This window comes from Oceanospirillum sp. (genome assembly GCF_982874595.1).
Genome location: NZ_CEYNZH010000002.1, coordinates 115,343 through 166,753 on the forward strand (window position 1 = coordinate 115,343; position 51,411 = coordinate 166,753).

General features: G+C 49.8%; 43 protein-coding genes (1 of these 43 running past the window's edge). 30 read left to right on the plus strand and 13 right to left on the minus strand.

The features are described 5' to 3' along the window. From asd to AC4GL5_RS01920, 12 genes are all read left to right on the plus strand, one after another. Positions 1–70, plus strand: the final stretch of a protein-coding gene (gene asd, locus AC4GL5_RS01865; RefSeq protein ID WP_490381084.1) for an aspartate-semialdehyde dehydrogenase. Its footprint begins 1,046 nt before the window's first position; only the last 70 of its 1,116 coding nucleotides appear in the window; the start codon falls outside the window, past its left edge; its stop codon occupies positions 68–70. A gap of 557 nt (positions 71–627) precedes the next feature. Continuing rightward, complete coding sequence (locus AC4GL5_RS01870) at positions 628–4,254, plus strand: motility hub landmark protein FimV (protein WP_490381085.1); 3,627 nt, start codon at positions 628–630, stop codon at positions 4,252–4,254. 132 nt (positions 4,255–4,386) lie between these two features. Continuing rightward, positions 4,387–5,235, plus strand: a complete 849-nt coding sequence (gene truA, locus AC4GL5_RS01875; RefSeq protein ID WP_490381086.1) for a tRNA pseudouridine(38-40) synthase TruA — start codon at positions 4,387–4,389, stop codon at positions 5,233–5,235. Between the two features lie 3 nt (positions 5,236–5,238). Further along, positions 5,239–5,853 carry a phosphoribosylanthranilate isomerase gene (locus AC4GL5_RS01880; protein WP_490381087.1) on the plus strand — a complete coding sequence of 205 codons (615 nt, stop codon included), beginning with the start codon at positions 5,239–5,241 and terminating at the stop codon, positions 5,851–5,853. Next, positions 5,850–7,070: a tryptophan synthase subunit beta gene (gene trpB / locus AC4GL5_RS01885; RefSeq protein WP_490381088.1), complete on the plus strand. Its 1,221-nt coding sequence runs from the start codon at positions 5,850–5,852 to the stop codon at positions 7,068–7,070. The genes AC4GL5_RS01880 and trpB overlap by 4 nt, the downstream gene beginning before the upstream one ends. A gap of 8 nt (positions 7,071–7,078) precedes the next feature. Continuing rightward, complete coding sequence (gene trpA, locus AC4GL5_RS01890; protein ID WP_490381128.1) at positions 7,079–7,882, plus strand: tryptophan synthase subunit alpha; 804 nt, start codon at positions 7,079–7,081, stop codon at positions 7,880–7,882. Positions 7,883–8,045: 163 nt separating this feature from the next. After that, a complete protein-coding gene (accD, locus tag AC4GL5_RS01895; RefSeq protein WP_490381089.1) occupies positions 8,046–8,906 on the plus strand; it encodes an acetyl-CoA carboxylase, carboxyltransferase subunit beta in 861 nt (286 codons plus the stop codon). Between the two features lie 14 nt (positions 8,907–8,920). Continuing rightward, on the plus strand, positions 8,921–10,243 hold the full coding sequence (gene folC, locus AC4GL5_RS01900; protein WP_490381090.1) for a bifunctional tetrahydrofolate synthase/dihydrofolate synthase: 1,323 nt from the start codon (positions 8,921–8,923) through the stop codon (positions 10,241–10,243). 78 nt (positions 10,244–10,321) lie between these two features. After that, the gene (locus AC4GL5_RS01905; protein ID WP_490381091.1) at positions 10,322–10,816 is read left to right on the plus strand and encodes an SPOR domain-containing protein; all 495 of its coding nucleotides are present in this window, start codon (positions 10,322–10,324) and stop codon (positions 10,814–10,816) included. A 93-nt stretch (positions 10,817–10,909) separates the two neighbouring features. Continuing rightward, on the plus strand, positions 10,910–11,383 hold the full coding sequence (locus AC4GL5_RS01910; protein WP_490381092.1) for a CvpA family protein: 474 nt from the start codon (positions 10,910–10,912) through the stop codon (positions 11,381–11,383). A gap of 43 nt (positions 11,384–11,426) precedes the next feature. Next, on the plus strand, positions 11,427–12,944 hold the full coding sequence (purF, locus tag AC4GL5_RS01915) for an amidophosphoribosyltransferase (protein ID WP_490381093.1): 1,518 nt from the start codon (positions 11,427–11,429) through the stop codon (positions 12,942–12,944). Positions 12,945–13,116: 172 nt separating this feature from the next. Continuing rightward, positions 13,117–14,310, plus strand: coding sequence for an O-succinylhomoserine sulfhydrylase (locus tag AC4GL5_RS01920; RefSeq protein ID WP_490381094.1), 1,194 nt, complete (start codon positions 13,117–13,119; stop codon positions 14,308–14,310). 75 nt (positions 14,311–14,385) lie between these two features. Here AC4GL5_RS01920 and AC4GL5_RS01925 read toward each other — a convergent pair whose 3' ends face one another. Next, complete coding sequence (locus tag AC4GL5_RS01925) at positions 14,386–15,090, minus strand: SIMPL domain-containing protein (protein ID WP_490381095.1); 705 nt, start codon at positions 15,088–15,090, stop codon at positions 14,386–14,388. Between the two features lie 176 nt (positions 15,091–15,266). Here AC4GL5_RS01925 and cobU point away from each other — a divergent pair, with 176 nt between their 5' ends. Then, the gene (gene cobU / locus AC4GL5_RS01930) at positions 15,267–15,797 is read left to right on the plus strand and encodes a bifunctional adenosylcobinamide kinase/adenosylcobinamide-phosphate guanylyltransferase (RefSeq protein ID WP_490381096.1); all 531 of its coding nucleotides are present in this window, start codon (positions 15,267–15,269) and stop codon (positions 15,795–15,797) included. Between the two features lie 651 nt (positions 15,798–16,448). Here cobU and AC4GL5_RS01935 read toward each other — a convergent pair. Beyond that, positions 16,449–17,753: a hypothetical protein gene (locus AC4GL5_RS01935; RefSeq protein ID WP_490381097.1), complete on the minus strand. Its 1,305-nt coding sequence runs from the start codon at positions 17,751–17,753 to the stop codon at positions 16,449–16,451. Positions 17,754–17,938: 185 nt separating this feature from the next. Here AC4GL5_RS01935 and AC4GL5_RS01940 point away from each other — a divergent pair, with 185 nt between their 5' ends. The 3 genes from AC4GL5_RS01940 (at position 17,939) to AC4GL5_RS01950 (ending at position 19,582) form a co-directional block, all read left to right on the plus strand. Then, complete coding sequence (locus tag AC4GL5_RS01940; protein ID WP_490381098.1) at positions 17,939–18,505, plus strand: lipocalin family protein; 567 nt, start codon at positions 17,939–17,941, stop codon at positions 18,503–18,505. A gap of 17 nt (positions 18,506–18,522) precedes the next feature. After that, complete coding sequence (locus AC4GL5_RS01945; RefSeq protein ID WP_490381099.1) at positions 18,523–18,756, plus strand: TIGR02450 family Trp-rich protein; 234 nt, start codon at positions 18,523–18,525, stop codon at positions 18,754–18,756. Positions 18,757–19,003: 247 nt separating this feature from the next. Continuing rightward, complete coding sequence (locus tag AC4GL5_RS01950; protein ID WP_490381100.1) at positions 19,004–19,582, plus strand: Tll0287-like domain-containing protein; 579 nt, start codon at positions 19,004–19,006, stop codon at positions 19,580–19,582. 118 nt (positions 19,583–19,700) lie between these two features. Here AC4GL5_RS01950 and AC4GL5_RS01955 read toward each other — a convergent pair whose 3' ends face one another. Next, on the minus strand, positions 19,701–20,654 hold the full coding sequence (locus tag AC4GL5_RS01955) for a DMT family transporter (protein ID WP_490381101.1): 954 nt from the start codon (positions 20,652–20,654) through the stop codon (positions 19,701–19,703). Between the two features lie 164 nt (positions 20,655–20,818). Between AC4GL5_RS01955 and AC4GL5_RS01960 the strand changes: the two genes are divergently transcribed. From AC4GL5_RS01960 to AC4GL5_RS01975, 4 genes are all read left to right on the plus strand, one after another. After that, complete coding sequence (locus tag AC4GL5_RS01960) at positions 20,819–21,733, plus strand: LysR family transcriptional regulator (protein WP_490381102.1); 915 nt, start codon at positions 20,819–20,821, stop codon at positions 21,731–21,733. A gap of 173 nt (positions 21,734–21,906) precedes the next feature. Further along, positions 21,907–22,311, plus strand: coding sequence for a GFA family protein (locus AC4GL5_RS01965; protein ID WP_490381103.1), 405 nt, complete (start codon positions 21,907–21,909; stop codon positions 22,309–22,311). Positions 22,312–22,344: 33 nt separating this feature from the next. Then, entirely contained in the window at positions 22,345–23,124 is a 780-nt protein-coding gene (map, locus tag AC4GL5_RS01970; RefSeq protein ID WP_490381104.1) for a type I methionyl aminopeptidase, read from the plus strand. 111 nt (positions 23,125–23,235) lie between these two features. Continuing rightward, positions 23,236–23,796 (plus strand): LOG family protein, encoded by a 561-nt coding sequence (locus tag AC4GL5_RS01975; protein ID WP_490381129.1) that lies wholly within the window; start codon positions 23,236–23,238, stop codon positions 23,794–23,796. Positions 23,797–23,865: 69 nt separating this feature from the next. On the opposite strand, the gene AC4GL5_RS01980 is transcribed toward AC4GL5_RS01975, so the two are convergent. The 3 genes from AC4GL5_RS01980 to AC4GL5_RS01990 form a co-directional block, all read right to left on the minus strand. Next, positions 23,866–25,110 carry a DUF1501 domain-containing protein gene (locus AC4GL5_RS01980; RefSeq protein ID WP_490381105.1) on the minus strand — a complete coding sequence of 415 codons (1,245 nt, stop codon included), beginning with the start codon at positions 25,108–25,110 and terminating at the stop codon, positions 23,866–23,868. 12 nt (positions 25,111–25,122) lie between these two features. Then, on the minus strand, positions 25,123–26,448 hold the full coding sequence (locus tag AC4GL5_RS01985) for a hypothetical protein (RefSeq protein WP_490381106.1): 1,326 nt from the start codon (positions 26,446–26,448) through the stop codon (positions 25,123–25,125). Between the two features lie 107 nt (positions 26,449–26,555). Beyond that, positions 26,556–27,410, minus strand: coding sequence for a transglycosylase domain-containing protein (locus AC4GL5_RS01990; RefSeq protein WP_490381107.1), 855 nt, complete (start codon positions 27,408–27,410; stop codon positions 26,556–26,558). Positions 27,411–27,617: 207 nt separating this feature from the next. Between AC4GL5_RS01990 and AC4GL5_RS01995 the strand changes: the two genes are divergently transcribed. From AC4GL5_RS01995 to AC4GL5_RS02010, 4 genes are all read left to right on the plus strand, one after another. Beyond that, positions 27,618–28,166, plus strand: a complete 549-nt coding sequence (locus tag AC4GL5_RS01995) for a SanA/YdcF family protein (protein ID WP_490381108.1) — start codon at positions 27,618–27,620, stop codon at positions 28,164–28,166. Positions 28,167–28,250: 84 nt separating this feature from the next. Further along, the gene (gene murI, locus AC4GL5_RS02000) at positions 28,251–29,096 is read left to right on the plus strand and encodes a glutamate racemase (protein ID WP_490381109.1); all 846 of its coding nucleotides are present in this window, start codon (positions 28,251–28,253) and stop codon (positions 29,094–29,096) included. 112 nt (positions 29,097–29,208) lie between these two features. Then, positions 29,209–29,850, plus strand: a complete 642-nt coding sequence (locus AC4GL5_RS02005) for a hypothetical protein (RefSeq protein ID WP_490381110.1) — start codon at positions 29,209–29,211, stop codon at positions 29,848–29,850. A 492-nt stretch (positions 29,851–30,342) separates the two neighbouring features. After that, entirely contained in the window at positions 30,343–32,385 is a 2,043-nt protein-coding gene (locus tag AC4GL5_RS02010) for a methyl-accepting chemotaxis protein (protein WP_490381111.1), read from the plus strand. 87 nt (positions 32,386–32,472) lie between these two features. Here AC4GL5_RS02010 and AC4GL5_RS02015 read toward each other — a convergent pair whose 3' ends face one another. Then, a complete protein-coding gene (locus AC4GL5_RS02015; RefSeq protein WP_490381112.1) occupies positions 32,473–33,357 on the minus strand; it encodes a LysR family transcriptional regulator in 885 nt (294 codons plus the stop codon). Positions 33,358–33,595: 238 nt separating this feature from the next. Between AC4GL5_RS02015 and AC4GL5_RS02020 the strand changes: the two genes are divergently transcribed. Further along, a complete protein-coding gene (locus tag AC4GL5_RS02020; protein WP_490381113.1) occupies positions 33,596–34,069 on the plus strand; it encodes a PACE efflux transporter in 474 nt (157 codons plus the stop codon). A gap of 132 nt (positions 34,070–34,201) precedes the next feature. Here AC4GL5_RS02020 and AC4GL5_RS02025 read toward each other — a convergent pair whose 3' ends face one another. Continuing rightward, complete coding sequence (locus AC4GL5_RS02025) at positions 34,202–35,113, minus strand: DMT family transporter (RefSeq protein ID WP_490381114.1); 912 nt, start codon at positions 35,111–35,113, stop codon at positions 34,202–34,204. A 294-nt stretch (positions 35,114–35,407) separates the two neighbouring features. Between AC4GL5_RS02025 and AC4GL5_RS02030 the strand changes: the two genes are divergently transcribed. Both AC4GL5_RS02030 and AC4GL5_RS02035 read left to right on the plus strand, forming a co-directional pair. Beyond that, complete coding sequence (locus AC4GL5_RS02030; RefSeq protein WP_490381115.1) at positions 35,408–37,303, plus strand: sensor domain-containing diguanylate cyclase; 1,896 nt, start codon at positions 35,408–35,410, stop codon at positions 37,301–37,303. Beyond that, positions 37,303–39,363, plus strand: coding sequence for a GGDEF domain-containing protein (locus tag AC4GL5_RS02035; protein WP_490381116.1), 2,061 nt, complete (start codon positions 37,303–37,305; stop codon positions 39,361–39,363). Before AC4GL5_RS02030 ends, AC4GL5_RS02035 begins: the two co-directional genes overlap by 1 nt. A gap of 60 nt (positions 39,364–39,423) precedes the next feature. On the opposite strand, the gene AC4GL5_RS02040 is transcribed toward AC4GL5_RS02035, so the two are convergent. Beyond that, the gene (locus AC4GL5_RS02040; protein ID WP_490381117.1) at positions 39,424–40,944 is read right to left on the minus strand and encodes a cobyric acid synthase; all 1,521 of its coding nucleotides are present in this window, start codon (positions 40,942–40,944) and stop codon (positions 39,424–39,426) included. Positions 40,945–41,115: 171 nt separating this feature from the next. On the opposite strand from AC4GL5_RS02040, the gene cbiB reads away from it, so the two are divergent. After that, positions 41,116–42,135, plus strand: coding sequence for an adenosylcobinamide-phosphate synthase CbiB (gene cbiB / locus AC4GL5_RS02045; RefSeq protein ID WP_490381118.1), 1,020 nt, complete (start codon positions 41,116–41,118; stop codon positions 42,133–42,135). After that, positions 42,132–43,334: an aminotransferase class I/II-fold pyridoxal phosphate-dependent enzyme gene (locus AC4GL5_RS02050; protein ID WP_490381119.1), complete on the plus strand. Its 1,203-nt coding sequence runs from the start codon at positions 42,132–42,134 to the stop codon at positions 43,332–43,334. Before cbiB ends, AC4GL5_RS02050 begins: the two co-directional genes overlap by 4 nt. On the opposite strand, the gene AC4GL5_RS02055 is transcribed toward AC4GL5_RS02050, so the two are convergent. The 4 genes from AC4GL5_RS02055 to AC4GL5_RS02070 all read right to left on the minus strand — a co-directional run bounded on the left by AC4GL5_RS02055 (position 43,331) and on the right by AC4GL5_RS02070 (position 49,493). Continuing rightward, positions 43,331–47,071, minus strand: coding sequence for a PAS domain-containing hybrid sensor histidine kinase/response regulator (locus tag AC4GL5_RS02055; RefSeq protein WP_490381120.1), 3,741 nt, complete (start codon positions 47,069–47,071; stop codon positions 43,331–43,333). The genes AC4GL5_RS02050 and AC4GL5_RS02055 overlap by 4 nt on opposite strands. 231 nt (positions 47,072–47,302) lie before the next feature. After that, positions 47,303–47,617: a hypothetical protein gene (locus AC4GL5_RS02060; protein WP_490381121.1), complete on the minus strand. Its 315-nt coding sequence runs from the start codon at positions 47,615–47,617 to the stop codon at positions 47,303–47,305. 98 nt (positions 47,618–47,715) lie between these two features. Beyond that, positions 47,716–49,107 carry a nucleotide 5'-monophosphate nucleosidase PpnN gene (gene ppnN / locus AC4GL5_RS02065; RefSeq protein WP_490381122.1) on the minus strand — a complete coding sequence of 464 codons (1,392 nt, stop codon included), beginning with the start codon at positions 49,105–49,107 and terminating at the stop codon, positions 47,716–47,718. Between the two features lie 116 nt (positions 49,108–49,223). Continuing rightward, positions 49,224–49,493 (minus strand): hypothetical protein, encoded by a 270-nt coding sequence (locus AC4GL5_RS02070; protein WP_490381123.1) that lies wholly within the window; start codon positions 49,491–49,493, stop codon positions 49,224–49,226. A gap of 469 nt (positions 49,494–49,962) precedes the next feature. Between AC4GL5_RS02070 and AC4GL5_RS02075 the strand changes: the two genes are divergently transcribed. Then, the gene (locus AC4GL5_RS02075; protein WP_490381124.1) at positions 49,963–51,339 is read left to right on the plus strand and encodes a xanthine/uracil/vitamin C permease; all 1,377 of its coding nucleotides are present in this window, start codon (positions 49,963–49,965) and stop codon (positions 51,337–51,339) included. Positions 51,340–51,411 lie beyond the last annotated feature (72 nt).

The following is a 51,411-nucleotide window of genomic DNA, read 5'->3' on the forward strand; positions in this document are numbered from 1 at the left end:
GGGTGATCAGCTGCTGTGGGGTGCTGCAGAGCCTCTGCGTCGTATGCTGACGATTCTGTTGAATGACTAAGCGCTGACGCATACTTCTGTCGGAGTGCTGGAGAAGTAGTCGACGGGTTAAGTCCTGTTGCTTTGACTTCGCAAAGAAGCCTGCCTCTCGGCAGGCTTCTTCCGTTTCTGCGGCAAGCCATTACCTTTTGTAATTTATTAAGTTCATCTTTTTAGATCTCTCTTGAGAAAATAGACCTAAACTGCAGGCTTTTTTTAATTTCTTCGTCTCAGGTTCAGATATACTGAGCGCTTGCCGATAAAGATTTCATCTCATCAATTTAAATGGTTAGCCAAAAAAGTGTTTTTACTTTGGCTTGCTTTTTGCTTTGCATAAAAGCAGGTCATTAGCTTTTGGGTATTACTTCAGTGTTTCGATCCAAAAAAAGCTGAGAAAAAATAACGACCTAAACTAATAAAAAACCTGAATGGTTCTTTGGTGATGTGTACAATTTGTTGAATAATTGATAAAAGTTACACATATCCAATATCAACTGGGACAGTTAAGACTAGGGTTTGCCGATCTTAGTTTGTCGTGCTGCCGTTCAGGTCAGTGCAAAGTGTTAAGGAATCAGAAATATGGTGCGCAAGCTGGCGGGTACTCTTGCGACGGTGGGCATGTTAAGCAGTCCACTGGCGTTTGCTTTGGGGCTCGGAGAAGCCGAGTTACTTTCTTCACTGAATCAGCCGTTTAAGGCTACGATTCAACTGGCACAGACTAAAGATGTCGATGCATCAGATATCCGCGTACAACTTGCGGATGAGCGTGCTTTTGCCAAGGCTGGTTTGGATCGTCAGTTTTTCCTGCAGAACCTGAAGTTCAGCGTTCTTTCTGGTGAAAATGGTCCCTATATTGAGTTGAGCAGTTCCCAGTCGGTAAAAGAGCCTTTTCTGAACTTTCTGCTTGAGGTTGAATGGCCTCAGGGGCAGTTGATGCGGGAGTATACCTTCCTGCTTGACCCGCCAACCTATAATAACACTCTGACGCAGCAGTATGCCCAGGCTACTCCAACCTCTCAGCCACTAGCTGCTCCAGCTGCAGGTAACCTTGTGGAAGAAGGGGCTCGCCGAATTAAGGTTGGCCCGACTGATACCTTATGGAGTTTGGCCCGTAAAAACCGTCCGGACACCAATGTTTCTATTAAGCAGGCGATGCTGGCGATTCAGGATGCCAACCCTGATGCATTCCCAACGGGTAATATCAACAACATGGAAGCAGGTAGCACCATCCTGATTCCAAGCCGTAATGCGATGGTTAAACGCAGCGCTAATAAAGCTATCTCGGAAGTCGCCCGTCAAAATAAAGCTTGGGTTGCTTTTAAGGCGCAAACATTACCTGCTGCTCCTAAGCAGCAGAAAGCGTCTACTAATGAGTTGGTTGAGAGTAAGCCTTTTAAACTGGTTCCAAAGGTTGAAGAGGATATTAATCGGGAATCTGCCGCGGCGGATTTAAAAGAAGAGTTGGCTCTGAGCAAAGAGACTCTTGATCAATCAGTTCGTGAGAAGGCAGAGCTTTCCAGTCGTCTGGACGATCTCCAGAAACAAGTCGATACCTTACAAAAACTACTTCGCCTGAAAGACGAGCAGCTGACTGCGATGGAGGCGATGCTAGATAAGCAGAATCAGTTGCTTGCCGGTAAGAGCGTATCTGATGAGTCAGACGCAGGCATGAATCAGGAAACCCAGCCACCTGCTGCCACAACGACGTCTGCCGCAGTTACTGGCCAGGTGAGCTCTGGGGCCATCGGCCTTGATCTGGCTGCACAAGCTGAAAAGCAAAATACCGAGGCTGAAGCATCGTCCAAGCCAGAGATGGCTTCCGGTAATAGTTCTCAGGAAGATGTTCAACCGGAATCTAAACCTGAACCGGTTAAGTCTTTCTCTCTTGATAAGCAGGAATCTCAGGAGCTGGATCCGGGCTCATTCCTGGTTGATACCCTGCGTAAGAATGCCACGATTATTGGTGGTGCCGCTGCCGCCATTCTGGCGCTGATTCTTCTGCTGATGATTATGCGTCGCCGTCGTAAGTCTGGTGGTGATGCAGGCGGTAAGAAAAACAATTCTGATGATTCTGATATGACAGGCCTGGCTACAGGTGCTGCCGCCGGAGCCGCAGGTATGGCATCACTGGATGCAATGTCTGACGATGATCTGCCTGATGATTTAACTCTTGATGATGATTTGAGCGGTGATCTGGAGGATGATCTAAGCCTTGAGGATGGAGCTTCTGAATCTGCTACTGAAGAGATGAGTTTAGATGATTTGGGAGAGTCCGATGTTTTGACTGAAGCCTCTGCTGAGGTTGAAGATCTGGGTGATTTCGATTTAACTGATGATGAAGTATCAACTTCATCTGGTAGTGAAGATCTTGATTTGGATGGTGATCTAGATCTCGATGATTTGGATTTTTCTGAAGACTTTGATCTTGGTGATCTTGATGAGAGCTTAGGTGAAAATAATTCAGACGATGGGGAGGACTTTCAAGTCCCTTTCGCACAAGCTGAGTTGACAGCAAACACCGTTTCAGCAAAGGATGCTGATTTAGGTGAGTCGGCTCAGGATAATCTCATTGAACAGGATACTGTTGAACTCGAAATTCCGCAGGTTGTTGAAACACGTGCAGAATCTGACGGTCTGGGTGACCTGGAGCTCGGGGATATCTCTGAACCAGATAATACGGTTAAAGAAAATGAATACAGTGACTACGAGCAGGTTGATCTTGAAGGTGATGAGCTGACGGATTTTGAAAGTGATGAACTGGTTGATCTTGAAGGCGATGATCTGAGTGATCTTGAAGGTGATGAACTGGTTGATCTTGAAGGTGATGATCTGAGTGATCTAAACTTGCTGGATGTAGGTTCGGATAAATCTCATGATGATGAGTCTTTGTTCTCATCTGGTGATGAGCTCAGCGATGAAGATTTGTTGGCAGAGCTCACGGGAGAGGTCGATTCAAACCTAGCCGATCATTCGGATGATTCTGACTTGAAAGCTTCTTACGCAGATGATTTGTCTGCACTGTCTTCGGGCGGTACTTCTGATACTTCTGAAGATGATTCAGACATATTAAATACTCTGGATGAAGCTCAGTCCTATCGGGAATTAGGTCAGCCGGAACAGGCCGCTGCAATTCTGCAACGTACGCTGGGTGAAAACCCTGAAGATAACAATGTTCGCCTGAAGTTTATGGAGGTATTGGTTGATCTTGATGACGAGGCAACCTTTGATCATGAGCTGCGTCAGCTACAGGAAGTGGGCGATGCAAAAGCGCTGAGCGATGCATTAGCTTTACAGCAGGAGCTTTATAATAAAGTAGGAGCCAGTAATTACGTTGGATCCTCTTCGTTGGACTCAGATGACCTGGCTGATTTGGATGATATTCAGGCGTTGGGTAGTGAAATTGCTGAAGAGCCGGTTTCTGAAGTCCTTTCAACTGATGCCGAAGAAGACTCCGATAGTGGTGCTGATAGCAGTGACTACGATCTTGATCTGAGCAGTGAGCTGGATGCGCTGGAGCGTGATTTTGAGCGTTATGCGGGAGAAGAAGCTTCTGATGACTCCAGTTTGGACGATGTTGATTTTGAGTTGACCGATCTTGATCTGAGTGATGATATCAAAGACGGTGAGCCTATGATCAATCTGGATCCTTTGGATTTGGGGGATCCGGAGCCACTGGATACGGATGACTTCGAACTAACGGATTTGGCCGATCTGGAATCAGACGATCTGGTGCAGATGTCTACTCTGGATGAGCCATCAGAGTATGACTTTGATGATACTCGTGAAGCCTTGCGCTCTGATACTCAGGATTACATCGCGGATCTGGGTGACCTGTCGATGTCTGCCAGTAAAGACGATGATGTTCTTGAGCTGAGTGGCATGGAAGATCTGGTTGGCCGGGATCTGGCGGATGTCGACGATATCGTTGATCTGTCGCCGAATATTGATGAAGATGATGATCTGGCAGACTTGGGTGAGTTATCTGATATTTCATTCGATGAAAGTTCTGATGATGATCAGCTCAATATCGATGGTCTACTGGATGAAAATGAAGATCCTGAAATTAAGCTGGATCTTGCCCGTGCTTATGTGGATATGGGGAATACAACCTCAGCCATTGAGGCGCTGGAAGATGTTCTGAACCGTGGCAATGCGGATCAGAAAAATGAAGCCAGAGAGCTGATCACCAAGCTTCAGAGTGAATAACTATCTGGATCTCTGTTAATGATGTAACAGATCGGGTCTGACTTAGGTCAGGCCCGTTGCTGTTTCTGGTCAGCCCTTTATGGGCTGCTTTTGTTGAATATTCTGTTTGTTTTTGGAAAGCCTTCCTTCGATATGATTCAGCTTCCTGTAATTCCCGATGATAATGGCCGTGCCGGTCGCTATGCGATGTGTGTTGAATACAATGGTGCAGGCTACCATGGCTGGCAAACCCAGCAGGCCGGTGTGAAAAGCGTGCAGGAAACACTGGAGAAAGCCCTGAGCAAGGTGGCGAATGAGCCTGTCACCGTGATGTGCTCGGGTCGTACCGATACGGGTGTTCATGCGTCTGCTCAGATCGTGCATTTTGATTCTACGGCTGTGCGTTCCAGCAAAGCCTGGACTTTTGGCTGCAATACCAATCTCCCGGACAGCATTGCTGTGCGCTGGGCTGTCCCGGTCGATTCTGAGTTTCATGCCCGTTATTCAGCGATTTCCCGACGCTATCGGTATGTGATCTATAACCAGCGTGTTCGTCCGGCACTGATGTGTGATCAGATGACCTGGTTTGATCGCCCGCTGGATGAGCAACGGATGCATCAGGCGGTTCAGCATCTGTTGGGCGAGAATGATTTTTCCTCATTCCGTGCTGCCGGTTGCCAGTCCAATACGCCGTGGCGTAATATCGAGAATGCCAAGGTTTTCCGAATGGGCAGCCTGGTGATTCTGGAGATTCAGGCAAATGCTTTCCTGCATCATATGATCCGCAACATTGTTGGCGCTCTGCTGCCGGTGGGGGCAGGGGATAAACCTGTTCAGTGGATTACTGATTTGCTGGCTCTGCGTGACCGTACTCAGGCGGGTGTGACTGCGCCGCCCAATGGCCTCTATTTTGTTGAAGCTCAGTACCCAGAGCATTTTGGTCTGCCAAAACTGGAGCTTGGCCCGCATTTTTTAACCCTGTTAGGTTCTGAGAATATCTGAGTCATGCGAACTCGTGTAAAGATCTGTGGTATTACCCGAATAGAAGATGCGTTAGAAGCGATTGAGGCAGGTGCCGATGCTTTGGGCTTTGTGTTTTATAAACCCAGTCCACGCTATGTGAGCCCGGAGAAAGCCGGAGTGATCATTGCTCAGTTGCCTCCTTTTGTTTCCACCGTTGCACTTTTTGTTGATGAACCAGCTGAAGATATTTGTCGTATCCTAGAGACCAGTCACTGTGACCTGATTCAGTTTCATGGTGATGAATCTGCTGAGTTCTGTACATCTTTTAACCGTCCGTGGATAAAAGCGCTTCGTGTAAAAGATGCAGCGTCACTGTCGCAGCAATTATTGGAATACCGGCAGGCCCGCGCATTGCTGCTGGACAGCTACCGACCCGGAGTTCCCGGGGGCACTGGCGAAACCTTCAACTGGGATCTGATCCCTGATGATCTGCCGCGACCACTTATTCTTGCCGGAGGTTTGACTCCGGAAAACATCAGCTCTGCCGTACAGCAACTCCAACCCTATGGGGTTGATGTGTCAGGCGGTGTTGAAGCCCAAAAAGGGATTAAAGATCCCGTTAAAATTCATGCATTTATTAGAGGTGCAAATCCGTGACCAAGGCGAACACCTATGCTGAACTTCTGCAACTGCCGGATACAAAAGGCCACTTTGGCCCGTATGGCGGTCGCTTTGTTTCAGAAACGCTGAGCTACGCGTTAGAAGAACTGGAAGAAACCTACAACAAATTATCAAAAGATCCTGAGTTTCAGGCTGAGTTTGATAAAGATCTGGCCCATTACGTGGGTCGTCCTTCGCCGCTTTATCACGCAGAACGATGGTCACGGATGCTGGGTGGTGCACAGATTTTTCTGAAGCGTGAGGACTTGAATCACACGGGTGCTCACAAAGTCAACAACACCATTGGTCAGGCACTGCTGGCGAAATACACCGGTAAACCCCGTGTTATCGCTGAAACCGGTGCCGGTCAGCACGGCGTAGCAACCGCTACTGTTGCCGCTCGTCTGGGTCTTGAGTGTGAAATCTTCATGGGTGCGGATGATGTAAAACGTCAGTCCCTGAACGTTTACCGTATGAAGCTGCTGGGTGCGAAAGTTCACGCAGTAACCTCAGGTTCCCGTACTCTGAAAGATGCAATGAATGAAGCGCTGCGCGACTGGGTAACCAACGTCGACAATACCTTCTACATTATTGGTACTGTTGCCGGTCCACACCCGTATCCTATGCTGGTGCGTGACTTTAACTCTGTAATTGGCCGTGAAGCTCGTGAACAGAGTCTGAAACAGAATGGTCGTCTGCCGGATGCGCTCGTTGCCTGTGTGGGCGGCGGTTCTAATGCGATGGGGCTGTTCTATCCCTTCCTGCAGGATGAGTCTGTGGCGATGTACGGTGTTGAAGCCGGTGGTGACGGTGTTGAAACCGGTCGTCATGCTGCGCCTTTGTGTGCTGGTGAGCCAGGTGTTCTGCACGGTAACCGGACTTACCTGATGCAGGATAACGATGGCCAGATTATCGAAACCCACTCGGTTTCAGCGGGTCTGGATTATCCGGGTGTTGGCCCTGAGCACGCTTATCTGAAAGATATTGGCCGTGTTAACTATGTTGCGGCTAATGATGACGAAGTACTGGCTGCATTCCGCGAACTGACCCGTGTTGAAGGCATTTTGCCGGCACTGGAAAGTAGTCATGCGCTGGCTTATGGCCGCAAGCTGGCTCAAAGCATGAGCCCGGATCAGCACATTATTATCAACCTCTCCGGCCGTGGCGATAAAGATATCCACACCGTTGCAGGTATCGATGGAATTACGGTGTGAGGTTGATGATGACACGTATTGAAGAAAAGTTTGCAGCTCTGAACGCAGATGGTAAAAAAGCGCTGATCCCCTATATCACAGGTGGTGATCCTAAGCCTGAGTACACCGAAGGCCTGATGCACGCACTGGTTGAAGCCGGTGCGGACATGATCGAACTGGGCATGCCGTTTTCTGACCCTATGGCGGACGGCCCTGTGATTCAGAAAGCCTGTGAGCGTGCCCTTGCTGCCGGTGCCAGTGTTCAGGGTGTTCTGGATATTGTAGAGTCTTTCCGTAAGAAAGATGCCACCACGCCGATCGTGCTGATGGGTTATCTGAACCCGATTGAGCATATGGGTTATGAGGCTTTTGCCGCTAACGCTAAGAAAGCCGGTGTTGATGGTGTCCTGCTGGTGGATCTGCCGCCGGAAGAAGCCGATGATGTTGTACCTGTCTTTAAAGAGTCCGGTATCGACACTATCTTCCTGGTTGCGCCAACCACAACGCCTCAGCGTGCCGCTAAAATTGCCGCACACGCTTCCGGTTATCTCTACTATGTTTCTGTGAAGGGTGTTACCGGTTCTGCCACACTGGATGTAGCAGAAGTGGGTAGTAAGCTGTCAGGCTTGCGTGAACTGACGGATGTGCCGCTGGCTGTAGGCTTCGGTATTCGCGATGGTGCTTCGGCAGCTGCAGTTAGTCAGGTGGCCGATGGCGTTATCGTTGGTAGTGTCCTGGTGAACTGCATTGCTGAGCTGGCGGAAACACCTGAAAAGATCGCTCCGGCACTTCAGGAGCGCATTAAAGAGATGCGTTTGGCGATGGATGCCTAAAAACACGCTTCTTTACTTTATGTGATCCGTGTTGTTTTGGTATATTGCACCTATTGCTCAAGAACGCCCCTTTTTCAGGGGCGTTCTTTATCTCAAAAAGATTCGCTGCTGGTCGCCTGAGGGCGGCCATGCTGTTATACGGAATAACAGAAGTAAATAACTTATGAGTTGGCTCGAAAAAATTGTACCTTCGATCGTTCGTTCCGATCGTAACCGTCGTAACAATATTCCTGAAGGCCTGTGGCGCAAGTGCCCTAAGTGTGAAACTGTTCTCTACCGCCCTGAGCTGGAGAAGAGCCACAATGTGTGCCCGAAATGTGATCACCACATGCGTCTTACTGCTCGTAAGCGTCTGGGTATGTTCCTTGATGAAGAGGGTCGTACCGAGCTGTTCTCTGAAATTGAGCCGGTTGATCGTCTGAAATTCAAAGACTCGAAAAAGTACAAAGACCGTCTGGCTGTAGCTCAGCGTGATACTGAAGAGAAAGATGCGCTGATCGTGATGCGTGGTTCCGTTCAGGGCGTTGAAGTGGTTGCTTGCTCTTTCGAGTTTAGCTTCATGGGTGGTTCCATGGGTTCTGTGGTTGGCCAGCGCTTTGTTAAAGCGGCTGAACTGGCACTGGCAGAAGGTATTCCGTTTATCTGTTTCTCCGCCAGTGGTGGTGCCCGTATGCAGGAAGCTCTGTTCTCCCTGATGCAGATGGCCCGTACCAGTGCCGCTCTTGAGAAACTGAAGCAGGCGGGTATTCCTTATATTTCTGTTCTGACTGATCCTGTTTATGGTGGTGTATCCGCGAGTCTTGCGATGCTGGGTGACCTGAACGTTGCTGAACCTTTCGCGCTGTGTGGCTTTGCTGGTCCTCGTGTGATCGAGCAGACAGTACGTGAAAAACTGCCGGAAGGTTTCCAGCGCAGTGAGTTCCTGCTGGAGCATGGTACGGTTGATATGATCATTCACCGTAATGAGCTGCGTGAGCGCATCTCATCTATTCTGCGTAAACTGACGGCTATGCCCGCCAACTGAGCCTTCGCTGATCAATGAACTCCAAATCCGGTACCTCGGTCTCCGGTACGCAAACCCCTGAATCTCAGGGGTTTGCTGCTGATGCGGCCTCCCTTTCTGAATGGCTGGGCTATCTTGAAGCTCTGCACCCCACTGAAATCGACCTGGGACTTGACCGTTTGCGTCAGGTTGCTGAGCGACTCGATATCACATCGCTGCCCTGTAAAGTGGTTACCATTGCCGGTACTAACGGCAAAGGCTCAACGGTTGCGCTGCTTGAAAGTGTGTTGCGGGCTGCAGGCTACCAAACCGGTTGCTACACCTCGCCTCATTTTCTGCACTACAACGAGCGTATTGCACTCAATGGTGAGCCGGTTTCCGATAAGCTGATCTGCAACGCTTTCGCTGCGATCGAAAAAGCCCGTGGCGATATCTCCCTGACCTATTTTGAGTTCGGTACTCTGGCGGCGTTTCTGGTTTTTGCCGAGCAAAAGCCGGATGTGGCGATTCTGGAAGTGGGTTTAGGCGGCCGCCTTGATGCGGTCAATCTGATCGATCCGGATGTGTCTGTAGTGACTACGATCGCGCTGGACCATGAAAGCTGGCTGGGCTCTGATATTGAGCAGATTGGTCGGGAGAAAGCGGGAATTTTCCGTGCCGGAAAACCAGCGATTATCGGTTCACTGCAGATTGTTGGTTCTGTTCGTGAAACAGCAGAAGCACAGGGTTGCTCCTCGGTTGATCAGCTGGGCTACCAGTATCGCTGGTCTGAGGCTGAGAAAGGCTGGAACTGGCAGCAGCTGAATGCAGATGGCGACGTCGTTTTGCAGTATCTGCAGCTGCCGGAAGTGAACCTGCCTACAGACAATGCCGGGACGGTTTTGCAGGTGATTCAGCGTCTTGGGCTGGATCTGTCTGCTAAAGCGATCTATCAGGGGCTTGCGACGGCTCAGCTGACAGGACGTATGCAACGTGTCGGGCGTTTTATGCTGGATGTGGCGCATAACCCCCATGCGGCAGAATATGTGGCAAAGCGTTTGCCTGCACCTTCCGGCAAACGGGTCGCGTTGCTGGGAATGCTGGATGATAAAGATATCGAATCTGTGCTGGATATTATGGCTCCGCACTTTGATGCCTGGTATCTGGCCCAGTTGGATGGCCCCCGGGCAACCGATGTGAAACGCATAGAATCACACCTGTCTGCCAAGGGATGTGATAACATGCGCAGCTTCGAGAATGTTTCCTCAGCCCTCGATGGTGTCTTAGAGGAAACTTGTGACCAGGATCTTGTCTTTGTTTTCGGTTCTTTTTTTACGGTAGCCGGTGTTTTGGCTGAGAAAGAGCGGCTAAGTGCCTGATATGTTAATATCCGGTTTAGTTATTACGAACGCAGATAGACAGGGTCGCCCTGAGCTAAGTGTGAAAGGATCATATCTGTGAAATATGGCTTAAAACACCGGATCATCGGTGCCATTATTTTGCTTTCCCTCGCGGTCATTTTCCTGCCGATTATGCTGGATGGTGGCGAGCGTCCCCAGCTGCCACAAACCACTACGCCCATTCCGGCACCCCCTCCTAAGCCTGAGATCCGGGTTCGTAAACCTGTGCCCGAAGAACGTCCTGATATTGTCAAAGAAGCGCCTCAGCGCGATCAGTGGCAGTCCGGTTTGACCGAACGTCATACACTGGCTGCGTGGACACTTCAGGCGGCAAGTTTCAAAGACGAAGCCAATGCGATGAAGTTACGGGATCGCATTCGTGCCAAGTCGATTCGCTCCTATGTGCGAGAGCGAGCTCCCTATTTTGTTGTATATGCGGGGCCTTTTGCCGATCCTAAAAAAGCTGATCAAGTTAAAGTGTCACTTAAAACCGACTTTGGTATCAACGTGCTGATGGTGAGCTATGATCCCATGGCAGATGTGCGCCAGTAGGTCAGAATGAAAGGCTTGCAACGTCAAGGATTAAGGCCTTAATACAAATAACAGGGCAAGTGAGCTGCCTGATAAATTAAGTAAGGAGTCGTTATGGTCTGGGTCGATTGGGCTATTATTACAATTCTGTTGCTTTCCGCTGCTTTTGGCCTTATGCGGGGTATGGTAAGAGAGCTGATTGCTCTGGGTACTTGGATTGCGGCGATCATGATCGCTCGAATGTTTGGTCCTCAGGTCAGTGAGATGCTGGCTCCTTATGTGGATAGCGAGACGATACGTGCCAGTATGGGCTTTGTCCTGACAGCTGTTGTGATTGTGATCCTCGGTTCCATGATTTCCAAGGTTGCCCGTAGCCTTGTTAATGCAACAGGGCTGGGTGGCTTTGACCGTATTCTGGGTTTTGTTTTTGGTGGTATTCGTGGCGTGGCTATTCTGGTGGTTCTGACGGCTGTTGTCAGTCTGACCTCAATGAAAGATGCCCCATGGTGGAGCCAGTCGCAGTTTATCCCTATGTTAGAAGATTTACGAGATCAGGCGGCAGGCCTGGTTGATAGTCAGATCAGTTAATTGTTTTGTTTGAAGTAGTCTAACCCCCAAGAGGTGATACTAGATGTGCGGAATCGTCGGCATTGTTGCCAATAGCAGTGTAAATCAGGCCATTTATGATGCCCTAACTGTCCTTCAACACCGTGGACAGGACGCTGCCGGTATGATGACTTGCCAGGATGGCCGGTTTTTTCTGCGTAAAAGTAATGGCCTGGTGCGCGATGTTTTTCGTACCCGTCATATGCAACGTCTGCATGGCAATATTGGTATTGGTCATGTGCGTTATCCGACCGCTGGTTCTTCCAGCGAGGCAGAATCTCAGCCGTTCTATGTAAACTCGCCATACGGTATCGCTCTGGCCCATAACGGTAACCTGACCAACTCCAAAGATCTGGCGGAAGAGTTGTTCAATACCGATCTGCGTCATATCAATACCACCTCAGATTCTGAAGTGCTGTTGAATGTTTTTGCTCATGAGCTGGGTAAACAGGGCCTGCAGCTGACACCGGAAGATATCTTTGACGCTGTCCGCCGCGTGCATCGTCGTTGCAGTGGCGGTTATGCTGCGATCGCTATGATCAGTGGCCTTGGCTTGGTAGCGTTCCGCGATCCTCTTGGGATTCGTCCTGCGGTATTTGGTAAGCGTGAAACCGAACAGGGCACCGAGTATATGGTGGCCTCTGAGAGTGTTGCGTTGGATGTACTGGGCTTTGAACTGGTGCGTGATATTGCACCGGGTGAGGCGATCTACATCAGCAAGCAGGGTGAGATCTTTACCCAGCAGTGTGCCGATAAGCCTAACCCACGCCCTTGTATTTTTGAGCATGTGTATCTGGCACGTCCTGACTCTATTATGGATGGCATTCACATCCATAAATCCCGTATGCGTATGGGGCAGAAACTGGCAGAAAAGATCAAGCGCGAACGCCCTGACCATGGCATTGATGTGGTTATCCCGATTCCGGATACCAGCCGTACCTCGGCTCTGGAACTGGCGCACCACCTGGGTGTGACCTTCCGTGAAGGTTTTATCAAAAACCGCTATATCGGCCGGACCTTCATCATGCCGGGTCAGACCGAGCGTAAGAAATCCGTACGTCAGAAGCTGAACGCGATTGATCTGGAATTTGAAGGTCGTAACGTGCTGCTGGTGGATGATTCCATCGTCCGTGGAACCACCTGTAAGCAGATCATTCAGATGGCCCGGGATGCCGGTGCTAAGAATGTTTACTTTGCTTCTGCGGCCCCTGCGGTACGCTTCCCGAACGTTTACGGTATTGATATGCCATCAGCGGAGGAGCTGATCGCTCACGGTCGTACCGATGACGAAGTGGGTCAGAAGATTGGTGCTGATTGGCTGATCTATCAGGATCTGGAAGATCTGGTCGAGTGCGGTAAAGAGGGTAACCCTGAGATTGAGGGCTTTGACTGTTCGGTATTTAACGGTGAATACGTAACCGGTGATATTGATCAGGCTTACCTTGATCGTATCGACGCAGAGCGTAACGATGATGCCAAACAGGATTCAAATCCTAAAGTCGATGTTGTAATTGATATGCACAATGACAGTACCGGCGACTAAGTCGGGCTTAAGAGGCAGCCGGTGGCATTAAAATTGTCATCGGTTGTCACTGCTGCGTTTTGAATGAAACCTCTCCATGCTTTGACCTCTTAGCCAGAGACTTTTACCTATTGTCCGTTTGCATAGCTTTGCAGCTATCTGTCGGGCTGCCAGAGCTAACAAAGAGCACCCTATGAACGATTTTGATATCAATGCCCATGAATGGGGGCTGGAAACCTTAGGCGTTCGTGCCGGTCAGACCCGCTCCGCTGAGGGCGAGCACAGCGAAGCGATCTACCCGACCTCCAGCTTTGTTTTCGGTTCAGCCGCTGAGGCTGCTGCCCGTTTTTCCGGTGAAGAGCCGGGTAATGTCTATTCCCGTTTCACCAACCCTACCGTGCGTATGTTTGAACAGCGTATTGCAGCACTGGAAGGTGGTGAGAAGGCTGTCGGTACGGCATCTGGTATGGCCGCGATCCTGAGTACCTGCATGGCTATGCTGGAAGCCGGCGATCACATTGTGGCATCGCGTAATATTTTTGGTTCCACTGTTAATCTGTTTGAAAAGTATATGAAGAAGTTTGGCGTCAGCATCAGCTACGTGGATCTTCAGAATTACGACGGTTGGGCCGAGGCAGCCCAGGAACGTACCAAACTGTACTTTCTGGAAACGCCGTCTAACCCATCCTGTGAGCTGGCGGATATTGCGAGAGTTGCCGAGATTGCTCACAGCAAAGGGGCAAAGTTGATCGTTGATAACTGCTTCTGTACACCCGCTCTGCAGCGTCCGTTGGCAATGGGTGCGGATATCGTGATCCACTCAGCGACCAAATATCTGGATGGTCAGGGACGTTGTGTCGGTGGTGTTGTGGTCGGTAATGCTGCAGATATGGAACAGGTTGTTGGTTTTGTACGTACCTGCGGCCCGAGCCTGAGTCCGTTTAATGCCTGGGTGTTCCTCAAAGGTCTGGAAACCCTGAATCTGCGGATGAAAGCCCATAGCGAGAATGCACTGGCATTGGCTGAGTGGCTGGAGCAGCAACCTCAGGTTGTTAAGGTGAACTATTCAGGACTTGTATCGCATCCCGATCATGAGCTGGCTAAAAAGCAACAATCAGCCTTTGGTGCTGTGTTGTCGATCGAAGTGCGTGGCGGTAAAGAGGGTGCCTGGACGGTCATCGATAGCACCGAGATGATGTCTATCACAGCGAACCTGGGTGATGTGAAAACGACGATTACTCATCCGGCCAGTACCACTCATGGACGTATCAGCCAGCAGGAACGCGATGATGCGGGAATTACTGATGGTATGCTGCGTATTGCTGTCGGCCTTGAAACACTGGATGATCTGAAAACGGATCTGGCTAGGGGATTGGCTAAAATCTGATCTGCCGTACTTCCTGCAGTAATGAAAAAGGCGCTTCTGATGAAGCGCCTTTTTTGGTTATCTGCTGTCAGGGAATCAGCGCAGATAAAACACAATGCGAACCTGACTGCGGAAAGCAACTTCACCCGGCTGGTAATCAGCTTGTGGCTGAGGAGCGGCATCAGCCATCATCATCACCTCTTTACGGGCAACCGGCATCGGACGGTCTGCGCCAGACTCTTCGATCATATAAGCCTTACCAACCTTCTGACCCAGTTGACGCGCCATGAGCTCTGCCTTTTCTTTGGCATTTTTCACCGCTTTGGCCAGAGAACGTTGCTGAAGTGCATCGGCCTGACTGTGTGAGAAGATAACCTGTGCCATAGAATCGACCTTGGCAGAAAACACCTCATCCAGTACATCAGGATAGATGCTCAGATCACGGATATGGAACTGCATGCTGCGGCTGACTTTGGTGCCGATCTGGACGCGTTTGTTGTTTTCCCAGCGATATTCCGGCTGAACACGCACCTGACCAGCTTCGATATCTTTGTCATCCAGATTAAATTTGCGGATGCTGCGTAACAGCTGCTCGCTGCGGCGTTCGACGTTATCACGGGCCTTGCTCAGGTGTGGGCTGACATTTTCCAGTGTCAGACTCAGGGTTACCTGGTCCGGCAGGGTGTACTCCACCCCTTCCGCCTGAACGATAATATGAGGTTGCTCCGGGGACTGGGCATAGGCCTGTAATGCCAGTGTCATCCACAGAAAACCGGCAAAAGCGATCAATTTATTTTTCACGGGTGTATCCTTTCGTTGTCGGAAGGCTGTGATCAGAAGCATGCTAAGAGTCTGATACAGCCGATAGCTTCTGGACAGAGGACTGCTGACAAAGTTCAGTGTCAGACTTCAGCATAACTTATCACAAAGCTGGCTGTGATTAGTTAACGCGTATTATGTAGTGAAGAGAGGCGGATGTGATTAGCTTTATTCTTGGTGGTGCCCGTTCCGGGAAGAGTGCTTTGGCGGAAAGAATAGCTTCTGATAGTGGTTTAGCAGTGCACTACCTGGCAACGGCACAGGTGTGGGATGATGAGATGGCTGATCGGGTTCAGCATCATCAGAGTAGCCGTCCTGCTGAATGGCCTACCACCGAAGCTCCCCTTGATATTATTCCTGTGATTCAGGCTCAAGCCTGTGATCAGAAGGGCTGCGTCCTGTTGGATTGCCTGACCCTCTGGATGACCAACCTGTTGCTGCTGGATGATGATCAGGCTCTGGCAGAACGCCAGCAGGCGTTCCTTGATTTTCTTCGTCAGGGTGTTGAGGGCCATCTGATTCTGGTCAGTAACGAAGTCGGGCAGGGCGTTGTACCCACCAACAAACTGGCCAGGCGCTTTGTCGATGAGTCCGGCCGACTGCATCAGAGAATCGCAGAGGTCGCGGATGAAGTCATCTTTGTTACGGCAGGTATTCCTCAGGTTTTAAAAGCAAGAAATACTGGTTGAAGTGACCCCTAATGATTGGATGATCAACATTTAGTGCTACTTTGGTATGAAGATGCATATTAGCGCCAATGGTCTCAGTGCTCCCTTCGCTAACTGGAAGCCACTTCTGCCAAGGCTCATGATGTGGGGTTGCTGACCTGTTTACACGGTGACGAAGAGTGAGTGTGAGGTGGTTCAGTGCAGGCTATCACGGTGTGCATAAGCGTGAGGAACATAAAAAAAGATCTAGGTTTATCGTCTAACGACCTAGTCAGCGCAAACAGAGGGATAAGGATGATCAGAGAGAAAAGTTCGAGCAGAAAAAGCCTTGATGGAACATCTGTTACGGTATGTAAAGCAGGTTTTGGGTTATAACAACGCTCGTTACAAGGGGATCATGAAAAAACGGTCAGAACCTATATGCTGTTGGTTTTTTCCAATTTGTTAATCACAGACAAGCTTCGCGCGTCATAGGGTTGGTGCGCCTGAAACTCGGTAAAACCGGGAAATCAGGCGAGAAACGGAGCCGAGTGGCTTGCGGAAATGAGTAAGAATACCTCTGCAGTTTGAACGTCTGCTGATAACGGCTGAAGCGGGTTAGCCACTAAGTGACACAGAGGTTCCTTAACAGATAGATTATAAGTTTTACTCTATGACCTTTTGTTATTTTTTCTAAAAACTTCTGTTAATAGAATTTCCTGTATGAGGCTCAAACTCTACTATTCCAATCAAATCTTGGCCAAATATAAGGTTACCCGTATTTTTATTGAGCCACATAGGACCATAGTTAAGAGAGTTAATTTTCATCGGGCCGCCCATACAAAGTGGGAACCAGCCCCAATCATACTTTGCACCACAACTCTTATGGGCAAGCAGATATTTATTCTTAGCAGGGTCATAAGCTGTAACGGTAACAGAGTTCATTTTCCCAGAAATCCAAAACACTTCACGCTTATCATCCCATACGACATGACGCCATGCCGGTGGCTTGGGGCCTTTTCGTGTTATCGCTTTTCGGTCACCGGTGTCAGGGTTAATTTCATAAAATGTCTTTTCACCTGAAGAGTGTGCATAAACTTTTCCATTATGGAAGGTGTAGCCCATCATGGTGCCACGCATATCGAACCCACGGCCTTTTTTAAGTCCATCATCACGCTGGCCGCTAAGTGTTAAGAAATCACACTTTTGTCCATCATTACTGATACGGGCAATACCAACACCGCCCATTTTTATATTGCTGAACCCAATCAGGAATGAACCATCTTTGGGGTCAACTGCGAAACCTTCCTGTGTGTACTGGACATACTTTTGGGTTTCCCTGCGGACTGTTTTTCGGCCTGAAGGACATTGTCCGTATTTACCATTGCGCCCTTCCCAAACCAAAGAACGGTTACCGGTTTCAGGGTCAATTTTGAATACTCGTGCGCCGCCGCCTGATTTTCCTTGCTCATAACCAAAGCCATACCAGAAGCCATCAGGGCCAGGTTTGATATCTTTAAGCTCAAAGAATGAAGGGCCCTCTGCAATCACCTTGTGACCATATTCATCCTGAGAATCACCGCTGATAAAGCGGCGTGACCAGTCGTCCATATTATAAGCAACAACTAAACCTTTAGATTCTTTACCGGCATCCCACTGCACGGATGCGATGAGTTCATTGTTATCATAGTCAATAAAGCCACCAGTAATTTGCGAGTTATAGAAGTTCGCAAATGAAGGCCCTTCACCAATGTTTACCCCCATATTTCTGGCAACTTCTGTGGGGCGCTGACAAACATGGATACCGCCGGTGTTACTCCGATTTGTACCGCAACGGCAGTCTGCAGGTAGGGATGTTTTATGCTCTATCTGATGGGTTAGCGGACAGCTCCTATCGGCGTAAGGGCTATTAGGGTCTGTAAGGGATATTTCTTCGGAGAATGCAGGCCCCGACAATATAATAAGTACTGCGGGTAGTAGCATTTTTTTGATTATCATGTGAGAGTCCATTTGATCATGAAGTTATTAAGTCTGCTCTTCTGGCAATGACGGATTATATCTATATGTGCATTTTATTTTTGCTGATTGAGTCACAAATTAATTGATTTCATGATGATCTATTTATTGGTATCTGACGTTATATCATCTGATATTATTTAATTTTTAATAAGGGATTTCCGAAAATGAGAATACTGTTGTCTCTAAAAGCTTTATTCGTATTGAGCACCCTTGTTCTGTTTGCCTGTACCGGTGTGCCGGAAAAGGTCACCCCGGTATCCGGTTTTGAACTGGATCGTTATCTGGGCAAGTGGTACGAGATTGCCCGTTTGGATCACTCTTTTGAGCGTGGCCTGAGCCATATCAGCGCTAACTATTCACTTCGGGATGATGGCGGAGTCCGAGTGATTAATCAGGGCTTTAGCGCTGAAGAGGGAGAGTGGCAGCAGGCTGAGGGCAAGGCTTACTTTGTTGAATCAGCGGATCAGGGTTATCTGAAAGTCTCTTTCTTTGGTCCCTTCTACGGCTCCTACATCGTGTTTGAATTGGATCAGGAAAACTACCAGTATGCCTTTATCTCAGGGCCAGACACCGACTATCTCTGGTTGTTATCACGAACGCCAGAAGTATCTGATGCGTTGAAACAGCGCTTTATTGCCGAGGCGGCCAAACGGGGATTTGCTACCGACGAACTGATCTTTCCGGATCAGAAAGCTGCCAGTAAACCTGGCGGTGAGCCTGAGGCGCTTTAGGACTAAGGGGACTCGGTATGAGCTACACCACGCCAAAGAATCAGATCAACCCCAAAAAGTTGCTGCACAGTAAATGGACAGCGGTAGAGCCCATGGATCGGGAAAAGCACTTTCTGGTGACGGAAGTGGAGTTCGATGAGGAGGGCATTGTGATCCGTTGCGAACTGGAAGCGGTGATCTCTCATAACCTTTACCCAATCAACTGGCGGGATCTGAAAGATGCCAGCCGATGGAAGCAGGGCTGGAAATAGCCTGCGATCATCTGAGGGAGACAGCGACCTACCCATTTTCCTCTTTGCGTAAGCCCATAGAGGTTTTCTGCCTTGGGCGTTAATCGATCAGGTATGTATTCTGCAAAAAAACACAATTTTAGTATCTTCTTATTTAGCTGGGGTTTTTCTTCGTGTAAACTCTTATGACTTAAAAGAATATTCTTATACTAATTTGTTTTGTGTTGTCCGGTTTTCATAACTGCCAACATACTGCAGGAGTGAACTGATGAAAAAATCCCTCACAATTTCGGCAATGGTTGTGGCTTTAAGCAGCCCTCTGATGGCTCAGGCCGAAACTCAAAGCCCTGAACAGCTTAAAGCTGAAGCCAAAACCGTGATTCAGTCGCTAGCAAAAAACCTCATGGGCGAACTGAAAAGCGCTGCGAATGAAGGCGGCTTGCCTGCAGCGATTGAAGTTTGTAATACCAAGGCGCTGCCTCTGACGGATGATATTTCCGGAATGAAGGGATGGCAGATCAGCCGTACCAGTCTTCGGTTGCGTAATCCGCAGAATGCTCCGGATGCCTGGGAGCGAAAAGTGCTGGAACAGTTTGCGACACAGGCTGAGCAGGGCGCAGACCTTAAAAAACTGGCTTATGCGGAAGTGATAACCGCTGATAATGGCGAGAAAACTATGCGTCTGATGAAAGCGATTCCTGTAGCAGAACAGTGCCTGGCCTGTCACGGCAGTAATCTTAAGCCAGAAGTCAGCGCACGCCTGAATGAGCTCTACCCTCACGACAACGCCACTGGCTTTCAGGCGGGTGATCTCCGCGGTGCCTTCTCTCTGGAAAAACAGCTTTAAATACAGCGTCATATCCAGCAAGCAGATGCCGCTTGTTGATGATAAAGCTGATTGAGAATAAAGACCGGTTCAGAGCCGGTCTTTTTTATTGGCCGATCTTTCTTCCTGCAACTGATTTTTACTGCTGGCGACGACTGGCAAAGTAGCTGGCCAGCAGAATCAGACCACCCCCAAGCAGCTGTATGCCGCTCAGACTTTCACCCAGCCAGATAATGGCAAAGAGGGCACCAAAGGCGGGTTCCGATCCGGTCAGCAAAGCGACCCGTGATGAACTGGTGTGGCGTACACCGTAGTTCTGAGCAAACAGAGCAAACAGCGTACAGAAAAAGGCCAGATAGAATGCGGCCAGCCAGAACCCTACCGACTGAGGCAGTAGCTGGGCTACCGGATAATCGCTGAAGGCAAAGATAATCAACGCACCCACCGCCACCACATTGGACTGAATGCTGGTGGTACTGATCGCCGACAGGGTGCTGTTTTTCGACAGACGTTCCGTGGTTACCACCATAATCGCCCGCAACAGAGCGGCCAGAAGAATCAGCTGATCACCGAGGTTTAAGCTGAACCCGCTATCGACGGTTGCCGCCTGCTCGGTTTGGGTCAACAGATAGACCCCAAAGAGAGACAGTAACGCACACCCCAGAATCAGAGGTTCAGGGCGTTGGCGCTTTACGATGGCCTCAACAAAAGGCGTCATCAGCACACAGAGGCTGATCAGAAAGGCTGCTCGTGAGGCACTGGTATGGAAGATGCCGTAGGTCTCTGCCAGAAAGATCGCCAGCAGAATAGCCCCGGTGGGCAGTGCCCGATAGAAATCTCCGGTTTTGCCCTGTCGCATCTCCCGCAGAAACAGCGGCAGCAGCATCACGGAGGTCAGGCAAAAGCGGATCGCGATAAAGGCCAGCGCGCTGGTAAACAGCAGGGCTTCCTTGGTAACACCATAGCTGGTGCCCCAGAAAAACGCCACCAGCAGCAGTGACAGTTCCGGAACCGGCAGACGGTTTTGAAGGTGTACAAGGTTTTGCCGGTTCAGTGGCAGACCAAAAAGTGAACGGGTGCTTTCAGTTTGCATAACGAGCCTGTTAAAGATGCATGCTGAGGCCTTTAGGCCCACAGCGGGGTATTCCTGTCCTTGCAATCAGACGTGATAAACAGCGCTGTTTGTTTATGGATGAGCATGCTAACTTCAAACCGGTAGTGTGATAATCGTGCTTTAACTCATAAGACTTGTGATTCATGGACACAAATAAACTGATTCCTCTGTTGCCGGATATGGCGGCCTATGTGGCGGTGGTGGAAACCGGCAGCTTTACCCGTGCCGCTGAAAAACTGGGTATTACTCCCTCCGGTGTCAGCCGTCAGGTCTCCCGTCTGGAGACTGCCCTGTCCGCCGTATTGATTGAACGCACCACCCGCAGACAAACTACCACTCAGCTGGGGCAGGAGGTGTACGAGCAGTGCCGCAATATGCTCGACAGTGCCCGTGAAGCGGTCTCCGCCACAGAAAGCGAGGCTACCGAGGTACGTGGGCGCTTACGCATCGCGGCTCCTAAGGCTTTTGCCCGCCAGGTGCTGGAGCCGCATCTGCGCCGGTTTATGCAGCAGCATCCGGCGATCTCCCTGCATGTGCAGGTGACGGATCAGCGGCTTGATCCTGGTTATCACGATGTGGATATCGTTTTTGTGGTGGCGGCAGAGCCCCATGAACATCTGGTGAGTAAGGGCATCGGGCAAGTGCGCTCGATACTGTGCGCCAGCCCCGATTATCTGCAGAACCGTGGAGAGCCACAGCAACCGGCCGATCTTATGGCTCACGACTGTATTCCCCTTGGCTTGTTTGAGCGGGATAACCATTGGCTGCTGACTCAGGGCGAGCGCAAAGAAAAGATCAGCGTTGATGGCCGCTATCTGAATAATCATTCCGAGATGCGTTTACTGGCCGTTAAAGACGGGCTGGGAATCGGCATCTTCCCGGACTTTGTGGTGAGAAAAGCACTGACGGAAGGTGAGGTCGTACAGGTACTGCCGGAGTGGAAACTGCACAGTGATTTTCAGGGCGGGGTTTATATGCAGTATCTGCCGATGCGCTTTATGCCGGGCAAAATGCGCGCCTTTATCGACTTTATTGCAGACGTTAGGCTGCTGGAGTAAGTTCATACCGCAAGTTGTTTTATCGAATGGGTTGCCAATCGAATAATTATGCCCTTTGACTTGGTTTACCTATTTGATTCATAACAGGCACCGTGCGTCTACGATCATTGAGTACACGGGTAGACTCACTTTCAGAGACAAGCGTCCTTTCTAAAATAAAAAGGAAACCCGAGATGACACAACATTCAGGCTCCTGCCTATGTGGCACAGTAAAGTATCAGTTGGACGGTGATTTTCAGAGCTTTTTTCTCTGCCACTGCAGCTATTGTCAGAAGGGCACGGGCAGTGCTCATACCGCTAACCTGTTCAGTCAGAATGCCAGACTGACCTGGTTGCAGGGAGAGGATAAGGTGACGTTTTATAATTTGCCGGAAACCCGTCATGGGCGGAGTTTCTGCAGTACCTGTGGCTCACCTGTGCCCACCAGTCTTGGCGATGGCAAACTGGTGATGGTGCCTGCGGGCAGCATGGACACACCGGTAAGCATTAAGCCAACCGCGCACCTGTTTATCGCCAGCAAGGCTGATTGGGAACAGGATCTGGATCAGGTGCATCAATTTCAGGGATTCCCGGAATAGTTTTTTACACGGCTTCTCTGGAGGGAGCCCATCATGAGTAAGATCAGTCTGAAATCCCCTGAAGAGATGGCGCTGATGCGTGAATCCGGCCGCCTTTTGGCTAAGGTATTTGCCTACCTGGATACCCAGGTAAAAGAGGGCGTCACCACCTTGCAGATTAACGATTGGGTGGAGCGCTATATCGTCGATGAACTTAGGGCCCGCCCTGCCAGCAAGGGCCAGTATGGTTATCAGTACTCCCTGAATACCTCGGTGAATGAGGTCGTCTGTCACGGTGTTCCATCGGATCAGAAGGTGCTGAAATCCGGTGATATCGTTAACGTCGATATTACCCTGGAGAAAGGCGGTTTCATTGCCGATTCCAGCAAGGTGTTCTGTATTGGGGTTGTGACGCCACTGGCGAAAAAACTGGTGGATAAAACCTACGAAGCGATGTGGCAGGGCATTAAACAGGTTAAGCCCGGTGCAACCCTGGGGGATGTAGGCAGCGCCATTGAGCGTTTTGCTAAAGCTAATGGTTACTCGGTTGTACGCGATTATTGCGGCCACGGTATTGGCCGCGAAATGCATGAAGAACCGGAAGTGCTGCACTACGGTACGCCGGGTAGAGGCCTGACGCTGAAAGAGGGTATGACCTTTACCATCGAGCCTATGATCAATCAGGGCAAAGCCAAAATTAAAACCAAGCGGGATGGCTGGACCGTGGTCACGGCAGATAAAAAACTCTCTGCCCAGTGGGAGCACACCATTGCTGTCACAGCAGAGGGTTACGAAGTACTTACACTGCGGGATGAGGAAAATCTGTCAAACTAATCTGCTATCAGAATTTTTACTGAGCAAAAATCTAACTCACTCAGTAAGATAGCTCTCTTTTTTATTTGTCGCAGGATCAGAAAGGGAGCCTGTTCTATGAAACCGGAAACGATGAAAATAGCCATTTATTGTGGTTCTGCCAGTGGAAATAAGCCGGAATATCTGGCCGCTGCTAAGCAATTGGGTCATTACTTTGCAGAACAGGGGATCGATCTGGTCTACGGCGGAGGTAAGGTCGGTCTGATGGGCACTATCGCTGATGCCGTGCTGGAAGCGGGAGGACAGGTTTTTGGTTTTATCCCTAAGGCTCTTGAAGATAAAGAGATCGCTCATACGGGCCTGACCGAACTCACCGTTGTACCCGACATGCACATCCGAAAAGCCGCCATGGCCGATATGGCTGATGCCTTTGTTGCTATGCCGGGCGGCGTGGGAACCTTTGAAGAGATCTTTGAAGCCTGGACCTGGGCGCAACTGGGATATCACACCAAACCCTGTGCCTTCTACAACGTGGCAGGCTTTTACGACCCACTGTTTGCCATGGTCGATTCTGTTGCGGAATCCGGCTTTATGAAGCCGGAATATATCGACATGCTGATCAAAACCGACCAGCCGGAAGATCTGCTTGAGCAGATTCGCAGTTATCAGCCCCCGAAGAAAAAGTGGACCTGAAGAATGGCACTTAGCGTCTGAACCTAAAATTCAGAGGCTTTTTATTTAGTGGTGTCTATTAGGTAATTGCTAAAGACTTATTTTGGTCTTTAAGGTCTGGTAACGACTACTAAGGCCTGATGCATACCTGCTAGGGTTATCCTGACTGGGGAAACTGAGCGACCACATAAAGCTATTAGCTGCGACTTTGCTCACCGATTCGCCGTCAGAAACACCCATCAGCTCAAGCTGTAAGGCTCGTACTTCGGACAGATCAAGCACAGGGTAATCACCGGTCGGTTTCGAGTAAATTCGTGTTCCGTGCAGATCGGTATCATCATCGAAGCCAGACGCAAAGTGCTTACCGTAATGGTTCATAAAACCACCGCCACCGACAATCAGCATGATTTGATGATCGCCATGATCCCAGCCGTTTGAATCGTTATAACGGTAGTTACGGCCAAAATCTCCTCGAAGTATAATCACAATCGGCAACCCGGATTGGTCAATCATCTCAGATGCCGTGTGAACGCCCCTCAGAAGGTTTTTCATACGGGAGGTATACTGATCATCAGCATTGGAGTGCATATCCCATCCGCTATAGGGCATGGAGATATAGTGCGTTTTGTTTTGACTCCGAATCAGCGCCACTGCGGCTCGTAACTGATTACCTATATCGTTATCACGATAAAAGCGGTTGTCTTGATTTGTTTCGTAGTTGTTCTTTATAGCTCGTGCCAGATCCAATTGTTCGCCAGCTGATGAGAATTCTGAGTGAACTTCGCTTTTTTGCTGTTTATAGAGATTAATAAGTGAATTGTAATCATCATCTTGGATTTCATAGGGCCAGCCGGTTCTGGTAAACACGTTTTGTAATCCCTGATCAAATGGGAAATAGCCTTGCGTTCTTCCTGCAAAGGCTTTCCCCCCATCTCCTGTTGCGGCTAGTGAAATGGTGTCAGGGATATCTGTAGCTTGACCTAATGTGCCATAGCTCTGGGAAAAGCCGTGGGCTTTGGAGGAATGCAGGGGGACGACAGATAATTGAGTCAGTCGGTTTTTAGTTAGTAGGTCTTCCAGTACATCGCCTCCGGATTCCTCCCAAAAACCATTGGTTGTTGCAGTCTTATTATTTGAATTAAAACCAGGCGTTTCTGCCGCTTGCAGCATAGCAAGTTCAGAAACCGCAGAGCTTGCTCCACCATACAGAAAAACTTCAATCACAGAGTAAGTGTTACTGGCAGCAAGAACTTTGCTTGAAAAACTGGCAGGCAACATGCCTGCAGCTATTATTCCTGTGGCACCTTTAAGGAAATTTCTTCTGCTGATCTCCATTAATTTCACCTGTTATTGAAAGTTATAGTGTGAGTAATTCATAACAACGATTTGGATAGCCAACAGAATCAAAGATTTTCCTTTTCTGCCTGAATCATTGAGGTAGGTGACAAAACTCGCATCATATTGAATATTTTCAATGCCCCAAATTTTATGATGGACTTCTGTTAATAGCTCAGAGGGTTTTTCGACATATTGGTATAGCGTTAAGAACACACTTTGAGAGATTCCCCAGCTGTAATTATTGCCTGTGTCCGACATCTCTTTGGGGATGCGGGAATCCATGAAAGCAGACATTAGGGCCGTATTAAGAGTGTTCCAGTCAGGTGTGCTGCGTTCCAGCTTTGAGAACAGAGGGGGTGAGCCAATTTGTTCGGTGATTTTTGTAAGTTCTCTTATGTCATTTCTTCTAAGGTGGCTGTTGAGTGCTTTCAATGCCGGTAAAATAATTTCTTCCGGATACTTGGAACGTTTTATTTGCTTTACGGAAGGATGGGTCAGCGCCTCAATATAGATGTCTCTGAATGTCGATAACCCTTTACTACTGATTGACCTAATTACGTCATCAGCTTCATAGCCGTACAGACCTTTAACAATATGTTTGTATATGTGAGGCATAAACTGGTCGTGATTCACTACATAGCTGTATAGCTGATAGGGAGTTGTCAGCTGAGTATCGTTAATAGCTTGGGCCTCTGAGTTACGGTTAAAACTATCGATTTCAAGGGTACCCTGATCTTCATTAAAGCTATAGTTCTGGAGAATCTTGGCCACAATGGGTACCACCTCATCACGAAAATCACCAAGGTAAATCTCAAATACCTCGCGACCATTATCTTCCGGGCTGCGGAAACGAGCCCAGAATATATCGGCCATAAAGTAATCCAGCATGATGCTTCTGACGGAAAGGTTTTGCTCTACCGACGTTCGAATTTTTTCAATATGTGTGTTAGTACGGGCGGAAGAGACGGTATCTAATTCATCCCCCATAGCCAGCACGAAAGTGTTCAGTAGTTGGTATGTGACCCAAAGATCAAAGTATTGCTTTGAGAACTCAGTGCCGTCTGACCGTGCATTAAACAGGAGGTGAAAGAGGATATTCTGTTCTGGCCGGTTACTATCGATGTAATAGCGTTGTTTTTCATAGGTAAGGTCGTTAAAGCCTACAACGCTTTTCTGAGATTGACGTTCAAGATCATAGATGTCCATATCAGCTGGCAAATATAGCATCTGCCTCGCCTTGACATCTAAAGACGAAGTACTGCCGTCACTACCGCCGCAGGCCTGTAACAAACTTGTCCCAGCAATGACCCCCAGTGCTGTAGCTAACTCTTTCATCGCATCACCTAGTCTATGGTTGTTTCATAAGATATTTAACTCTAATGCTGTTTTTTCGGCTTCACTAGTTTTGTTTAATTTTTGTTATGGAGCGATTCAGATGATACTTATGACTTGGCAGGCCAACTTTTTTTATCAATCATTCGCAGATAGCGGCGGTACTGAACGGAGGAGATGTAATTGGACTGGCGCATCCCCTGCAGTATTCTCTGGTATTTACGCTTCAGTGATGGTGTGACATTTCGGTTTTGGTAAAGGGTATAGTGATAGCGGCGGGGGCTTGGCAGCATGAGTGCCAGCCAGGCACCTTCTGCAGCGTTTATCTCAGCCGGTTTTTTGTCGAAGTAATAACGGGCTGCATCGCGCACACCGTAAAGATCCGGGCCAAACTCTGCCATGTTGAGATACAGCTCAATAATCTCGTTTTTACTGAAATGGCGTTCCAGATCCCGGGTAATCACCGCTTCCTGCAGCTTACGGAAGTAACTTTGAGTCTGATTCAGAAACAGGTTTTTAACCGTTTGCTGGCTTAGGGTGCTGCCGCCAAACCGGGTTTCCCCTTTCTTGATATTCGCCACCATGGCATCCAGTAACGCGTTGTAGTCGATACCCTGATGCTCATAAAAACGGGCATCTTCCGCCATGACTACGGCATAAAGCAGATCCCGGTTTACGTACTTCAGCTCAACCCAGTGATGTTTGTTTTTGCTTTTCTCCAGCTTCTTCTCCAGGCGGGTTTCGGCCTGTTGACGCAGCTGACTAAAACTCATCTGCTCCACATCCGGGAGATTGCTGAAAAACAGCAAGAGCCCGCCTGTGATCAGGATGATAACCGAGAGAAACATCCAGCCGAGGAAGTAAACCAGCCGGTTCAGATGGCGCATCGGCCAGGCGATAAAAGGGTTGAGCCAGAGTTTGATTTTATCCAGTCGGGTAGGGGCTTTTTTCTTGCGTGCCACCATGCAGGCTTCCTCGGCAATCCGGTTCCATGAGTATCCGGTTTGAGAGAGTATCAGACTTTCTGACAAAAACCGGAGTAAGAACAAGGGATTATTACATAAATGCAACTAGGACAACGTATCGTAACGGTTTTATTCCAAACGGTAGTTTGAAAGCAGGTTTAGCAGTGTTGTAATGCGACAGCAACACTATCTTCTTGAGGGAAAGAGATGAAAAAAATAATAACGATAGGCTGTGTCGTCTACCTCTTTCTGATTGCTGCGATTTATATCAGTACCCTTGCCCGTGAAGATTTTTCTGCGGATTACGCTGTCGTTTACGGTAATACGGTGCATGAAAATGGTGAGCCTTCTGTACAGCTGAAAGCCCGTATGGCGGCGGCCCTTAAGCTTTATCACAGTGACAGAGTAGAGAAGATCATCGTCAGTGGTGGTTTAGGGAAAGAGGGGCATGATGAAGCCCGGGTAATGGCTCGCTACATGATCGATCAGGGGGTGGTTCCGGTTGATGTTCTTGTTGATAGTCAGGGTTACAACTCTCATGCGACATCGGTTAATGCTGCGAAATTAGTGGGTGTTGATGCCTCTGTGGTGGCGGTTTCGCAGCACTATCATATTGCCCGCACCCGGCTCTCATTGCGCCATGCGGGATTTGGTGAGGTCTATGGCTATTATCCGGAGTATTACAGTTGGAAGGATATTTTCTCGGTGAGTCGTGAAATTCCGGCATTGATGAAATACTGGCTGTTTGATCTGTGAGCCCTGTCGAACAATCTGGTTGGTGTTCTGATGGCGTGCTAGAATCGCTATCTCCCTGAAACTTCTACGAACTGATCTCTTATCTTGAAGCCTGCGAACGATACTGACAGCCAACTTTTTGCCCCCGTTCTGGTGATGGACTCTGGCGTGGGTGGCCTCTCTATTGCGGATCATATCCGTAAGACTTGTCCGGATACGCCCTTGTTTTATCTGGCGGACAACGATGCTTTCCCCTATGGGGATAAAGATGAAAGTTGGCTGGTAGAACGTGTAGTTCATTTAGCTGAAGCACTGGTGAATGAGTACCCGATCCAGTTATTGGTTTTGGGCTGTAACACTGCCAGCACCGTGGTTCTGCCGGCGTTGAGAGGCGCCCTTGATATTCCTGTTGTTGGTGTGGTTCCGGCGATTAAACCCGCTGCAGCTTTAAGCGAAAGTGGACATTTTGGTCTTCTGGCAACACCGGGAACGGTGAGTCGCAGCTATACCAATCAGCTGATCTCTGACCATGCTCCCGGTTGCGAAGTAACCCGCGTGGGATCGACAGAGGTCGTTCGGCTTGCAGAAGAGAAGCTGGAAGGTAAGCGTGTTGACCTGAATCGGTTGCAGCAGGCTGTTGCGCCTCTGTTTGAAACGGAATCACTGGATACCGTGGTTCTAGGCTGCACCCACTTTCCGCTGTTACTGGATGAGTTAAAACAGATTCAGCCAAGAGCGATTCGCTGGGTCGATTCCGGGGCGGCCATCGCCCGAAGAGTTGCCATGCTGCTGAGCCAGAATAAAGACGATCTTCTACCGTCCGGGACTCCGTTTCCCACTGAGAGTAATATTGTTTTTCTGACCCGTAGCGTAGGGGCGGACAGCGCTTTGATGCGATCCTTCAACCGAAGTGGTTTTGATAAGCTCAGGATTATAACTCCCGATTTTTGAGGGGCCTCATGAGTTTTAAAAGGGATTTTTATGCTCGTTATCTCTTCTTTATTTGCTTTTTTATCCTTGATATCAGCCCTGCTTTTCTTAATCGGTATAAGGGTTTTGATTGATGACTAACGACCTTCTCGATGAGTGGCAACCTTATCTGACCGCCCGGAAAAGTGGTATCAAGAAGCACTGGAAGGCACTTTTGAATGAAAGGGTTGCCTCAATAGATCAACTGAGTACTGATGAACGGGCGTCTTATCTGGATCGCCTGTGTTCCGCTGTTTTTGATGACCAGCAGGCTATTCCAATTGAGCACCCTGTAATCTGGCGTCATATTCTGACCCGGTGGCAGGAGCGTCTGGCCCAGAACCCTGAGCATGAACAGACGCTTTTATGGCTGGTTAAAGCGATGGGGTTTAATGGTACCTACAAAATTTTGCAGGTCGATCCTGATGACATTCTGAAAGGGATTTTGCAGCGAAATCCCAGTCAAAATGAAGCGCAGCGGATGCTGTTAAAAAGCCATCTGGATTCATTGGATTTTGCACTGCATGAGTTACCTCATGGACTTCTGATTCGGGCTGATATTTGCAGACAGCTGGTCGCTGAATGCGAACAGTTAATTCAAGCTAATCCCGACTTAGCGGAATGCAAAACCCGCTTTAACCTCGATTTAAATGACTATCGGTCGACTCTGAATGAGTGGCTGAATTCTGAGCAATACAAGGAAGACGATAATGGATCTGGACTCTATTATGAGTAAAGAAAAGTCCGCTGCAGATATCCTTCAACATCACCGTGAAACAAACCCCCTTCTGATTACAGATCTGAGTCGTTGTGATGAGGACTGCTCTGCCTGAGTGATGACATCGGCTGCTCAGTCCGGCCTGTATTGAAAAGTCACTGAACGATCAGTGACTTTCTTTTTAGTTACAAATTACTACCTGCATCATTTTGTCCTGCCTTATGTATCCTTATGGGGTGCATGGTTATTTCTTCTGGATTATCTCTGCCTTTCTGTTGTTCTGACGGTGTTTTCAGGAGTCCTTTTTTTTTGGTTTGTGCATCATTTTTGAATGACTTCAGACTTATATAAAGAGACGACATTCCCAAGAAACTCCTGTTATTGGCCTTTTATCAGACGCCCCACCTGAGTGGACAGTAACCCGCTTTCATAAGGTGCTTTGATGAATTCAGGACTCCTACGCCCGGACGTTTTCGGTTGCCGGGCCAACAGAAAAGGAATTTCACAACCATGCTGAACTATTTTCAGAACAAATCATTGGCGGCTCAATTATCTCTGGTGATCGCGGTATTGATGATTCTTGCCAATACCCTGATGACAGGTATTCTCACAGACCAGTCCCGCGAGAACCTTGAGGCGGAAGCTGAGGACGCTCTGACGCAGCAGAGTGAATTGGTTTCCGATATGTTGGAATTTTACTTTCAGGATAGCTTTCTGAATGCTCAGCGTCTGTCGGATATATTTTTTAATATGTTCCCTCAGGGCGTTAGCCTGAGTGATCAGGAGACGCAGGTTGCCAGCTATCGCACTCGGGCACTGACGGATGAATCCGGGGTAATCAATGGCGACTTTACTAAGCCCGACCAGTTCACCCGCATGACCGGTGGTACCGCGACGGTTTTTGCCCGTCACGGGGATGACTTTCTTCGGATCAGTACCTCTCTGAAAAAACAAAATGGCGAACGGGCATTCGGTACCTTGTTAGGGACCGGTCATCCGGGATACAAAAAACTGATGGCGGGTAAAACCTTCCATGGGGTGGCGCATCTTTTTGGTCGTGATTACATGACCATTTACCGACCGGTTCAGGAATCCGGTCAGACAGTTGCTGTACTCTATATCGGATTTGATCTCACCAACGGACTGGCTGAACTGAAAAAAACACTGGCTAAAGTCCGTGTCGGTGAAACCGGTTATGCCACGATTGTTGCCGGTGCCGGAAGTAAAGTACCGGGCAAGGTGTTGATGCATCCGAAGCTTGAAGGCAGCAATATCCTGGATATTAAAGCAGCCGACGGCAGCTCTCCTTTTACTGCGCTAATGCGGAATGACAAAGGCGTGCTGCGTTACGATTATCAGGATGGCGATCAGCCCTTGCATGAAAAGCTTGCGGCTTACAGTGCTGTTGATGGCTGGGGCTGGGTGGTTATGTTGGGGAGTTACAGCAAAGAGTTTGCTGCTACCAGCATTCTGTTGCGCAATACTATGATGTTACTGATGCTGGTCTCAACTCTGATCATTATTCTGGTTTGCGGCGTCATGTTGTACCGCCGTTTGGCTCCTCTGCGCCGTGTCACTCAGGATCTGGTGACCATTGGACAAGGTGAGCTGCACATTCAGCCGACCTATATCGATATTGATGCCGACTGTAATAACGAAACCCGCCTGTTACGCAAGGCAACTTATGATATGCATGCCGGACTGAAAGATCTGGTTGTTCAGCTGAGTCAGGCATCTGATGCACTAAAAGGCAGTGTTAGGCAGGTGCAGGATGCCAGTGCCAGCACTGAGAATGCGGTTGATCAGCAATCCCTTGAAATTCAGCAGGTCGTGTCAGCGATGGAAGAGATGTCAGCCACCACTGCAGATGTTGCCGAGAATGCCAGAGATGCAGCGGATACTACGTCTCAGGGGCAGGATAAGGCATCCGGAGGACACGATGCTTCCAGCATGATCAACGACAGTATCGAAACTCTGGTCGTCGAGATGGAGCGGGCTTCTGCGCTGATTCAGGAAGTGTCTCAGGAGAGCAATAATATCAGCGCCTTTATGACCACGATTAGTGAAGTGGCTGAGCAGACAAATCTTCTGGCATTGAATGCGGCTATTGAGGCTGCCCGAGCCGGTGAATCCGGTCGTGGATTTGCAGTTGTTGCCGATGAGGTGCGTACTCTGGCAAGCAGAACCCAGGGAGCAACTTCCGAGATTACCCTGTTGGTTGAGCGACTGCAGAGTAAGATCGATGAGGCAGTTCAGGCGATCGGCAGTGGTAATGAGATCTCCCGTGAAAGTCGTCAGCGTACCGGAGAGGCCCGTGGCGCACTGGAAGAGATCAGTCGCTATATGACGCATATCGCCGATATGGGGAACAATATCGCGGCGGCAGCGGAACAGCAGGCTGCAGTGGCTGAAACGGTGACCCAAAGTCTGCACAGTATCCATCAGCTTTCGGGACATACCCGAGGTCAGAGTGATGCCTGTGTTGCGGCCAGTGAAGATCTGCAAAAAGTTGCTGGTGATATTGGGCAGAAACTGTCGCGTTTCCGGCTCTGAGTGGCCGATTTAAGCCTTGGTGTCCGGTCGGCAAGGATGCATCAGGGCTTAGTTCTTTTCTCCTGGGGGGTTATTGCGCCCGGGAGATCAGCCCACTTTCAGCTTAAAGCACTCATTCAATAGCCACTGCCCCCCTTTGCCTAAAGATTTGTGTCGGCTCCAGACCACATCAACCCCCTGTAACGAAGCATCCTGCTGGTACGTGCGTTTCAGAGCAACCAGTGAGCCCTGTTCCAACTGCTCTTTAACGATAGCTTCATGAAGCGATGCCCAGCCTAATCCCGCAGATAGCACTTCGGCAATCACAAAGGGACTTTCGGCATACCAGACCTTGGGGCTGAGAATCTGCTCTTCATGGCTTTTATCCTCAAGATCCAGACTACGGGGCACCAATTGCCGGTAGCGTCTCAGGTCACTGTGGCTGACCTGTTTCAGCTGTGCCAGGGGATGGTTTTTACTGCAGACCGGAATCTTTCGTGAGTGACCGATTCCCCGAAACATAAAACCTTTGGGATAGTGCTCCTGCTCCATCATCAGCCCCAGATCCGCTCGCCCAGACCGAAGCAGACTGGCTACATCGCTGGTGCCGGGGTCGAGCAGTTCCAGCTCGATATGGGGAAATTTCTCTTCAAAAATCACCAGAAGCTCCACCAGAGGTTGAGCAGAAACATTCTGCTCAATAGCAAGACACAGATGGCTTTCCTCACCGGCATTCAGCGCCATGGCATGGCTCATAAAGTCGTGGTGACTTTCCATAATGGCATAGGCCGAGCGCAGTAGCGTTTCGCCTTCTTCCGTCAGCACCGGGCTGCGTTTACTGCGATCGAAAAGCTCGACACCCGTCTCGATTTCAAGATTGATAATGGCATTACTCACTGCCGATTGCGCTTTTTTCAGTCGGCGGGAGGCGGCTGAAAAAGAGCCGGTTTCTGCTGCGGCTATAAAAGCGTTGAGTTGATCGGGGTGCGGCATAGGTACTCCGGAGAAATCTTGTGAAGGCTATCTTAGTATCTATCTTTAAAACAGATAGATACTAACTTTGTTTTATCATAATAATCCATAGAATGCCCCTCCATTGAGAGCATCTTCTACAGGGCTATAAAGCGTTAGCCGGGGTGCTTTCTGATACGATTAATGAAGAAGCGGTAATTCGCTATCAGGTTTTGATCTGTCTTGTCACTGAACAGGCAGAGGGATGGAGGGTAAGTCGATGGCTGATAAAAAAATTGTGATTCGTTCAGGACTGGACAGAGTACGTTATGTGTTGGTTTTTGAAGCCGTACTGCTTTTATTTTTGGCTCCGGCTATCGCGTTTGTGTTTGATAAAGAGACCTCAGACACGGCAGCACTGACGCTGATTCTGGCGGCTAAAGCGATGATCATCAACATGATCTATAACTACTTCTTCGATAAGTTTGATGCCAAGCGTGGTGTCATCCCCACCGAGCGTACCGGAGGTCAGCGTGTGATGCATGCCATCGGCCTAGAAGTGGCGCTTACGGCAACCTCTCTGCCGGTTGTGACCTGGTGGTTGGAAATTGCGATTTGGCAGGCGCTGGCGATGGATGCTTTAGTGATGGCCTTTATTGTGGTTTATACCATGGGCTTCACCTGGGTTTATGATCGTGTTTTCCCGGTGGTACAGCCGAAGGATGAGGTCTTTATTGCAGGTGAGGCGGCTTAACCGGACTTGATACGTAGCCTCTTTTTTTACGATTTTGTTACTGCTTTCTCAAGTGTAACGGCTGCCCCGGATAACTTTGTTATCCGGGGCTTTTTTGTGCAATGTGCAAGGGAGTGAGATCTCTCTCTGTAATTAATGCAGCATCTCAACCTGGGGTTCTTTTTTCGGTGCTTTTCTGCTTGGGATCTGTGAGATCAGCATACCTGCCAGCATCAGGCTGCAACCGATAATGCCCTGGGTATCCAGGCGCTCACCCAGCAGAAAGTAACCGCCGATGACGGCAAATACCGCTTCAAGGCTCAGAATAATTGCCGCATGGGACGCGGGAGCGGTTTTCTGAGCAAACACCTGTAGGGTATAAGCGACACCCACCGACAACAGACCCGCATAGGCGATCGGCTGCCACGCCATGCCGATATTGGCGAAAGTCGGCTCTTCAATAAAGAGGGCTACGCCAAGACTCACCAGACCACAGGTAAAGAACTGCACGATAGACAGACGCAAAGCATCCATCTGTGGAGACAGCCAGCCAATCACCAGTACGTGACCGGCCCAGAACAGAGCGCCGATCAGCTGCAGCAGATCGCCATAGGCGAGGGTGAAGTCATCGGTGATACTCAGCAGGTAAAGACCCACTACTGCCAGTACGCCGCCAACCCAGGTATTGCGGCCGGTTCTTTGGCCCCAAAGTAGAGCGATAACGGGAACCAGAATGATATAAAGGCCGGTGATGAATCCGGCATTGCCTGCGGTGGTGTACTGCAGGCCAACCTGCTGCAAAGTTGCACCGGCAAACAGGAAGGTGCCGGCAATAAGCCCACCCTGCCATAGATTCAGGCGCACTTTGCCCTCGGGTTTTGCTATGGTCGGTTTCAGGATCAGCAGCAGCGGCAGTAGTGACAACGCACCGAGAAAAAAACGGGCTGCGGTAAAGGTGAAAGGACCGACATAATCCATGCCGACCCGCTGAGCAACAAAGGCGGTACCCCAGATGGCTGCTGTGATCAGCAGCATCAAATCAGAGCGTAGCGTACGTGTTTGCATAATTCCCTGCTTCCGAAAAATGAAACTAATAATTGTTTGTTATCAGGTTAAATAGCCCTGAATTGTATCAGAAAACAGTGGGTCATTCGGCATGAATTCTGTGTCTGTATTTCTGTAAAAGTTCAGAGAAATCAGATTGTTCATAATCTGTTTTTTTTTCGGATATGCAGGCTTACTAAATGAGGATAAAAGCGCTATTCTAGCGCGGATTTTTGTCTTGGTCGGTTAAGGCTTCTTTATTGGATATCCCCTTGGGCGGCAGATACACATAACCTGGCATTCTCAGGAGCAGGTATGCAGCAGTTTCGTATGGATCGCGGCCTTTTAAACAGCTTTATTTTTTCCTTTCTTCTTCTGTTGGCTGCGGCTCTTGTCTTGCTGCGGATTGATTTTCTTCCTGATCAAAATCTTCAGATAAGCGGACAGCATGGCGAGATGCGTTTGGCCTTCTGGTATCCCAATAGCAGTGGCCCGTTAGTGCTGGACGCAGAGTGGTTAGGTTTCCCTGATCAACTGTTATCCCCAAAGGAGGTCGAGCGGAATCTCGCCAGCTCTGTTGCAACCCGCTTTCCTGATGTTTGGCAGCCTCCAAAGCCCCGCCGCCATGTGATGACCTATACCCTGATGCTTAAGCAGATCCCGCAGGATATGGCTATGGGGCTGAAAATTCCTGAAATTAAAAATAGTTTCCGCCTGTTTTTGAATGATAAAGAGGTCGCCTCCGGTGGTCGTGCAAGCGACAGCCTGGATCAGCATGAGGCTTATTTTGGTGATCGTATCGTCCGCTTGGGGAAGTTACCGGAAAATGCGCGCTTAACACTTCAGGTGAGTAACTTCGGACACAGTCGGGGCGGTGTTCATGAAGCGCCTGTTTTGTCCACCGAAGCTCACTGGATTGATTATTACCGCTTCAATATTTTGGTTGAGTGTGTGGTGATCAGCCTGGCTTTGATTGCTGGTTTGCTGATTCTGGTGGAGTTTTATCTGGTTCCTGAGCATAGAGAGCTGCTTTGGATCTCTCTCTTCTCTATCGTTCTTGCGGGCTATATCGGCAGCTCCGGACTGGGCGGTTTTGCAACGCTGATACCGGGTTTTTCATGGCAGCTTTCTGTGCGAATGGAATATATCGGTTTTGCAGGGGCAATACCCCTGTTTCTGAACTGGTTAGTCGCACTCTATAAAGCGGATTTGCAATGCCAGGCGATACGTTGGCTTTCCTGGATTTCGTTAGGCATGGTGGTTTTTATTTTACTGACGCCCAGCTCTTTGTTTACCCGTTTTCTTCATCCCATGCTGATCTTCATGTGCCTCTGTATCGGCTTTGCCACCTGGGCGATGATAAAGTTAGTGATTCGCAATCGATCAGGGATTCGTATTCTGGTGGTTGGTGCGCTTGCGCTGATTGGCGGAATCATGCACGACCTGTTAATTTTTATGGAGCTTATTCAGGGTAAGAATCTGCTCGGTATTGGTGTTCTGGTATTCCTGGTCTCTCAATTAGGCTTTCTCACCTTTTATCGGACTCAGGAGCAGCTTCGTATTCTGGATCTGAATAAATCCCTGAACGATACCACCGAAGAGATTAAAAACCGGATTCAGGAGCAGCAGGAAGCGTTGGCAAGAAAAGAACAAGAACTGGAAATTCGCAAGAAAGAGATTTCAAGTTTACTGCGTCATGATGAGTTGACCGGATTGCTGAACCGGCATCATTTTCTTGAACTGGTTGAGCGCCGTCAGGCCCGTATGCCCCGACTGAGCCATAGCCTGATTATTATTGATATTGATCGCTATAAGCTGATAGTGGATCAGTACGGACGTGATTTTGCTGAAGGCCTTCTGGTTGAGATGGCAGAGCTGCTAAAAGATTGGTGTGAGGGCTATTTTGACCGGATACCCGCCCGATACGGTGGTGATGAATTTATTGTCTGGTTGGGACGTTGTTCGATGGATCAGGCAGAAGAGCTGGCCAAAGAGATCCGCAAAAAAGCAACGTCGATTCGCCTGCCAGCCCATTCAGATGTTCCGTCAGATTCTCTGGGGCGCTTTACCGTTTCAACCGGTGTTGCATCAGCCTCAACAGAACAGAATGAATCATCTCTTAGGGCTTTATTAGCCCGTGCTGCTGATGCGGTTCATCGGAGTCGTCACCTGAGTCGGTCAGTTTCGACAGCAGGAAGGGAGGCCCGTTGATGATTCGCTACCTGATTGTTTTTTTGTTCAGCCTGTTCAGCGCCAGCCTTGCTGCCCATGATACGACCCTGGTCTCCCGGCAGGGAATGATGGATCTAAAACCCTGGCGATTGGATATACACCCGGCAATTGAACTTGAGGGGCAGTGGCTGGTTTATCCCGGTCAGCTGCTGACGTTGGATGATCTCTCTCTTCAGCCTATTCCGAACAGTCAGCCCTTTCCTATTTCCCCGCTGGGTTGCGATATTTCAACGCTGGATCGGGCTTTAGCGTCCCATCGGGCCTTCAGCCCGGACTCGGACAAGAGTAATCCCCAAACGCGGGAGCTAGGTGAGCTAAGCTCCCAGGCGCAATCGACCCGTGTTCGGCCTTCAACGCTGATGAGCAACTGTGTTGCCACCTATGTGCTTGAGCTGCGTAATCTGCCAACACAACCACTGGCTATTATGATTCCTGAGTTATCCACTGCCTTTCGTCTGATATGGAACCATGAGGTACTGGCTCAGGGGGGGAAGGTAAGTGATCAGCTGCAAAGTTTTGAGCCCTATGTCGGTCATCGTCTGGTTGGTCTGCAAAGTGATACCGGACGGGGCGTTCTTCTGCTTCAGGTTTCTAATCTGACTGGTGCTAAGGGGCCTGTCCGCCAGCTTGTATTGGGAGAGGCATCGGCTATGAAGGCGCGCTTTGCTCAGGAAGAACTGCTGCAGGCATTGAGTGCTGCCATTGCAGGTATTGGCTGCTTGTTGCTGATGCTTCAACAGAGGGCGCGGCGTCGGTATGAAAAGGGGTTGTGGGGGTTGGCCCTGTTCAGTTTTGCAACGTTGCTTTATACCGTTACAGAGGGATATACCGTTATCAACTGGTTTGCTCATTCGATTGAATGGGCTGATGTGATCCGCTTCAATGTGGCCAGTCAAAACCTGTTTTTACCAGGGTTGGTTTTCTGGCTACTGGGCAGTTACCCCGGGGTGTTCCCCTCCTGGTATCTGATTCTGACGCGTTTGCAATTGCTTTTGTTGGTACCAGTGATTCTGTTGTTACCTGAGCCGTTACTGATTGCTTTGGAGTCGCCACAGATGCTGATGAACCTGGCCCTTGGCTGTGTTGGCTTTGCTTATATGCTGAGGTATCGGCGTTGGCTGTGGTGGTCATGTAAAGAACCGACGGCAGGTGTTGGCAGTTCTGAGTCCAACGATAGCAGAGCACGTTGCCTCAAGATGAATGCACTTTTGGTGACTCTGCTATTTGTTTTGGTTACTGCTGTTCATGATGTGCTTTTGTATCAGAGATTGCTGATGGGAATGGATTGGCTCCCTCTGGGTTTTGTTTGCTTTATTGTGAGCCAGATTTTCTTGCTGGCAGTCCAGCGAGCCCGGCAACATGCTTATGTAGACGGCATCAATCAGAAAATATCGGCAAATCAGCAGCAGCTTGAGAAAGAGGCGAGCCTTTGCACGCAGGCGCTGAAAGAGAAGACGGATCAGTTGGAAGAAACTCTATCAGAACTGCACTATCTTGAGCGACACGATGGCTTAACCGGGCTTTTGCGGCAAAGTAGTTTTCTGGCTGAAAGTCGTCGTCTGTTAGCGGAGCAGGCGGGTGCTCCCGAGTCCGTCAGCCTGATCCTTTTGGATCTGGATCGCTACAAACAAATAGGGGCTTATTATGGCCCGGTGGCCGCGGATCAGGGGATGAAAGAGATCGCTGCCTTGTTATCTCATTGGGCGGAAGGGTCGCGCTTGTGTGCCCGGCTGGAAGGCGAGTCTTTTGCTCTGCTGATTCCGGGGATGGAAGAGTATGAAGCGCTTCAGGAGGCTGAGTGGCTAAGGCTCAGAATCTCTCAGCGCTCTGTTATGCTTGATGATATGGCTGATAGTGGCGAAGAGTTTCATATTACTGCCAGTTTTGGTGTTTGTGCCTATCCGACCGCCGAAGCAGATATCCGTACCATGATGAATGCCGCTGAGCAGGCTCTAAACCGGGCAAAAGCCGGTGGTCGTAACGGTGCCATCGGTTATAGCCAGTTGTCTCTGGGGCTTTCCGGGCACCGGTCAGGCTGATGGAACCGTTTTTTCTACGGCCATCACAGGTATCAGATTTCTCAGAGCTGCTCCTGCCCGTCAGAATGGGATCCCGGTATGCTGGCGCAGTTGTGGCAGGTCAAGGCTGCTTTCCAGAGCATCAGCAACTCGGTCTATGGATTCTTCGTGCAGTGCCCGGATATCAAAAATTTCGGCCTGCTCAAGTCCGGCCCATTGCAGAATAGCGAGGCAGGCCTCGGGCTGATCAAACAGTCCGTGCAGGTAGCTGCCTGCGATCTGACCATCGTCAGAAACAGCGCCATCGCCGGATCCATCGGCAAATTGCACCAGAGGGCGGGCAAGCGCTTCGCCTGAGGTGACTCCGGCATGGATCTCATAACCTGATACCGGAATATCGGCCGCCTCTGTCGGATAAAGTCCGCGGGTTAAAACCCCCTGAACATTTTTCAGCTGCTTTTCCGCCGCCAGGGTGGTTTCAGTGGCCAGAAAGCCCAGCCCCGGAAGGCTACCCGCCGCACCTTCAATCCCTTGCGGATCATGCAGCCATTGCCCCAGCATCTGCCAGCCACCACAAATGCCCAGCAGTTTACCGCCGTAGCGCAGATGCTTATTCAGATAGCTTTCCCAGCCCTGCTGTTTCAGCCAGTTCAGATCCGCCTGAACACTTTTACTGCCGGGCAGAATCACCAGATCTGCTGGCGGTGGTGTTTCCTCCGGGGCAACAAAGTGGAAATCCACCTGAGGATGATTGCGCAACGGGTCAAAGTCGGTGTGATTGCTGATCCGGGGCAGTACCGGCACAACGACCCTGATCCGGTGCTCGTGCTCACTCCGGTCGGATGCGCCATTGATGCCATCTTCCGCTTCCAGACAAAGGCCATGCAGGTAAGGAATGACTCCCAGTACCGGCTTTTGTGTACGCTCTTCCAGCCAGTCATTACCGGGTTTCAGCAGACCAATGTCACCGCGAAAACGGTTGATCATAAAGCCGATGGTGCGTTGCTGCTCAGATTCGGACAGCAGATCCAGTGTGCCGACCAGATGGGCAAATACTCCGCCCTTATCAATATCCGCCACAATCGCAACCGGGCAGTCCACCGCTTCGGCAAAACCCATATTGGCGATATCGCGGTCCCGCAGGTTGATCTCCGCCGGGCTGCCCGCACCTTCCACCAGAATCACATCATATTGCTGCTGCAGGCGCTGATAGCTGTCCAGAACCGCTTTCATCGCTTCGGTTTTGTAGTCGTGATAGATACGGGCATCCATATTGGTGATCGCTTTACCCTGAATAATCACCTGAGCGCCGGTATCTGAATTGGGTTTCAGCAGTACCGGATTCATATCCGTATGGGGTTCCAGAAAACAGGCCTGTGCCTGTGCCGCCTGCGCCCGGCCTATCTCGCCACCGTCCACGGTTACGGCACTATTCAATGCCATATTCTGCGGCTTGAAGGGAGCGACTTTTACCCCTTTTCGTGCCAGCAGGCGGCATAAACCGGTCACCATGGCACTTTTACCTGCATCGGAGGTCGTGCCCTGAATCATCAGGGTTTTACAGGCGGATGCAGCCTGAGGTGCGATAGGTGTGGCAGACATGGACAGCGAACTCCAGACAGGGGCAAAAGACGAGGCTTAAAAAAGTCGCTATGATAGCGCATTTTTTATCGGTGGGTGGTCACTCAGACTCAGCCGTTCAACCGGATAAGCGTTTAATCCGGATCTCTGTTTCACTTTGATAAAGCACGGGTTCAAACCGCAGGAGCTGATATGGCGCTTTACGCCCCGGAGATTATTTTTTTCGCCCTATGGCTGGGTTGGTGGCTGGACCGGCGTTTTGGTGAAGTCCCTTTCTGGCATCCCTTGGTGGGCTACGGTTGTTTGGTGGGCTGGCTGGAAAAAGCCCTTAATGCGGATCGCCAGACGGGGAGTGCCCAATTACCGGTTGCCCGCAAGCGCCTGCTGGGGCTGATCGCTCTGGTCATCGCTGTTCTGCCATTTACTCTTGGACTGATGCTGCTTCTACCCGAAGCTGAAAGTGGTAGCGGGTACTTACTGCTATTACATCTGCTGCTACAGGGAGGCGTGCTTTATTTTGCGCTGGGTGCGAAAAGTCTGGATCAGCATCTGGCTCAGATCGAGCAGCCGCTGCTGGAGGGGGATCTTCCTAAAGCCCGTTTTTATGTCGGCTGGATTGTCAGCCGGGATACCTCCGATATGGATCAGATGCGGGTTACCCGTGCAGCGATAGAATCCGGCCTTGAGAACGGCAGCGACAGCGCCTTTGCGGCGGTGTTCTGGTTCCTGCTGGCCGGTGCCCCCGGAGTGCTGCTGTATCGACTGGCAAATACTCTGGATGCGATGTGGGGCTATAAGACCGAGCGCCTGTTAAGTTTTGGTTGGGCGGCCGCCCGTTTTGATGATCTGCTGAACCTGCTGCCAGCCCGGATCTCAGCTTTGTTGTATGCCCTGAACAGCCCCCATGGTTTTCAGGGGATGAAGACGGCACTGCACTGCTGGCGCAAGCAGAGTCATCAGTGGGAAAGCCCCAACGCCGGGCCTGTGATGGCTGCCGGAGCCGGGGCGCTTGGGGTACAGCTGGGTGGCGGGGATACCTATCACGGTCAGTGGAAAGAGCGTCCGTTGCTGGGAGCCGGTAAAGAGCCGCAGGCCGGGGATCTTCGGGCTGCAAGAAATCTGGTTCAGCGGGTGCTGTTCAGCTGGCTCCTGCTGGGAAGTGTCAGTGTTTGGGTGGTTTATCTCTGCTCCGGTCAGGGAGGGATTCTGTGAGTTATCGGCTAACGATACCTTCTGCTGAGAACCCATGGCTGGCACCCTTGCCACCTATGGCTACACCACAACACGGCGGAGATCTGCTGCGCGCGAAACGGCGTTATCCGCTGGTGGATCATTGGCTGGATCTGTCGGCGGCACTTAACCCGCAGCCCTATCCCGTGCCGGATATTCCCCCGAGCTGTTTTCAGCAGTTGCCGGATGGCTATGGGCCACTTTTGACGGCTGCCGCCAGTTATTATCGGCAGCAGAACCTCTGGCCGATAAACGGCTCCCAGCAGGGGATCGAGCTGCTGCCGGGGCTGTATGGCAGTACGGCTATGGACCGCGCGGAAAAACGGGTGGCGGTGCCGGATGAGGGGTATCAGGAACATGCCTGGTGCTGGCAGAAAAACGGGTTTTCTGTGTATCGCTATCGGGCGGATTCAACGGAAGCACTGATCGGCATTGCCGCGCAGTGTGATGTGCTGGTGGTGATCAATCCGAACAATCCCACCGGTCAGCTGTTTGACCGGAATACCCTTTTAGCCTGTCATCATGCGTTACGGGCAAAAAGCGGTTGGCTGGTGGTGGATGAAGCCTTTATTGATGCTTTCACTACCGATGAGCAGCAAGAACTCAGTGTGTCTGATGCTGCCTGTGATTCGTTAATCGTTTTGCGTTCTGTCGGTAAGTTTTTCGGTCTGGCGGGTATCCGCAGTGGTTTTGTGCTGGCGGGTGATTCTGTGATTGAGGCGCTGAAAATGATGACAGGGCCCTGGCCGTTGAGTGGGGTAACGGCCTGGCTGACGGAGCAGATGTTGCAGGATCTGGAGTGGCAACGAGCGGCCCGGAAAAAGCTGGATCAGCAAAGCGGAGCCTTGCGCACTCTTCTGAATCAGGTGTTTCCCGGTTTCAGAGAGATATCGGACCGGCAGCCTACTGATAGGCATCTCAATGAAGAGACGTTATTTCGTGAGGATTTCTTGTGTGCTGATCAGGGGCAAACGCCACTCTTTGTCAGTCTGGTACTGACAGGTGGCGAAACTGCCGCCAAAAAACTGCAGGAATGGCTGGCGGTCGAAGGTATCTGGATCCGGGTATTCCCGCATACCGGAAGGATTCGGTTAGGCTTACCAGGGGAGGGCGAGCAACTGATAAGGCTTAAGGTGGCTTTGACAGGCTATGTGGCGACTATGGGGCATCCTGCTCGTTAGCTGTCGGCGGCCTGTTTCGGTAGGTGCTCACTGAGGTACTGCTGGATCGGTCCCAGGCATTGGGTTAACTGAGCCAGACTTTGCAGGGCCTGTTCTGTGTTTCCCTCTTTCGCTGCCGCTTCTAGGGCCTCCGCGGCTTTTTCGGCCTCTTCAAAGGCGAAGGTGCCCATAAGTCCTTTAAGCGTATGCAGGGTTCTGAGAGTGCTCTCGTCAAAGCCGGCATTCTGACTGTGAATATCGCTGATCAGATATTCCAGCGTGGGTAAAATATCCTGATAGTTTGTCTGGAAGTCATTCAGGAGATCCACCATAAGATCCGGCATATCTCCCATTTTCTGCAGGGCATGCTCAAGCTGGCAACCTGGAATGGTGCTAAGCCAGAGTTGGTCATCGGCCAGACTATTAATAAGAGAATCTCTTTGGTTATGGTGTGTTAGCTGACTCATTTCGACGTCTTCTTCTCTGATCTCTTTTGTTGGAATCCACTCCACTAGCGCAGCGGTTAAAATATTGGGGTCGACGGGCTTGCTGATATGGTCATTCATGCCTGCTTCTGTGCATAACTCTTTATCACCGGACATGGCATTTGCGGTCATGGCGATGATGGGCAGATCTTTCAGTCCGAGATCCTGACGGATACTCCGTGTGGCTTCATAACCATCCATGACGGGCATCTGAATATCGCACAGTAACAGATCAAAAGAGCCTTCTCGCAGATATTCCACGGCTTCCCAGCCATTATTGGCCAGTGTTACTTTCATACCCCGCTGCTCAAGCAGTTCACGGGCAACCTGTTGGTTGATCAGGTTGTCTTCTGCAACCAGTACTTCGGCTCCGAAAATACGGGCCAGCTCAATTTCCAGATCAACAGTCTGATTCTGACGCTCTTTTCTTCCCGTTGGCTGGTAGCCAAAGAGATCTGCGATAGTATCCAGTAACGTCGAGGGGTTCATCGGTTTTGTGATGAGTTCGTCGATACCGGATTGCTCTTTCAGCCAACTGTAGGACTGGCGGCCATGAGCACTGATGATAATGCTTTTGGTATGCTCTGCCCCTGCTTTTTGGTGATAGCAGGCCAGAGTCTCAACACCGTCCAGTTCGGGCATCTGCCAGTCGATACAGGCCAGATCGTAGGGGGCGTTTTCTGTCAGCGCCTGGTTGAGCTTGTTCAGGGCTTGGCGGCCGTCACAGACCAGGTCAGCGGTATAGCCAAAGCTTTCGATCATTTTCTGCAGAATTTCACGGGCGTGTTGGTTGTCATCTGCGATCAGAACCTTGAGTGCTGGCAGTTTTTCCAGTCGGGTTGGTTTCTGCTCCGTATCAGACTGCAGTGTGCAAACGACGGTAAAGCGGAAGCAACTGCCTTGGCCGGGCTGACTGGTAACTGTCATCTGTCCACCCATGGTTTCTGTCAGGTGCTTACTGATGGCCAGCCCCAACCCGGTACCACCGAAACGTCGGGTTGTGGATGCATCTGCTTGCGTGAAAGGACGGAAAAGACTGGCAATCTGTTCTGCATCCATCCCGATCCCGGTATCAGTGACCTCTATATTGAGAGTGACCTGATGGTCGTCCAGCGGTTCCGCCTCTGCGCTGACCATAACTTCACCGTAATCGGTAAATTTAATAGCGTTGTTACACAGGTTAATCAGAATCTGACCTAGTCTCAGCGGATCTCCGATCAAAAGTCGAGGAATGCTGTTCGGGAAAGAAAAGAGCAGTTCAATGCCTTTCTCCTCCGCTTTCAGGCTGACAATACGGGCAAGATGTTCAATAACTTCATCCAGATCAAAGGCTGTCTGTTCGATGGATAATTTACCGGCTTCGATTTTGGAGAAGTCGAGAATATCGTTGATGATGCCCAGCAGGTTATTAGCGGATTGATGAATCGTGGTCAGGTAAGATGCCTGAGTCGAGTCCGGATCGTGTTCTTTTGCCAGTTGGCTAAGGCCAATAATGGCGTTCATGGGCGTGCGTATTTCATGGCTCATATTAGCCAGAAAGTCACTCTTCAGACGATTGGCTTTATCTGCGGCTTCCTTAGCTTCTTTGAGAGCCTGTTCAGCCTCTTTGCGTTGTGTAATGTCGTACAGCCAGGTGAAATAGGCTGGTTGGCCTTCAAACAAGGTACGGTAAACAGAGATCAGTCCCCAGCGAATGTCTCCGTTTGCGGTCACCAGGCGGCCCTCAAAGTCCTGTATGCGTTCTTCTTGACTAAATTGAGAGACCAGATCCTGGTGATCCTGCGGATCTTTGAAGATCTGCGCGGCTTTCATGCCCAGTAGCTGACTCTTGTTGTAGCACAGCATCTTAACCATAGGGTCGTTGCAGTAAATGATGCTGCCGTCATGACTCATGATAGCCGCTCCTACCGGGCTAAGTTCCATCATGCGCTTCAGTCGGTTCTGGGATTCTGTCTGCTCGGTGATATCCACCAGTGTCAGAATGCGACCATCATTGCTGGTGTCGGTACAATAAATATCGATCACTTTGCCTGTTGCCAGAAAGCGCTGAAATTTCCCTGAGCTATGCTTTCTGAGGTTTTCCAGAGCCTGTTGTACTAAGGTATTTTTGTCGCCTTCTCCAAGGTCACCCCGTTCCGCCATAAACTCATAAACGTCACGCATTGGTGTTCCGGGTTCGCAAAGGTACTCGGGCAGATCATAAGCATCCAGAAACGGTTTGTTGGCGAATTCCAGTGTGTTGTCAGCACTGAGCTTTAGCAGACCGCTGGGTTGACTGTTAAGAATGACCTGCTGTTCCGATAGGGTATCGGCCAGTTTCTGATCGGCCTGTTTAATGGGGGTGATATCCACGCCTTCCGGTAATAGCAGAATCACTTCTCCCCGGTCATTGGTGATGGGGGTTAGAGTGAAGTCGATGCAGACCATTTCACCTTCACTGTTGATATTAATGACTTCAAAGTGAGACTGGATGCCTTTCGCGCCCTTTTCAACGGCTTCACGGACAATGTTTTGCTGGCTTTTATCGTGATACCACCAGGGGGAGTCCCAAAAAAGCTTTCCCAGTACAGCGGAATGGTCACATCCAATCAGATTCATAGCCGCTTTATTGGCCACCAGAATGTGGCCTTCAGGATCGAGAATAGCCATCAGTTCTGAGGAGTTGTTCAGCAGGGCGGTAAAGTAATCGGTCATCTGCTGCAGGGCTTGTTCAGCGGCTTTTTGTTCGCTGATATCCCGAGCAATTGCGGTAAAAAAGAGGTTGTCCTGATTCCGGACCTGATTAACCGCGAGATAGATGGGGAATTGCTCACCATTTTTGCGCAGGCCCGCAAGCTCTCTCCCTGTGCCCATAGCCCCGGAATCAGTAACGCTTTGTGTCAACGGGGCTTTTGGGTGTCCGGTGCTTAAATCATCATCGGTACCTTTCTGTCTCTGAAGGTAGCCCTCCATATAATGCTGATGATGACTGCTGAAGGGCTCGGGCATTAGCATTGAAATGGGTTTGCCAAGCACTTCCTGCTGTTGGTAGCCAAAGATCTTTTCCGCTGCCGGATTAAATAGTGTGATATTACCGAACTGGTCAGTGGAGATAATTCCATCGACCGTGGTATTGATAATGGCGGAAAAATCAGATTGTTCTGTTAGCCCGAAAGAGGGAGCAGATCTTGTGCTGTTTTTCGAAAGCTTGGGGCCAGATGAGGTGCGCTTTGACTGTATCCAGGCACCAGCGGTCAGTCCCACAAATGTGGCGAGAATCAGATAAGCCAGCAACAGGATATCTCCATCGGTAGGAATCCAGAGTTCATTCTGATACTAGCCAACTGGTGACGGAAAGCAAGTTAAGATGTATTTGCAAGAAATGAATGCTAAAGAAGATGTTGAGGGTAAACCGAGCAAAAACAGCTGGTTTTTATCGCTCAGGATAAATGAGCCAATTGATTAAACAAAAAAAAGCCGCAACACAGAGTGTTCCGGCTTTTCAACAGCATGGCAGATCATTGTCTAGTACGGGTTAAACAGCATCACCAGGACGATCAGGGTGCCCAGTACCAGCAGGGTATCAACAACCCAGCGTGCTGGAGTTCTCTTGGCTTTTTTTCTCATCTGAGGGCGCGCCGCCGGAACGTTCCGGCGCTGCTGGCTGGCGCTACCCCGGCCACTACGGGCCTGAGCAGATGAACCGCGTCTGTCAGGACGAGGACGTGGGCGACCACCAGCCATCTTTCTCTGTTTCTGGAGTTCTTCGTTACGTTTGTTTTCTTCGAACTCTTGCTTTCGCCGAAGGGCATCTTCCTTCAGCTTTCTCATGTTTTGCATTGAAAACCTCAGACATCAATACAGGGGCATAATACCTCTGTATCTCTTTCCTTATCCTTCATCTTTTTTTATCGCAACAGGCAGAAACTACATGCGTGTTATTCACTGTCCTTAGCAATCTCATAGCAAGGATTATACTCTGTTCCGGGGAGTTTCATGCGTTGTTGTTGCACAAAAGATTGTAACAGTGCGTCAAGAGGTGCCATGATCTCCTCGTCACCATTGATCTGGAAGGGGCCAAACTGTTCGATAGCTGTAATTCCCTGGGCTTTTACGTTACCGGCAACAATTCCTGAAAATGCGCGACGCAGATCAGCAGCTAACAGGTGCGTTGGCTGATTCAGTCGAATATTCAGTGCGGCCATGTTGTCATGGGTTGGCTCAAAAGGTTGCTGAAATTCTGGGCTGATTTTCAGGCGCCAGTTGAAGTAGAAGGCATCGCTGCTGATACGGCGTGATTTTTCCACTTCGGTAATACCATGGGATATTTCGCGGGCAACCCGGGCAGGATCATCAATAATGATCTTATAGCGCTGTTGAGCCTGATAGCCCAGTGTCAGGCCAATAAACTGATTGATCTGCTGCCAGTAATCGCGGCTGCTCTCCGGGCCTGTAAAAATAACCGGGAAAGGTATGTCATCATTTTGCGGGTTCAGCAGAACGCCTAACAGATAGAGTATCTCTTCGGCTGTACCGGCTCCACCGGGAAAGACGATAATAGCGTGCCCGACTCGCACGAACGCTTCCAGACGCTTTTCAATATCCGGCATGATCACCAGTTCGTTCACGATCGGATTGGGGGATTCTGCTGCAATAATACCCGGCTCTGATATGCCCAAATAACGACCATTCTGAATCCGCTGTTTGGCATGAGCAAGATTTGCACCTTTCATTGGGCCCTTCATGGCACCGGGGCCGCAGCCGGTACAGACGTTAAGCTCCCTCAGCCCTAACTCATGACCAACGTCTTTGGTATAGCGGTATTCTTCGCGGCTGATAGAGTGTCCACCCCAGCAAACCACCATATCCGGTATGTGGTTAGCCTTGAGGGTGCCGGCATTACGTAAAATATGAAAAATAGCGTTAGTGATGCCTTCGGAGTCATTCAGGTCAAAGCGGCTGTTGTGCTGTACTTCGCTGCTGACATAAACAATATCCCTCAGTACGGACGAGAGGTGTTCACGAATGCCTCGGATCATCTCGCCGTCAACAAATGCAGATGCCGGAGCTTGGGTCAGATGAATTTTGATACCCCGGTCCTGCTGCAGTACTTCGATATCAAACGCTTGGTTCTGTTCCAGTATGGCTTTGCTGTCATCGGTATGACTGCCGCAGTTAAGGACTGCAAGAGCACAACCGCGAAGCAGATCATATTGGCCGTTTTCCGAGGTGCATTTCAGGCGGTTGACTTCAGTCTGAGAAAGAACCTCCAGACTACCTTCTGGAGAGAGTCGGGTATCAATACCCTGAGTGTTTTTATGTGATGTCATGATGTTATCTCCTGTCCCTGCAGCCCTGCCCTGACACCCTTCAGTTTTGAGTGGCGTTGTGTGCCTGGTATTAAGCCGGTCTTAAACGGATGTTCACTCGTGTTAAAGGCCCCGGCTTATTTTGGGTTCGCTATATTCAGAGCCTGCTGCCAGAGCTGTAATATTTCCTGTTGATCTTCGCTGTTCATATTGTCATCGGCAAATACCTGATGTAACCAGCGGGTAAAGCAAGTATCAAAGTCATCCTCAGGTTCTACATATTCAGCGACCAGTGTCAGCTGAGGAATGATATAACCCAGTGCAAACAATTGTGATTCGTCAGCCTGCATCTCTAGCTGTTTCAGTACTTCGGCAAGTTGATCTGCGCGCTGGCTAAAGGTTTGCATAATGGCCTCTTGGTTGGTTGTCTTCTTCATTATGGCAGCAGAGTTGCTAACGTGCTGTTTCATAAGATGTTAATAGCAATCTATGACATAAGCATAACATTGGCCTGAAATGAAAGCACAGCGCCTCAATGCCTGAAATGAGGATCTTATCTTTTAGTCGAATAACGCCTTTCCCAATTAGTGGTATCTGGTGATGGGTCAAACGATTGATTGAAAACAAGGGGGGCTATGCCCGTACTGGACTTCCGGTTGGTAGGTTGGTTTGTGACTTTTAAGTCATTGATTTTTATTGGTGAAATATGACTTAAAAGTCACGCTTGTCTCTGACCAAGGTCTAATATGTTGCGCGTGCGAAAAGCAAGTAAAAAGCACTCAACATGCCAAGCCGCGCTGAATAACCATAACGACAAATCAGCTGAGGCATGGGCTGTAAACCAAAAAAACAAATTGAAAATTAACAGGTGTAACTGTGCTATTAAAACGTAATCACGGAGAAGAACATCCGTATTGGGCTGCGGGCCCATTCAAAATTCGACTACCTTTTATCCATTACCGTTGGGAATTGGCTGAAACCGTTCAGGGCATGGTGATGTTCGTTGTCGGCATGGCAATGATTCCCCTGCTGCAGAAATACTTAGGCCTGCCTTACGATGTGGCGTTGGCCTATGTCGTGATCTGCGGTATCGGCTTTATGTTGCCGAACTTGTTAGGGGTTCCTTTTGTACCAGGTTGGATTACTCCGGCCATTCCTGTTGTTCTGCTCTTTATTGGCGGGTTTGAGCCTGGTCCTGATGCGATCAAAGCTCTGGTTGCACTGCAATTAGTTGTTACTGCGGTATTCCTCTTTATGGGTGTTACCCGTCTGGGCTCCAAGCTGGTTAATTCGATCCCGGATTCCATTAAAGCCGGGATCCTGCTGGGTGCCGGTATTGCTGCAATCAGTGGTGAGATTGTTGATGGTGGTCGTCTGCACAATACACCGATCTCTCTGGGTATTGGTGGTCTGATTACTGCTTATGTTCTGTTCTCACTGTCTTTCCGTGGCTGGGTTGAGAAGCATCGCTGGGCTAAAACCATCGCTGGTTACGGCATGGTTCCGGGTATGCTGATTGCGATGGCGATCGGTTGGGGTGTAGGTGAGTACAAACTGCCTGAAGTGGAAATGGGCATTTCGGCACCGAACTTTGCAGCTATCTGGGATTACCTGCCGTTCACCATCGGTATGCCGGGTATTGATCTGTTCATTGCGGCGATCCCTACCGCTATCATCGCGTATATCATTGCGTTTGGTGACATCATTGTGGGGCAGAGTTTGTTGAGTCGTGTTGACCACCTGCGTCCGGATGAGAAAATTGAAGTTGATGTTGACCGTGTTCACCTGGTGACAGGTATCCGTAACCTGATGCACTCTTTCTTTGCTCCATACCCTGGTCTTGCAGGTCCTCTGTTTACTGGTGCGATGGCTACGATTGCTGAGCGTTATCGTTATGGCCGCAGCGCGATGGATACGATCTATTCAGGTGCTGGTGTATTCTGGATCGTAGGCTTTATTGCTCTGTTTGTTCTACCTCTGATCACGCTGTTCAAGCCGGTTCTGCCGATTGCACTGTCAATCACTCTGATCATCACAGGTTATCTGTGTATTGCGGTAGCGGTAGAGCAGATTGAAAGTGCGACTTCTATGGGGGTTGCCGGTATCATGGGCGTGGTACTGTCGGTGCACGGTGCTGCATGGGGTCTGGGTGTTGGTCTGGTTCTGTACTTCCTGATCGAGCACCGCACCAAAAACGCCGTTAAAGATGATGAGGCGATTCATGTTGAAGAGGATGCTGCTTCGGTAGACTGATCATGCACCTTCAATAGGTGTCTAGTCCTGATATAAGTTGACACTTTTTTACAGCGCCCGATGAACCTCATC

Coding starts and splice junctions, on each gene's coding strand:
- AC4GL5_RS01940 (WP_490381098.1), top strand. CDS start 17,939: ATGAGAATACTGTTGTCTCTAAAAGCTTTATTCGTATTGAGCACCCTT.
- AC4GL5_RS02025 (WP_490381114.1), bottom strand. CDS start 35,113: ATGCAAACACGTACGCTACGCTCTGATTTGATGCTGCTGATCACAGCA.
- AC4GL5_RS01950 (WP_490381100.1), top strand. CDS start 19,004: ATGAAAAAATCCCTCACAATTTCGGCAATGGTTGTGGCTTTAAGCAGC.
- AC4GL5_RS01870 (WP_490381085.1), top strand. CDS start 628: ATGGTGCGCAAGCTGGCGGGTACTCTTGCGACGGTGGGCATGTTAAGC.
- AC4GL5_RS02060 (WP_490381121.1), bottom strand. CDS start 47,617: ATGCAAAACATGAGAAAGCTGAAGGAAGATGCCCTTCGGCGAAAGCAA.
- purF (WP_490381093.1), top strand. CDS start 11,427: ATGTGCGGAATCGTCGGCATTGTTGCCAATAGCAGTGTAAATCAGGCC.
- AC4GL5_RS01980 (WP_490381105.1), bottom strand. CDS start 25,110: ATGGAGATCAGCAGAAGAAATTTCCTTAAAGGTGCCACAGGAATAATA.
- AC4GL5_RS01920 (WP_490381094.1), top strand. CDS start 13,117: ATGAACGATTTTGATATCAATGCCCATGAATGGGGGCTGGAAACCTTA.
- AC4GL5_RS02020 (WP_490381113.1), top strand. CDS start 33,596: ATGGCTGATAAAAAAATTGTGATTCGTTCAGGACTGGACAGAGTACGT.
- AC4GL5_RS02030 (WP_490381115.1), top strand. CDS start 35,408: ATGCAGCAGTTTCGTATGGATCGCGGCCTTTTAAACAGCTTTATTTTT.
- AC4GL5_RS01965 (WP_490381103.1), top strand. CDS start 21,907: ATGACACAACATTCAGGCTCCTGCCTATGTGGCACAGTAAAGTATCAG.
- AC4GL5_RS02010 (WP_490381111.1), top strand. CDS start 30,343: ATGCTGAACTATTTTCAGAACAAATCATTGGCGGCTCAATTATCTCTG.
- AC4GL5_RS02070 (WP_490381123.1), bottom strand. CDS start 49,493: ATGCAAACCTTTAGCCAGCGCGCAGATCAACTTGCCGAAGTACTGAAA.
- AC4GL5_RS01955 (WP_490381101.1), bottom strand. CDS start 20,654: ATGCAAACTGAAAGCACCCGTTCACTTTTTGGTCTGCCACTGAACCGG.
- folC (WP_490381090.1), top strand. CDS start 8,921: ATGAACTCCAAATCCGGTACCTCGGTCTCCGGTACGCAAACCCCTGAA.
- truA (WP_490381086.1), top strand. CDS start 4,387: ATGATTCAGCTTCCTGTAATTCCCGATGATAATGGCCGTGCCGGTCGC.
- AC4GL5_RS01975 (WP_490381129.1), top strand. CDS start 23,236: ATGAAAATAGCCATTTATTGTGGTTCTGCCAGTGGAAATAAGCCGGAA.
- AC4GL5_RS02035 (WP_490381116.1), top strand. CDS start 37,303: ATGATTCGCTACCTGATTGTTTTTTTGTTCAGCCTGTTCAGCGCCAGC.
- AC4GL5_RS01995 (WP_490381108.1), top strand. CDS start 27,618: ATGAAAAAAATAATAACGATAGGCTGTGTCGTCTACCTCTTTCTGATT.
- AC4GL5_RS01985 (WP_490381106.1), bottom strand. CDS start 26,448: ATGAAAGAGTTAGCTACAGCACTGGGGGTCATTGCTGGGACAAGTTTG.
- cbiB (WP_490381118.1), top strand. CDS start 41,116: ATGGCGCTTTACGCCCCGGAGATTATTTTTTTCGCCCTATGGCTGGGT.
- AC4GL5_RS01935 (WP_490381097.1), bottom strand. CDS start 17,753: ATGATAATCAAAAAAATGCTACTACCCGCAGTACTTATTATATTGTCG.
- AC4GL5_RS02005 (WP_490381110.1), top strand. CDS start 29,209: ATGACTAACGACCTTCTCGATGAGTGGCAACCTTATCTGACCGCCCGG.
- AC4GL5_RS01960 (WP_490381102.1), top strand. CDS start 20,819: ATGGACACAAATAAACTGATTCCTCTGTTGCCGGATATGGCGGCCTAT.
- AC4GL5_RS01910 (WP_490381092.1), top strand. CDS start 10,910: ATGGTCTGGGTCGATTGGGCTATTATTACAATTCTGTTGCTTTCCGCT.
- AC4GL5_RS01945 (WP_490381099.1), top strand. CDS start 18,523: ATGAGCTACACCACGCCAAAGAATCAGATCAACCCCAAAAAGTTGCTG.
- AC4GL5_RS02015 (WP_490381112.1), bottom strand. CDS start 33,357: ATGCCGCACCCCGATCAACTCAACGCTTTTATAGCCGCAGCAGAAACC.
- accD (WP_490381089.1), top strand. CDS start 8,046: ATGAGTTGGCTCGAAAAAATTGTACCTTCGATCGTTCGTTCCGATCGT.
- map (WP_490381104.1), top strand. CDS start 22,345: ATGAGTAAGATCAGTCTGAAATCCCCTGAAGAGATGGCGCTGATGCGT.
- AC4GL5_RS01880 (WP_490381087.1), top strand. CDS start 5,239: ATGCGAACTCGTGTAAAGATCTGTGGTATTACCCGAATAGAAGATGCG.
- AC4GL5_RS02040 (WP_490381117.1), bottom strand. CDS start 40,944: ATGTCTGCCACACCTATCGCACCTCAGGCTGCATCCGCCTGTAAAACC.
- trpA (WP_490381128.1), top strand. CDS start 7,079: ATGACACGTATTGAAGAAAAGTTTGCAGCTCTGAACGCAGATGGTAAA.
- AC4GL5_RS01990 (WP_490381107.1), bottom strand. CDS start 27,410: ATGGTGGCACGCAAGAAAAAAGCCCCTACCCGACTGGATAAAATCAAA.
- ppnN (WP_490381122.1), bottom strand. CDS start 49,107: ATGACATCACATAAAAACACTCAGGGTATTGATACCCGACTCTCTCCA.